Annotated in this window: 53 protein-coding genes and 2 pseudogenes (1 of these 55 only partly in view); 35 read left to right on the top strand and 20 right to left on the bottom strand. The window is 65.5% G+C overall.

What is annotated here, in order from left to right:
• Window positions 1-256: 256 nt before the first annotated feature.
• Window positions 257-985 (bottom strand): hypothetical protein, encoded by a 729-nt coding sequence (locus ACTWQA_RS14905; RefSeq protein ID WP_443159812.1) that lies wholly within the window; start codon window positions 983-985, stop codon window positions 257-259.
• A 196-nt stretch (window positions 986-1,181) separates the two neighbouring features.
• Window positions 1,182-1,589: an HIT family protein gene (locus tag ACTWQA_RS14910; protein WP_443159813.1), complete on the bottom strand. Its 408-nt coding sequence runs from the start codon at window positions 1,587-1,589 to the stop codon at window positions 1,182-1,184.
• Window positions 1,590-1,844: 255 nt separating this feature from the next.
• Here ACTWQA_RS14910 and ACTWQA_RS14915 point away from each other — a divergent pair, with 255 nt between their 5' ends.
• On the top strand, window positions 1,845-2,366 hold the full coding sequence (locus ACTWQA_RS14915) for an NUDIX hydrolase (RefSeq protein ID WP_305922883.1): 522 nt from the start codon (window positions 1,845-1,847) through the stop codon (window positions 2,364-2,366).
• 191 nt (window positions 2,367-2,557) lie between these two features.
• Here the strand turns inward: ACTWQA_RS14915 and ACTWQA_RS14920 are convergent, their stop codons facing one another.
• Complete coding sequence (locus ACTWQA_RS14920) at window positions 2,558-3,091, bottom strand: hypothetical protein (protein WP_443159814.1); 534 nt, start codon at window positions 3,089-3,091, stop codon at window positions 2,558-2,560.
• Window positions 3,092-3,447: 356 nt separating this feature from the next.
• Here ACTWQA_RS14920 and ACTWQA_RS14925 point away from each other — a divergent pair, with 356 nt between their 5' ends.
• Window positions 3,448-3,666, top strand: coding sequence for a hypothetical protein (locus ACTWQA_RS14925; RefSeq protein ID WP_443159815.1), 219 nt, complete (start codon window positions 3,448-3,450; stop codon window positions 3,664-3,666).
• 321 nt (window positions 3,667-3,987) lie between these two features.
• On the opposite strand, the gene ACTWQA_RS14930 is transcribed toward ACTWQA_RS14925, so the two are convergent.
• Window positions 3,988-4,581, bottom strand: coding sequence for a hypothetical protein (locus ACTWQA_RS14930; RefSeq protein WP_443159816.1), 594 nt, complete (start codon window positions 4,579-4,581; stop codon window positions 3,988-3,990).
• 583 nt (window positions 4,582-5,164) lie between these two features.
• Here ACTWQA_RS14930 and ACTWQA_RS14935 point away from each other — a divergent pair.
• Together ACTWQA_RS14935 and ACTWQA_RS14940 are read left to right on the top strand one after the other, a co-directional pair.
• Complete coding sequence (locus tag ACTWQA_RS14935) at window positions 5,165-6,964, top strand: hypothetical protein (RefSeq protein ID WP_443159817.1); 1,800 nt, start codon at window positions 5,165-5,167, stop codon at window positions 6,962-6,964.
• Between the two features lie 333 nt (window positions 6,965-7,297).
• Window positions 7,298-7,696 carry a hypothetical protein gene (locus tag ACTWQA_RS14940; protein ID WP_443159818.1) on the top strand — a complete coding sequence of 133 codons (399 nt, stop codon included), beginning with the start codon at window positions 7,298-7,300 and terminating at the stop codon, window positions 7,694-7,696.
• Between the two features lie 167 nt (window positions 7,697-7,863).
• On the opposite strand, the gene ACTWQA_RS14945 is transcribed toward ACTWQA_RS14940, so the two are convergent.
• A complete protein-coding gene (locus ACTWQA_RS14945) occupies window positions 7,864-9,210 on the bottom strand; it encodes a hypothetical protein (protein ID WP_443159819.1) in 1,347 nt (448 codons plus the stop codon).
• A gap of 336 nt (window positions 9,211-9,546) precedes the next feature.
• The gene (locus tag ACTWQA_RS14950) at window positions 9,547-10,329 is read right to left on the bottom strand and encodes a hypothetical protein (RefSeq protein ID WP_443159820.1); all 783 of its coding nucleotides are present in this window, start codon (window positions 10,327-10,329) and stop codon (window positions 9,547-9,549) included.
• 459 nt (window positions 10,330-10,788) lie between these two features.
• Between ACTWQA_RS14950 and ACTWQA_RS14955 the strand changes: the two genes are divergently transcribed.
• From ACTWQA_RS14955 to ACTWQA_RS15010, 12 genes are all read left to right on the top strand, one after another.
• Window positions 10,789-12,363, top strand: coding sequence for a DEAD/DEAH box helicase (locus ACTWQA_RS14955; RefSeq protein WP_443159821.1), 1,575 nt, complete (start codon window positions 10,789-10,791; stop codon window positions 12,361-12,363).
• A gap of 50 nt (window positions 12,364-12,413) precedes the next feature.
• A complete protein-coding gene (locus ACTWQA_RS14960) occupies window positions 12,414-14,348 on the top strand; it encodes an ATP-binding protein (RefSeq protein WP_443159822.1) in 1,935 nt (644 codons plus the stop codon).
• A 356-nt stretch (window positions 14,349-14,704) separates the two neighbouring features.
• On the top strand, window positions 14,705-15,238 hold the full coding sequence (locus ACTWQA_RS14965; protein WP_443159823.1) for a hypothetical protein: 534 nt from the start codon (window positions 14,705-14,707) through the stop codon (window positions 15,236-15,238).
• A 1,184-nt stretch (window positions 15,239-16,422) separates the two neighbouring features.
• Complete coding sequence (locus ACTWQA_RS14970) at window positions 16,423-17,598, top strand: cysteine desulfurase family protein (RefSeq protein WP_443159824.1); 1,176 nt, start codon at window positions 16,423-16,425, stop codon at window positions 17,596-17,598.
• Between the two features lie 53 nt (window positions 17,599-17,651).
• Window positions 17,652-18,776 (top strand): DUF4007 family protein, encoded by a 1,125-nt coding sequence (locus ACTWQA_RS14975; protein ID WP_443159825.1) that lies wholly within the window; start codon window positions 17,652-17,654, stop codon window positions 18,774-18,776.
• Window positions 18,777-18,778: 2 nt separating this feature from the next.
• The gene (locus ACTWQA_RS14980; RefSeq protein WP_443159870.1) at window positions 18,779-22,390 is read left to right on the top strand and encodes an ATP-binding protein; all 3,612 of its coding nucleotides are present in this window, start codon (window positions 18,779-18,781) and stop codon (window positions 22,388-22,390) included.
• Window positions 22,387-23,223 (top strand): phosphoadenosine phosphosulfate reductase domain-containing protein, encoded by an 837-nt coding sequence (locus ACTWQA_RS14985; RefSeq protein ID WP_443159826.1) that lies wholly within the window; start codon window positions 22,387-22,389, stop codon window positions 23,221-23,223. The genes ACTWQA_RS14980 and ACTWQA_RS14985 overlap by 4 nt, the downstream gene beginning before the upstream one ends.
• Window positions 23,224-23,440: 217 nt before the next feature.
• Entirely contained in the window at window positions 23,441-24,109 is a 669-nt protein-coding gene (locus ACTWQA_RS14990) for a hypothetical protein (RefSeq protein ID WP_443159827.1), read from the top strand.
• A 145-nt stretch (window positions 24,110-24,254) separates the two neighbouring features.
• Window positions 24,255-25,109 (top strand): phosphoadenosine phosphosulfate reductase, encoded by an 855-nt coding sequence (locus tag ACTWQA_RS14995; protein WP_443159828.1) that lies wholly within the window; start codon window positions 24,255-24,257, stop codon window positions 25,107-25,109.
• 57 nt (window positions 25,110-25,166) lie between these two features.
• Window positions 25,167-25,712, top strand: a complete 546-nt coding sequence (locus tag ACTWQA_RS15000) for a transglutaminase domain-containing protein (RefSeq protein ID WP_443159829.1) — start codon at window positions 25,167-25,169, stop codon at window positions 25,710-25,712.
• Window positions 25,712-26,383, top strand: coding sequence for a 3'-5' exonuclease (locus ACTWQA_RS15005; RefSeq protein WP_443159830.1), 672 nt, complete (start codon window positions 25,712-25,714; stop codon window positions 26,381-26,383). Before ACTWQA_RS15000 ends, ACTWQA_RS15005 begins: the two co-directional genes overlap by 1 nt.
• A gap of 358 nt (window positions 26,384-26,741) precedes the next feature.
• Window positions 26,742-28,439, top strand: coding sequence for a recombinase family protein (locus ACTWQA_RS15010; RefSeq protein WP_443159831.1), 1,698 nt, complete (start codon window positions 26,742-26,744; stop codon window positions 28,437-28,439).
• 238 nt (window positions 28,440-28,677) lie between these two features.
• Here ACTWQA_RS15010 and ACTWQA_RS15015 read toward each other — a convergent pair whose 3' ends face one another.
• Together ACTWQA_RS15015 and ACTWQA_RS15020 are read right to left on the bottom strand one after the other, a co-directional pair.
• Window positions 28,678-29,997 (bottom strand): transposase, encoded by a 1,320-nt coding sequence (locus tag ACTWQA_RS15015; protein ID WP_443159832.1) that lies wholly within the window; start codon window positions 29,995-29,997, stop codon window positions 28,678-28,680.
• 127 nt (window positions 29,998-30,124) lie between these two features.
• Window positions 30,125-30,391, bottom strand: a pseudogene (locus ACTWQA_RS15020) (transposase); the annotation flags it as partial.
• Between the two features lie 406 nt (window positions 30,392-30,797).
• Here ACTWQA_RS15020 and fxlM point away from each other — a divergent pair.
• The 5 genes from fxlM to ACTWQA_RS15045 all read left to right on the top strand — a co-directional run bounded on the left by fxlM (window position 30,798) and on the right by ACTWQA_RS15045 (window position 33,687).
• On the top strand, window positions 30,798-31,979 hold the full coding sequence (gene fxlM, locus ACTWQA_RS15025) for a methyltransferase, FxLD system (RefSeq protein ID WP_443159833.1): 1,182 nt from the start codon (window positions 30,798-30,800) through the stop codon (window positions 31,977-31,979).
• A 130-nt stretch (window positions 31,980-32,109) separates the two neighbouring features.
• On the top strand, window positions 32,110-32,280 hold the full coding sequence (locus ACTWQA_RS15030; protein WP_443159834.1) for a hypothetical protein: 171 nt from the start codon (window positions 32,110-32,112) through the stop codon (window positions 32,278-32,280).
• A 2-nt stretch (window positions 32,281-32,282) separates the two neighbouring features.
• The gene (locus tag ACTWQA_RS15035; RefSeq protein ID WP_443159835.1) at window positions 32,283-32,633 is read left to right on the top strand and encodes a hypothetical protein; all 351 of its coding nucleotides are present in this window, start codon (window positions 32,283-32,285) and stop codon (window positions 32,631-32,633) included.
• Window positions 32,634-32,784: 151 nt separating this feature from the next.
• Entirely contained in the window at window positions 32,785-33,348 is a 564-nt protein-coding gene (locus ACTWQA_RS15040; protein ID WP_443159836.1) for an AAA family ATPase, read from the top strand.
• Window positions 33,349-33,540: 192 nt separating this feature from the next.
• A complete protein-coding gene (locus tag ACTWQA_RS15045) occupies window positions 33,541-33,687 on the top strand; it encodes a hypothetical protein (protein ID WP_443159837.1) in 147 nt (48 codons plus the stop codon).
• Between the two features lie 54 nt (window positions 33,688-33,741).
• Here ACTWQA_RS15045 and ACTWQA_RS15050 read toward each other — a convergent pair whose 3' ends face one another.
• Window positions 33,742-34,371 (bottom strand): NUDIX domain-containing protein, encoded by a 630-nt coding sequence (locus ACTWQA_RS15050; RefSeq protein WP_443159838.1) that lies wholly within the window; start codon window positions 34,369-34,371, stop codon window positions 33,742-33,744.
• 387 nt (window positions 34,372-34,758) lie between these two features.
• Here ACTWQA_RS15050 and ACTWQA_RS15055 point away from each other — a divergent pair, with 387 nt between their 5' ends.
• Together ACTWQA_RS15055 and ACTWQA_RS15060 are read left to right on the top strand one after the other, a co-directional pair.
• Entirely contained in the window at window positions 34,759-35,253 is a 495-nt protein-coding gene (locus ACTWQA_RS15055; RefSeq protein WP_443159839.1) for a cation:proton antiporter regulatory subunit, read from the top strand.
• Between the two features lie 7 nt (window positions 35,254-35,260).
• Entirely contained in the window at window positions 35,261-36,421 is a 1,161-nt protein-coding gene (locus tag ACTWQA_RS15060; RefSeq protein WP_443159840.1) for a cation:proton antiporter, read from the top strand.
• Window positions 36,422-36,499: 78 nt separating this feature from the next.
• On the opposite strand, the gene ACTWQA_RS15065 is transcribed toward ACTWQA_RS15060, so the two are convergent.
• The 5 genes from ACTWQA_RS15065 to ACTWQA_RS15085 all read right to left on the bottom strand — a co-directional run bounded on the left by ACTWQA_RS15065 (window position 36,500) and on the right by ACTWQA_RS15085 (window position 41,093).
• Window positions 36,500-36,895, bottom strand: coding sequence for a hypothetical protein (locus ACTWQA_RS15065; RefSeq protein WP_443159841.1), 396 nt, complete (start codon window positions 36,893-36,895; stop codon window positions 36,500-36,502).
• Between the two features lie 102 nt (window positions 36,896-36,997).
• Window positions 36,998-37,798 (bottom strand): alpha/beta fold hydrolase, encoded by an 801-nt coding sequence (locus tag ACTWQA_RS15070; protein WP_443159842.1) that lies wholly within the window; start codon window positions 37,796-37,798, stop codon window positions 36,998-37,000.
• Window positions 37,799-37,991: 193 nt separating this feature from the next.
• A complete protein-coding gene (locus ACTWQA_RS15075; RefSeq protein WP_443159843.1) occupies window positions 37,992-39,281 on the bottom strand; it encodes an ArsB/NhaD family transporter in 1,290 nt (429 codons plus the stop codon).
• 85 nt (window positions 39,282-39,366) lie between these two features.
• Window positions 39,367-40,029, bottom strand: a complete 663-nt coding sequence (locus tag ACTWQA_RS15080; RefSeq protein ID WP_443159844.1) for a response regulator — start codon at window positions 40,027-40,029, stop codon at window positions 39,367-39,369.
• A 5-nt stretch (window positions 40,030-40,034) separates the two neighbouring features.
• Window positions 40,035-41,093, bottom strand: coding sequence for a HAMP domain-containing sensor histidine kinase (locus ACTWQA_RS15085; protein ID WP_443159845.1), 1,059 nt, complete (start codon window positions 41,091-41,093; stop codon window positions 40,035-40,037).
• Window positions 41,094-41,349: 256 nt separating this feature from the next.
• On the opposite strand from ACTWQA_RS15085, the gene ACTWQA_RS15090 reads away from it, so the two are divergent.
• From ACTWQA_RS15090 to ACTWQA_RS15105, 4 genes are all read left to right on the top strand, one after another.
• On the top strand, window positions 41,350-41,961 hold the full coding sequence (locus ACTWQA_RS15090; RefSeq protein ID WP_443159846.1) for an SPFH domain-containing protein: 612 nt from the start codon (window positions 41,350-41,352) through the stop codon (window positions 41,959-41,961).
• Window positions 41,962-42,015: 54 nt separating this feature from the next.
• Window positions 42,016-43,707, top strand: coding sequence for a potassium/proton antiporter (locus ACTWQA_RS15095; protein ID WP_443159847.1), 1,692 nt, complete (start codon window positions 42,016-42,018; stop codon window positions 43,705-43,707).
• Window positions 43,708-43,884: 177 nt separating this feature from the next.
• Window positions 43,885-44,547 carry a potassium channel family protein gene (locus ACTWQA_RS15100; RefSeq protein ID WP_443159871.1) on the top strand — a complete coding sequence of 221 codons (663 nt, stop codon included), beginning with the start codon at window positions 43,885-43,887 and terminating at the stop codon, window positions 44,545-44,547.
• 282 nt (window positions 44,548-44,829) lie between these two features.
• Window positions 44,830-46,029, top strand: a complete 1,200-nt coding sequence (locus ACTWQA_RS15105) for a calcium:proton antiporter (RefSeq protein ID WP_443159848.1) — start codon at window positions 44,830-44,832, stop codon at window positions 46,027-46,029.
• A gap of 30 nt (window positions 46,030-46,059) precedes the next feature.
• Here ACTWQA_RS15105 and ACTWQA_RS15110 read toward each other — a convergent pair whose 3' ends face one another.
• Window positions 46,060-46,506, bottom strand: coding sequence for an SdpI family protein (locus ACTWQA_RS15110; RefSeq protein WP_443159849.1), 447 nt, complete (start codon window positions 46,504-46,506; stop codon window positions 46,060-46,062).
• A 162-nt stretch (window positions 46,507-46,668) separates the two neighbouring features.
• On the opposite strand from ACTWQA_RS15110, the gene ACTWQA_RS15115 reads away from it, so the two are divergent.
• The 7 genes and pseudogenes from ACTWQA_RS15115 to lnt all read left to right on the top strand — a co-directional run bounded on the left by ACTWQA_RS15115 (window position 46,669) and on the right by lnt (window position 51,924).
• On the top strand, window positions 46,669-47,268 hold the full coding sequence (locus tag ACTWQA_RS15115) for a class I SAM-dependent methyltransferase (RefSeq protein WP_443159850.1): 600 nt from the start codon (window positions 46,669-46,671) through the stop codon (window positions 47,266-47,268).
• Window positions 47,269-47,287: 19 nt separating this feature from the next.
• Window positions 47,288-47,634, top strand: a pseudogene (locus tag ACTWQA_RS15120) (IS1634 family transposase); the annotation flags it as partial.
• Between the two features lie 208 nt (window positions 47,635-47,842).
• On the top strand, window positions 47,843-48,274 hold the full coding sequence (locus tag ACTWQA_RS15125) for an NfeD family protein (RefSeq protein ID WP_443159851.1): 432 nt from the start codon (window positions 47,843-47,845) through the stop codon (window positions 48,272-48,274).
• A gap of 4 nt (window positions 48,275-48,278) precedes the next feature.
• Window positions 48,279-49,352, top strand: a complete 1,074-nt coding sequence (locus tag ACTWQA_RS15130; RefSeq protein WP_443159852.1) for an SPFH domain-containing protein — start codon at window positions 48,279-48,281, stop codon at window positions 49,350-49,352.
• Between the two features lie 105 nt (window positions 49,353-49,457).
• The gene (locus tag ACTWQA_RS15135; protein WP_443159853.1) at window positions 49,458-49,592 is read left to right on the top strand and encodes a hypothetical protein; all 135 of its coding nucleotides are present in this window, start codon (window positions 49,458-49,460) and stop codon (window positions 49,590-49,592) included.
• 161 nt (window positions 49,593-49,753) lie between these two features.
• Window positions 49,754-50,074 carry a helix-turn-helix transcriptional regulator gene (locus ACTWQA_RS15140; protein WP_443159854.1) on the top strand — a complete coding sequence of 107 codons (321 nt, stop codon included), beginning with the start codon at window positions 49,754-49,756 and terminating at the stop codon, window positions 50,072-50,074.
• Window positions 50,075-50,418: 344 nt separating this feature from the next.
• Window positions 50,419-51,924 carry an apolipoprotein N-acyltransferase gene (gene lnt / locus ACTWQA_RS15145; RefSeq protein WP_443159855.1) on the top strand — a complete coding sequence of 502 codons (1,506 nt, stop codon included), beginning with the start codon at window positions 50,419-50,421 and terminating at the stop codon, window positions 51,922-51,924.
• On the opposite strand, the gene ACTWQA_RS15150 is transcribed toward lnt, so the two are convergent.
• Window positions 51,908-52,231 carry a hypothetical protein gene (locus ACTWQA_RS15150; protein ID WP_443159856.1) on the bottom strand — a complete coding sequence of 108 codons (324 nt, stop codon included), beginning with the start codon at window positions 52,229-52,231 and terminating at the stop codon, window positions 51,908-51,910. The two genes, lnt and ACTWQA_RS15150, sit on opposite strands and share 17 nt — an antisense overlap.
• Before the next feature lie 422 nt (window positions 52,232-52,653).
• Here ACTWQA_RS15150 and ACTWQA_RS15155 point away from each other — a divergent pair, with 422 nt between their 5' ends.
• The gene (locus tag ACTWQA_RS15155) at window positions 52,654-53,685 is read left to right on the top strand and encodes a TerC family protein (protein ID WP_443159857.1); all 1,032 of its coding nucleotides are present in this window, start codon (window positions 52,654-52,656) and stop codon (window positions 53,683-53,685) included.
• 72 nt (window positions 53,686-53,757) lie between these two features.
• Here ACTWQA_RS15155 and ACTWQA_RS15160 read toward each other — a convergent pair whose 3' ends face one another.
• The 4 genes from ACTWQA_RS15160 to ACTWQA_RS15175 all read right to left on the bottom strand — a co-directional run.
• Window positions 53,758-53,985, bottom strand: a complete 228-nt coding sequence (locus tag ACTWQA_RS15160; protein ID WP_443159858.1) for a hypothetical protein — start codon at window positions 53,983-53,985, stop codon at window positions 53,758-53,760.
• Between the two features lie 394 nt (window positions 53,986-54,379).
• Window positions 54,380-54,796, bottom strand: a complete 417-nt coding sequence (locus ACTWQA_RS15165) for a hypothetical protein (RefSeq protein WP_443159859.1) — start codon at window positions 54,794-54,796, stop codon at window positions 54,380-54,382.
• Entirely contained in the window at window positions 54,789-56,951 is a 2,163-nt protein-coding gene (locus tag ACTWQA_RS15170; RefSeq protein ID WP_443159860.1) for a hypothetical protein, read from the bottom strand. Before ACTWQA_RS15170 ends, ACTWQA_RS15165 begins: the two co-directional genes overlap by 8 nt.
• A protein-coding gene (locus tag ACTWQA_RS15175; RefSeq protein ID WP_443159861.1) for a hypothetical protein crosses the window boundary here: on the bottom strand, window positions 56,948-57,671 show its end. It continues 1,106 nt past the right edge of the window; only the last 724 of its 1,830 coding nucleotides appear in the window; its start codon lies beyond the right edge, outside the window — the gene reads right to left on this strand; its stop codon occupies window positions 56,948-56,950. The genes ACTWQA_RS15170 and ACTWQA_RS15175 overlap by 4 nt, the downstream gene beginning before the upstream one ends.

Genomic DNA, 57,671 nt, shown 5'->3' on the forward strand with positions numbered 1-57,671 from the left:
GGCGCTGTAGTCGCCATCGGGGCCGCGTATGCATTGGAATCGCTCACGGGCGTCACCTTGCGCCAGGTCCATCGTTATCTTGGGTTTTCAAGAGAACTGGCTGGTCAGCCGCTCGAACGTCTGTTAGGCATGTTAGGCACGTTGACTTGCTCGACGTGATGATGAGGTCGTCGCGTCAGGGGACGTTGGAGCAGTACTGGGGGTTAGTCGGCGGGCCCGGAGCAGTATGGCGCGTTGGTTCTGTTGAACAAGTCGGTCACGGAGCGCTGCGGACTATCAACGTTTTCTTCATCCACTGAAAAACCAGGCTGGTCACTGGGCGGGCCTCCTGCTCGGAGCTGGCCAGAGGAGCTGCGGGACCAGACCCTGCCAGCGGATCAGTGACCGTGACCCAGACGACGGTCTTCAAGTCCTTCCAGATGTCGTCATCTTTGAAGGCCAACTTCAGCCTGCTGATGCTGCAAGGAGGAAGAGCACCGATCATCCCCTGGCCCATTGTCACGAGCACCGGGAACGCCGGGGAGGGGCTGGGAGACTCGGGGATTTGCATGAAAGTGATGGAAGCGGGCATGGGCTCGTAGCCGCTGTTTTGGATCACGAGGGTGGTGACCTGATCCTGGGCAGCGCGCTCGGTCCACCACGTGACCTTGGAGGCGAAACTGGCGGCTCTGCGCTGCCGCTGGTCATCGTTCTGTTGCTGCTGAATGGTGAAGGTCATGTAGGAGACCACCAGAGCGGCCAAGGCGGCGATGCCTGCAAGCACGGTGCCGATCATTGTCCATAAGGAGAGCAGGCGGCCTGTGGCGTTGGTGCTGCCGGTCGAAGGGCTCTGTTTCGCCGGTGTGTTGCCTGGCTGGGAGGCTGGCTGACCCGTGAGCCGCTTGGTCTTGTGGCGCTGAGCAGCACGTGCGCCAGCGAGGAAGATGACGACCAGCGTCAGAAGGGTCCGGGGGCGTCCCATTGCCCGATTGTAGGTTTCACCCACCAGGGCCGAGGGTCCTCGCGGAGATCCCCAACCTTGGCGGGTCAACAGCCTAGAAGTCCTAGAGTTCCGGGCGCTTCCATCGTTATCTAGGGTTGGAGGACCCTTCCAGCAGGTCAGAGGATGATGATCTCTTCTTTCACGTAGGCCAAGTTGACCGAGCTCAGCCTGATTCGCTGGTGAGTAGTGGCGGCGTTTGTTAGCGCCAGGCCCTGATCTCCTCGGCCAGCCCTCTGAGGGACTCGAGCGGATGCTCGACTTCGACCCACGGCGGGGTGAGGTCGGTGGGCTTGAAGCGGGGGACCACGTGGAGGTGGAAGTGGAAGACGCTCTGCCAGGCCGTCTCACCGCTGGCGTGCCAGAGGTTCACTCCGGGAGCACCGAGCGCGCCGGCGAGCCGCCGGGACACCTCGACTGCGGCTCGCATGACGTGTGCCGCTGTCTCGACGGGGATCTCCCCCAAGTCGCGGTGGTGCGTTCGCGGGACGACCAGCGTGTGGCCCTTGGTGGCCTGGGCGAGGTTGAGGAAGGCGATGGCGTGCTCGTCCTCGTGGATGGTCTGCGAGGGCTCGGTGCCAGCGACGATGCGGCAGAAGACGCAACTCATGACCGGCATGATCACAGCACGTCTGGCCGGCATGCAAAGGCGTTTCAGCTGGGGATGGCCACTCTCAGGCCAGGAGACCGAGGGTTTCGGGCGCCTCTCAGGCCGTCAGTTGCCGCTCGGGGTCGGTTTCCTGGTGCGCGAACTGGTTGATCGGGTCGGCGAGGGCTTGCCGGTCCTGCGCGGACAGGTCCTGCAGGAGGGTGACCACCAGCCATAGATGTCACCGGTGTCAGTGCCGGGTCGTAGTCTGTCGCGATGATCCGTGGTTGTGATGAGCAACGGGTATTGGATGCCGCCGTTGCCGATGCCGAGGTCGCGACTCTGGAGTTCGAGGGGGCGCGCGCGTGGCTGCAGACCGCCTTGACCGCTCCGATGGAGCCGTTGGGCGCCGAGGTGTGGGTCTTCGACCGCGCCGTGGAGCAGATCGTGCTGGTCAGGCATCGATGGCGGGCCTGGGTTCCGCCGGGTGGCCGGGTCGAGCCCGGCGAGACACCGCGCGAGGGCGCGGCCCGGGAACTGGCCGAGGAGACTGGGTTGCGTCCGCACCTGCTGAAGCGTCCCGCGGCCGTGGCGGTGCGATCGTTTCATCCGAACTTGCCGGTGACGCTCTCGCTGGCCTATGCCGCCATCGCCGACCCGGCGCAGCCGCTGATGGCCGAGAACGGACAGCCAGTCGCTTGGATGCGACTTGACCAGGACTGGGATAGCTACTTCCCCGGAGATGCGGCCCGAATCCGACAGTACGCGACAACTCTGGCGGCCGATGCCGTCGGTTGAGCACCGGTCATCGCGATGGAACCAGCGCCTGTCGCTGATAGACATCGGTTCCCGGCGACCTTAAAACGCAAGTAACCTCGGTGAGCGCTTTGGCGAGGGTGCGTTCGAGCGGGGTCATGATGGGGTTCCTGGCCGGTCGTTGGGCGCGGCGTGTCTGGGGACGGGCTGCCTTGACGCGTTGACGGTCGCGGTCAGCCTGCTGACGGCTCGGTGAGGCGGGCTTCGAGATCGGCGATCATCTGGGTGAGCAGGCTGGTGTTCTCGCGCCGGACCGCCTCCTCGCCGGCCGTGTCGAGGCCGGCGACCTTGGTGATGCACTCGTCGGCGGCCTGGGCCATGGTGGCGAACTCCTTGCGGGCGATCGAGTGCGGGTTGGCGGCGGCCTCGAAGGTGGTGGCGCGGTGCATGTCCTTGACCGACGTCATCGCCGCGCGGGCGGCGGACATGGCGTCGCGGAAGCTGAACTCGTCGCCGTGACCGGAGCGCATGTTGCGGGTGATCCAGACCCGGTGTCGAGCAGAGTCGCGCTCGACCGGGATCGCCCGCGGTTGCCGCGCCTTGGCGAACGCGCCGTTGGCGTTCAGCCGCCGATGGACGTGGACGTGCGGCCCTTCGTGCCGACAGCCCAGCACCTCATCCACCACCACCCACCACACCGACTTGTCGACCGCCACCGCCCGCTCAGCCCGGAAGTACCGAGGCAACCCACCTGAGATGCCTGACATGCCTGAGAACCCCTGGATATCTGTGAGGCAAGGACCCGCCAACCTTACTTGACGAACATGTCTGACTACCAAGAGTCACACAAGATAAGCGCGAGAACCCGGCCTGGGGTATCGGTGGGTGCACGGCGAGCTGGCCACGCTTGGCATCAGGTCGCTTCGTCCACGGGCTGGGAGATCCTCAAACAGGAACGTCTGGACCTGAAGCGGCCGTCTATCGCTCTTCTAGCTTGCGGTTTCATCGAGACCGTCACGCTGAATAGTCAGCATCACAACATTCTGGCGTTCATCGAGCACGCCACCCGGCGCGTCCGCGTGCTCGGAGCAACGCGCACCCGACCGCGAGAAGGGTCATCCAGATGATGAAGCATCTCGTGATGGATCTCGAGGAGGTCGGCTGCGGGGCTCGTTATCTGACCCATGACCGGGGTGGGAAGTTCCCCGTCCTCCTCCAGGAGATCCTCGACGAGGTCGGTATCGAGAGCGTGCTCACCGGGATTCGGATGCCGCGCACGAAATCGATCATGGAGAGAGTGCAGTTGAGTCGCCGTGAGCTGATTGACCGCTGCCAGCCCTGAAGCGGAATTCCATCCGCGTCACGTCTTGCGCGATTATGAACGGTTCTACACCGGCACTGAGCCCATCAAGCCCTAGCCCACTGTACCGGATTCGTCGCCGATCTCGAGGGAGCCGCCGAGCTGAACATACGCCGACGATATGGCTCGACGGAGTCCTGCACGAGTAGTCAGATGCGACCTGAACTGCATGACGTAATTTTCGAAAAGCGCACTGCCGCCGCGCCCGCTAGATGGTCAACTACCCTTGCGCAGGGACGCGGTCCTGGTCGATAGGGTCGCCGTCATCGCAACACTTCCCGCGGACCAGCGGCAAGTGCATCGTCACCCGCGCACGATTTCGTCGTACCAATACAATGCGATGCCGTCTGCGCTAAATAGCGTGGCCAACATCTCAGTAATAGAGGAAGATGTTGGCTTTCTTGGGTACACGATGGCGGCCTGGAACGAGTCAATTGTGTCAGTGTCAACTAGCTCCCAGCAGTGCCCCATGTAGCTGAACATCTGCGCAGCATGCCGGGCAGCCAGCCGCCGAACGTGTTTCACCTTGTCCCAGTCGGTGCTCTTTAGCTCGATCAAGACGAGCGATCCATGTGGTTCATCCTGAGTAGGCTTCAATCGGACGACGAAGTCGACCCGGCCACCGCGTCCAGTGAGCGGCGGGAGACTGTCAACGTCCCTCCCCTCTCGGCCCGCAGAGCGAGCCTTGACCACATGAACCTCCTTCTCGCAATCGCCGGGAACCACCAGATCTACGCCGTAAGTTCTTTGGAATTCTTGGTGGAACGCCTTGCCGGCGCGTAGCTGCTCCGGCTCCGTTGTTGCTGCTTGAATAGCGCGCCCAGGGGCAGTCGAGCCGAGCGGGGACCGCCGACCTGGATGCATCACGCCATCGGAATCATCAACACCCGATTCCATACTCATAGTCTACCAGATAGTTGAACGAGTATTATCAATCAGTGCCACAGTGACACCGCGAAAGCCGTAGACTTTAGTGTGGCTTGACATGCCCTGAGTAGGCTGGCCATGTCCTCGGTAGGGGTGGAGGGGGCTGTGCCCAGTCCATTAAGGAATTAGGTTGCTGCGTTGATAGCGTTATCGAATGCTGATATGTGGAATAGCTAGAAAGTGAGACCTGTCTACCGTGACTGAGGAACCTCGGCCTGAAATTCCTGAAACTGACAACTCTGCCGCTGCTCGATTCATCGAATGGCTTGTCAGTGACGATGCCGGTGCGGCGCCCAAAATCGATGATTCGTCGTATCGTCTGGTTGTCCAAGCTTTCTGCAGCCGACTGAAGCGAGGCGCCGCTGACCTGGTGCGGATGCTCGAACGACTCGCCAAGCATCCCTCCCAAATGGCACTTCTCCAGATGGTGCTCGGGATGTGCTGGGAAACGATAAGAGATGCACTTCCCGCTCGCCCAAGCTGGGATCCGTATAAATCTCACAGAATATACTGGCATAGCCGCCATAGCGCAGAGTCTGACAATGTGTGTGGAGTGCTCGTCTACGTCGTACTCAGCCTGGCACCGAACGAGACCAGCGAAGCCATTCGGCGGTTTACACGCAAGGATCTTGACTTTCTCCTGCGTGCCGCTCGATACGACCCCCGCCTCCTGAGGCACCTTCTGACTTGGGCATCGACGCAGCCGGAGGACAACTCTCGTGGCTGGCGCTGGAGTTACGAGACGCCTCAAGCCTCGATCTGGGGATTCGTGGCGGAAGTAATCCGGCTCGTCTTCACCGCACGGAGCCGGGGCTGGGATGACAATGATTGGCAATCCCCCGAGGGGATCGCGCTCGCCCGCCGAATGATTACCGGCGTGAGCGTCGCTGAGCTCCGCACCAACGGCCGCCTCATCTTCGAAACATATCAGGAACTGCTCGTCCAAATAGCAAAACTGAACCCGACCATTGCTAAAGGCGTCGGCGACGATCCGAAGATCGTTGACGATTTTCCGAATGTTGACATTGTTTCATCCGAAACATGGGAATCGGCAGCCCTCCCGTTCATCCCTATAGTCATCCTCGAACGGCAGGCGCTCAAGGCCGGCTGGGCCGCAAGCCAGAAGTTGTACGCGAATGATCTCCCGCGCACCACCAGCTCAGTCGCGCACATATTGCAGAGAAACCAGAGCCAAGTCAACGGCACCACCCTATGCGGGGTTGCGCTGCTGTGGGCTGACCTACGGCAGCTCGTCGAGTACGAGCGGGACAGCTGGAAGCATAGAGACCAGATTCGTGGCGTGCATTTGCGACTGTCGGAGCACCTCGACTCGTTCCCCGAAGCCTGGGCGGTATCGGCCCGCGAAGTTCTCAGCCAAGCAGACACTCTAGGCGCGGACGCCACCGATCTCCTCGCTCTTGCGGCCGTTCGCCACTCGGCCGTACATGAGGTACTTGAGGAAGTCGTCGCGGGCGACCCAGACCGTGCAACTCGGGACCGGGCCCAAGGCGTGCTCGCACGTGTATCTGGAGTTCCGTCCCCAGATGAGGACCTTCGCCGATGGCTTGCCGACAGTGCAGCGCGAGCATTCGACGGCGTGCCACTGTTTCCGCACCCGCTGACACCGTTGGCGAAGACCTGGATCGGGTCGGCTGAGGTCGAAGACGCGGTGTCCCGATCGCTTCGCCATGCCATGGTCCGCTTCGGTGACTGGGCGCAGTCACAGGGCGCAGCCCAAGAGGAGCTTGTGACCGGGGCACTCCTCATGGAACTCGAAACCGCGTTCCGGGACACCTCGCTGCGGCTGAGCGCTGGTGGTAGTCCACGCCTGGCACAGACGATCTCCGTCCGCCAGCGTCCCGTTCCCAAGGCCGAGGAGAGGGCATGGGGATGCGACATCGCATTGCTGCTCAACGCCGACATCCGACCATCCGTCTTGCTGCGAAGTGCCGAGCTGGTCCAGGTCAAGAAGTCTGAGGCGTTCGCAGCGAGGCCGTCCTCCCCACACGAGAGATGGCGCATCGACGTGCCGCAGCTCCTCACACTCCTCGAAAGATCTGAATCATCGAGCTATTGGCTCATCCTTTCCACCGGCGAGATCCTCTGTGTGACAGCGCGCTGGATTCACGGCCTTGCACGGGGCCAAAACGCGTTGGGTCAAAGGAGCGTCACCGTCAGCTACAACGACGTGCGACACACCGCAGTACTGATCGAGCAGTTCTTGCCTGAACTCTTTCTCGGCACATGGGTCGGGTCCATCGACGAGAAGACCCTCAAGTTCGCAAGCGGCGAAGACAGCAACGTCGCACCGCGGAACATCTTCGAGATCGCCATCATTGTCGACCGAGGATGACAGCGAACCTCGGTTACGACCACGCAAGCCCCGTTGGAAAGGGCAGTACTCCAAGGATCCGAATTTTCGAGGCGCCATGCTGAACCCGTTGTTGCCGTTAGAGAGTCTGCTGGAAGAACCCGAGGTCGGCGCTCGCCTCCTGGCCGGCGGCTGCCGTGACCCACGCGTGTGCGACTGGCCAGCTTCCTTCTCTGGCGAGGGCACGTTCGATGCGGAGCGGTGCAACCCCGGCGGCGCCAGGGCCTCCAAGAAATCCGGACCGGTTCACTTCGCCGGGCCGCAGACGAAAGCCATGTCGCACTCATCGGCGTCGACAACCTTCGCACCCGCCGCATGATCTCCAGCGTAGGTTGGCGTACCGCCATCGATATCGGCCTCGGCAGCGGATCGGAGACCTTCTCCTCCCTCTTGATGCGCCGATTCCCCGGCACCGAGGCCAGCGACGAGGTCGAGGGCTGGGCCACCGACCCACGCCCGGCAGCCGTCCCGAGCACCCAGGCATTCGCAGATTTGAGAAATCACCACGACGCTTGCGGAATGGTCGAACTCGCCGACATAGCAGTGGGAGCATCGTTCGTTGGCATCATCGCCGCCTGCATCGCACTTGCCGAGGCCACCCGGGAATTGCACGGCGGCACAGGCTGCGACATCCTGGCCGTCGACCTCGCCACCATGGACCTGCAGAGCGCAGCCGCCAAGGCGATCGCTGACGTCATCAGCATTCCGCTATAGGACCGGATGCGGCTGCTTGGTTCGGAACGGGGTTGCCTTCATGGATGAACGCAATCTGAGAGCGGGGTCATCGGCGTCCAGCGCTGCAAATTGTTGAATCGCATTCGATCCATGGCCGACCCGCGTGGCCTTAGGCTCGCCACCCTCTCCCTCCTCCGAGACGGAATTTAAGGCGCATGGATAAGCGAGTGGAATTCTGCAAGCGGGTTGTTGATTTTCGCGCGAAGCGTCTCCTGGGACAAGAGCGCTTCATCGCACAGGGGGCCCAACTCGGTCTCGCCGAGGACGATCGCTGCGACGAGCGCCCGGCGGAGGATCGATCTGACCTGTGTGGCGGCTTCGGTCAGCTTGCGCGGGTGTGGATCGCTGCCATGGGCGATGCTGCTGCGAACGTTGTAGGCGTCCTTCACGCAACGGAGTGTGCGCAGGCGATCGTCATCATCCTCGCCGATAAGGACGGCGGCGCGTTGTGCCGTCCTGCGAGAGAGATCTGTGTGGCTCTCACTGCCGCCAGAAAGCAGGTTCTCCAGTGACGTCACGTAGTTGAGCACCACCTGCGGCTCGTCGTCGGAGAACGTCACATCTGCGTGGTAGCCGACCATGTCCGACGTGCTCAGGAACCGCAGCGCACTACGCCGGATGCGGTCGCAGAGCGTCTTGCCGAGTCCCCGCTCGGTGAGCCGCGTAGTGATCTCCGTCAAGAAGCGGATCAGCCGCTCGCTGTGGCTGTGGTCCACGTGAAGCGGCCCGAGCAACGGGACCTCGTACTCATCGCCTAATGATCCGGTGTACGTGTACGGGATCGAGGAGTACAGGCAGTCGACGGTTCGGCCGGGTTCCACCTCATACTCGGCCACGACCCGGGCCGGCTCGTCCGACCACAGGTTGACTGCCAGGAGCGGCGCCCACGCTGACCTTGTCGACGGGCCGCGGGAGAACAACCGCAAAGGAAAACCCCGCACGGGTGCCAGCTCCGGGTCAGGGGCGGCCAGGACGACATGCCATCCCGACTCCAACAACGGATCCCACGCCTGGGTGGCCGCGTGCTCCGCTGCGCTCGGGACCGGCCGCTGAGCCCTCCACTCGTCTGCGTCAGGTCGCGAAAGCCTCCATCCGCCAAGGTTGACCGGACGTGGCAGCTCCCAGTCGATGTTGAGAACGAAGTATCGCCACAGGTCTTCGGGCGGCCCGGCCAGGTACGCGGCGAGCTGCCCAGCCAGAGCCTCGGCGTTGAACTCGTGGTTGGACCTAAGCAGGGCGGCAACCCCGAGCTGGAATAGCGCATCGCCCTGCAACGCCCGGCCCGCATGTCGATCGCCACGCTCGCCGTCCAGATAGCCGTTGGCCCGAGCGGCCGCGTCCGCCGCTCGACGTACGGCGTCACCTGCCGGCGACTGGGCGATTGCATCAGCGGTTTCCCGGTCGGTCAGATCGGCATGTTCGCTGGCTCGTAGTCGTGCATCGGAGATGAGGTCGACCAGCGCGGCCACCAACTCCAGATGTTCGGGGGTCACAGCGCCAACGCTAGCCCTGCCCGCGACATCGCGCACAGCAGAGACCTACGCCCACCCGGGCGGTTGTCCACGGCACCGTCCGCCCTCAGCTGCTCTGCGGCGCTCCTCGCAGGCCGCAACAACAGCGGGCTGATCGTGCTACTCCTTAGTTGAAAACCGTTGTGGCGCAATCTGGTTGCGTACGGTGGCGACATGGTGTCATCTAGTGATATGCGTCGGTGGGCCAAGCTGAACGAGCGCCAAATGGCGACCCTGCGCCGCATCGCGGAGGGTGAATCAGTCACCGCCAAGGACAGCGATCTAGCTCGTACTGTGTATGCACTCCGAGACAGGGGACTAGTTTCGACCCCCCGGAAAAACGGCATCTGGATCGCTGAGATAACCGAGGCAGGACGCTTCTACCTCGAGCATGGCTACTACCAGGGCGCTGGCGTCCTCCCAGGATGGCCGGTAAGGGTAGCCGTAGAGGTTCTCCGAACGCAGTTCTGCTTCTTCCCGGTGGATCGCTTCCATGATCCCTTCGGAGAATGTCGTAGCGATCGTCGGCATCAGCTGCCGTGCTGCTCGCCAAGGGCTGATCAGCGTCCCATGACGATCATGGAAGGCGAGAGGGTCGTCGGCTAGTTCTTCGACGGTGAGTCCCAGACGATCGGCTACCCCGGCAGGCTTGTCGATCCGCAGGACCCCCGTCTCGGTCTTGCTTCGTCCGAAGATCACCCGTCGGCCAAGCCCGCAGTTCTTCACGATGAGCAACGCGGCGTTGTACTCCACCGTGTCGCCGGCAGCAGACGATGCTTCTCTGACGGCCAAAAGGCGCCGCTCGTCGTTGAGCCGCGGTTCGATGTCGGTCCAGCGGTCGAGCAGAGAGGTGTAGGAGACCCATTCCTGTAGCCCGGCGTCGTCGCCGTCCAGCCGGCGGATCCTGATCGAGTCGTCGCTATCCCGAATCTTCACGATCGTGACGCGGTGCACGGGATCGCCCAGCGACCTCGGCCGCTCGCGATAAGCCCACTCTTCTCCAACCTCCACGCCTGACAATAACTCCGACGGTGTTACCGCGCGGTCACTTTGCGCGATATGCGGTCGGTCGCTCTGCTGTGATCGGTGATTGCTGTGCACGATGGGCGGAGGTGTATCGATCGGCCGCAGGCACAGCAGGGGCCCGGGAGTGGAGGGGAGGCCCTGTGGGAAAAATCTGGGCAGAGACTGAACTGTACCCCGAAGCTCTGATTGGGTCTATTGTCCCGTTATATGCCTATATTCCGCTCGGTCGCAGTTGCGCTAGCAAACTGGTTAGGAACTAACTGTTACCGAGATACAACAATGGGATGAGACTAGCGAGCCGATGCCGTACCATCCGCTAAGGCGAACCATGAAGCTAACAACCTTCGAAGCGATGCGTGCGGAGGATACCGCTCAGATGGACTGCACCACTGCCGTGACCCATTCTGGATCACTCTGTGCCCACGCAGAGGCTGACGATCTCCGGTTCGCCCGCCCCTCAAAGTTCGTCCGGTTCCAACGCAGCTTCTTCCTCGAGACGGTTCTCTTCGGCCTTCCTTCAGGGTCTGAACGTCTGTGAACGGCCAGTACACGATCTTCGACCTGCTAGGAACGACGGCACATGCCCAGTCTCTCGTCGACTCTCGTGTGACCCGTACGATCACGAAGCTTGTCCAAGAGGGCCTCATCGCGAAGATGCCGTCTGATGCGGTGCTTGCTGTGGCATGTCTCGGTGACCCCACCTCTGCCATTCGCCGCCTCGCTGACGCCGGCGTATTGCCCGATGAGCTCCCAGAAGAGCAGCGCTGGGCTTTGTCGGAACGCCTGTCGCTAGGACCAGCTGACCTGAGCGCTCGGGCGGTGCTTACGAATCCCGGTCGCGTAGCCGTCTTCCTCGGGCTACCTGAGGCCCACAGCGACAAGATGGCGACTTTGCCCACCCAGACCACTCCGGTGTACGGACTGTTTCCTCATCAGCGGCGGGCCGTGATGGAAGCGCGGACTCTGCTAAGTAAAGGTAGGACTCGTCTTCTGCTGCACATGCCGACGGGGTCGGGGAAGACCCGCACGACCTTGAGCATGGTGTGCGACTTTCTTCGAGAGCATGAGGGGCGACCAGTACTCTGGCTTGCCTCGACGCGTGAGCTGCTTGATCAGGCGGCTCGAGAGTTTCACCAGGCCTGGAACGCGCTAGGTAACCGTGAAGTTCCTATCCTGGCGGCATGGAGCGGTCAGGATTGGAATAGCGATGACGTGATAGACGGTCTCCTCGTGGCGAGCTTGCAGACAATACATGCACGCCGGAATGAGCCTGGGCTGCTCCGTGATCTCGGACGTCGGTTGGGATTGATCATCTTCGATGAAGCTCACCAAGCCATTGCGCCCACCTATCGGCAGGTGGTGGAACAGCTATCCGTGGCAGGGCAGCCGATCACGCCCATCGTTGGCTTGAGCGCTACGCCTGGGCGTACGTTTGCGGGCTCTACCGCAGACGAAGAGCTCGCCGCATTCTTCGAGCACACCAAGGTCGAGCTGGACACTGCTACGGATGGTGGCGCAGCCGGACCTGTTGAATACCTCATACAGCAGGGCTACCTTGCCGAGCCGGAATTTCGCCTGCTTGGTGAGCTGCCTGATGCGGAGGAGGAACCGGCTGCTGTCGGCGAGGACCCGGCAGAGTTAGGGATGGACGAGGATGACTACCTCAAGGAAGTCGTCGCGGCAACGCTGCAGCTAGTCAAGGAGTCGCATCGCCGAATCATTGTCTTCGCAGCATCTGTTGATCTAGCCCACGTTGTTGCGGCGACCCTAAGGGCGGCGGAGGTTTTGGCTGACGCGGTGGACGGTAATACAGCAGCGGAGGTCCGTGACACTGCGATCCGCATGTATAAGAGCTCGGCACGCGTTACTCGTGTGCTAGTCAACTATGGTGTGCTGACCACAGGCTTCGATGCTCCACAAACGAGCGCGGTAGTGATAGCCCGGCCCACGCGCTCGCTTGTGTTGTACAGCCAGATGGTAGGACGAGGCATCCGAGGTCCGAAAGCTGGCGGAAACAAGAAGGCAGTGGTCGCCACCGTTGTTGACCCCTCCGTTCCAGCATTCGGCACTATTGCTGCTGCTTTCACGCACTGGGAGGACTTGTGGTAACGCCAGGTATCGCGAGGCAGGAAGCGCCCCTTCTTTCTGGTTCGCAAACAGTGAAGTCAATCCGTGACACCGGTTACAAGGGTACCGATTATGCTCTAGCTGAGTTGATCGACAACTCGTTTCAGTGGGGCGATGCTAATACGGTGTTGCTGGTTATTGTGCAACGTACGGTGCAAGGCAAGCAGCGCGCTACGAAGCGGGTCGATGAGATATGGGTCATCGACGATGGCGGAGGTATGACAGAGGAGGCGCTCAATCTCGCACTTTCTTTCGGCGGCTCAGGCAAATACGACGATCGATCCGGCATCGGACGGTTCGGTATGGGGCTGCCACAGGCGAGCGTCTCGCAGTGCAAGCGAACGGATGTTTGGACCTGGCAGAAGACACAGCCGGAAAACGCATCGCACACGTACCTCGATCTGAAAGAGGTTGAGGACTCAGCCAAGAAGGGAGCGCTGACCGTTCCCTGGCCGACCCAGCCGTCAAGCCCGGCCTACGTGGCCTTGCCGGACTGGGTCCTTGATGTTTATAGGGATCACGCTGTTCCCGATACCTCCATGGGCCAGGCGCTCTACAGCGGAACGGTGATTCGGTGGACGCACCTTGACAAGCTGCGTTGGGTGCGCGCTGAGACGATGTTTGCCCATACGGAATACCTTCTCGGGCGCGTCTATCGAAAGTTTCTGACCTCTGATACTCGGCGGCGCAGTATCCAGGTCGCCGTGATGGAAGCGGACACGTTGGGCGGACCTGATGGGTTCCAGGAGGTTAGGCCGAACGACCCGTTGTATCTCTACCCGGTTGCTGAAACAACGCTGGGATACTGGGAAGCATCCGCCGAAGATGATGGAAAACCTCTGGTTCCCATCACGGACGAACCGCCCTTCGCCGAACACCACACGTCCCGCACGTTCGTCCTTCAACGACCGGATGGTGAGGGTACCTCGACCGTTCGCGCTCAGTTGTCGCTTGCGAAACCCGAAGCACGGCCGGGTCGCAACGCTGGAATCAGCACTCACCAGGGGCGCCACGCCCGTGATAATTCCGGTATTTCTGTCATGCGGGCTGATCGCGAGCTCGTCCTGGAGAAGACACTGGCTCAGGAAGCTACGGACCGTTGGTGGGGCGTCGAGATTGCCTTCAACCCATGCCTCGACGAGATTTTCGGGGTTACCAACAACAAGCAGGACGCCCCTAACCTTGCACAAGCACTTCGTCTGGCGCGGGAGCACCGTCTAACCAAGGACGAGGCGATCGAGGAGGGACTGTTCGACGAGGACCACCCGATCGCAGAGCTTTACGATATGGCCTACCAGCTCGTGGCCCTCGTCAACGCGATGAAGCAGGAAGGGAAGAACGCGCAGCAGGCAGCCTCGGGCGCTCGACGACCCCAGCCTGCCATCACGAGCGTCGCCTCCAATGTCAAGAAGACCCGCTCCAGTGTGAGTCCGACACCTGGCGAGGCTGACTTCGCCAACAACAAGCCGGACCCCATCAAGGCGGCCGAAGCGATCGATCACAAGCTGGAAGAGCAGGACGTGCCGGCGGAAATCCGTGGCGCGATCATTGCCAACTACCAGCGCGGTGTTACAGTGCAAGTAGTTGACCGCCCCGTGAAAGAGGCGCCAGCATTCTTCTGGCCCGACGAGGCACTCAATCTAGAGATTCTGTGTATTAACAATGCTCACCCGGCTTATAAAAGCCTGATCGGCCCCCTCCGCGTTGCTAATGACGAAATCGAGGCGATGAGCGAGGAAGAGGCTAAAAGGCTATTGGTGCAAAGCGTAGATGCGGTGACATGGCTACTGCTCGCCTGGTCCCGGTATGAAAACGAGCACCGAACACACCCCTCCATAGGGATGATCAAAGAGATCCGCGAGGGGTGGGGCCGTCGTCTCGGAGAGTATGTTGGGGACGTTGCTTTCAAGGCCGCTTCACTGTTTGGCGGAGAGGATGATACTCAGGATGGGGACGGTGACGCGTGACCCACTCGGGGCTTGATCCGCAACGCTGCGGTGAGCGTCTCCTAGGGCTGGCGCGGGATGCGGAAGGCCTGACAATAGTCTCGCCCTTCATCACGGTATCAGGAATTGAGCCCTTACTTGCAGCGCTTCCTAGCGGATCCTCGTTAGAGGTATTTACGCGATGGCGACCAGATGAAGTTGCAGCTGGAGTGAGCGACCCGCGGGTCTTCGATCTCATAAGCCAACGCGGTGGGACTGTTGCACTTCACCCTGTTGTGCATGCAAAGGCATATATTGCAGGGCCTCGTGCCCTCGTCGGTTCTGCGAACATTACTTCCAACGGGCTGGGATGGCACCGGCCGGGCGCGGTCGAGATCTTGGTCGAGACCACAGCAGATGACCCCGCACTCGTGTCACTGCTAGCTGTGTTGCAGGGCACATCGGCGCCAGCCACAGAAGCTGATCGCGATGCCGTTATCGAGGCCGCTGCAATGCTGCCGACCGCGCCGGTCCGACCACCTATCGAGGCAACAGACCGCACAGACTGGCTGCCCATGTATCGCCCTCCAGAAGTCCTCTGGAGGGTGTACACCGGACAGCGTGAAGAAAGCGTGGCAGAAATCGTTCGACCAGAACTAACTGCTTTGGGCATACCTACAGGTCTAGCGACAGAAGAAGCATTCAATAGATATGTAGGGGCTATACTTCGGCAAGGTTTTACCGGACGAATTGCGCGCGAATGTAGCAATCTGACCACTATGAAGGCTGTTCAACGACTTGTTGAGCTCTGCGGAGAGACTGGGCGCACGATTAGCGATCCTGCAGACGCATGGGAAACGCTTGCGGCCTGGATCGCCCATTTTCTTCCCAACTATCAGCGCATCTCTGGAGGCACGCGCCTGATCGGCTAACGCCACATCCCAATCGGTCGCCCGGTCTCGGGATTCAGGATCCTTTCGTGTTCCGGAAACGATGGCGATTCTGCGCTCTCGGCGCCGGACCGAGGGACGCTTCCACACCGATCAAGAGCCGCACGCAACAGGCCAGCGGCTCTTGACATACCGTCGGCCTCAGCCGCGGTCAGAAGACGGTGGGCACTTGTCGTTGCCTCGGTCTCCACAAGACCACCGAATCCGCCTGCCTCGACCAGGCCGCCAGAGTTGGCCGCTGGCTCACTAATGCGTTTGCGCATCCGGGCGATCTCATCTCGCAAGATTGCGTCGAAGCCCGGTGTCGAAGGCTCGTTATCGCCCCGGGGCTCCTGAACGACGGCAAAGAGCCTTGCCACCGAGTCCGGCACGCCGCTACGACGGGCGCGCTCTAGGTTCCTCGCGCGTTGCGCCTCGAACCGGCCGCCGTTCAAACCAGCCATCTGCCCCGCTCTCGCATCAGATCGATCGCGCGCCCTTGGCTGCATCGATGCTGCACGCGAGCGTCAGCGAGTGTTGCTCTGACAAAGTCAACACCAACGCGGCCGAGGCATCCTTAGCGTAGCGGAAAACCAACCTCTATCACGCTTTGGATTTGCGCTATAACCACCTGCTCTGAGCCCCCAAACCACCATGACGGCCCCAAGAGCGCGTTGCCGGAGAGCCCGCCTGAAGGAGAGCCTTGATGAGCATGCGGTCAGAGGCGTCGCAGGGCGACGTGGAGAGCTTGGTGACCGTGCCCGCCAAGGCAAGCAGACCCTGCTGACCCTCCTCGGGATGTGCCAAGTCGCGATTGATCGTGCAGCGCTCCAGCGGCGTGTCAGCTCCTCATCCTGGTGCACAGGCATGGTCCAGCGGGGTGCCCTTGGTCGCGGTGGGGTCTACGATGGGTCAGGTTGTTATGACGCGTATGGTCGATCATCGATCTACCTTCGAGCCGGCCGGCTGAGCCACCGGGTCCGCTATGGCGGGTGAAGTGCCGTGTAGTGACCGGTACGGGCGAAGACGTCGGATTACTCAAGGGACTTACTTCATTCTCCGCGAGACAGCCCATGATGTCGCAGGGGTTAGCTAGGATCTCAGTGCACTCCTGGCGGGATGAGTGACGCCTGCGAACCTCGCCTCCAGGAGCCACAAGAGGAAGGCATGGGGCGATGGGAGCTAGCGTGTCGACCGATACTGGTCGTGCGGAAGTGGTGTACCTCGACTACAATGCGACGGCTCCTCTGCGGCCGGAGGTGCTCGAAGCCATGTTGGAGGCATTGAGAAGCGTCGGCAACGCTTCCAGCGTCCATATGGCAGGCCGTGATGCGGCATCGCGTGTTGATCTAGCCCGTCAACGACTTGCCCACTTGCTCGGCTGTACGCCGGGGGAACTCATCTTCACGTCTGGCGCGACAGAGGCGAACAACCTAGCGCTTCGTGCAGGCTTTTCGATGGGTGAGACTCTAGCCACTACGGCTGTTGAGCATCCCGCGATTCTTGAGGTGGCCCATGCCATCACTGCGGATGGCGCAGGCACGCTGGTGGAGCTGCCAGTGGACCGAGACGGCGCCGTCGAGTTGGCGCCACTGGAAGCGGCATGTCGTCAGGGCAAGGTGGCGATCGTCTCGGCAATGCTGGCCAACAATGAGACAGGGGTCCTAACCGATCTTGGCCCCATCATCAAGCTCGCACATGAGGCAGGAGCGCTCGTGCACAGCGATGCCACCCAGTATGTGGGTCGCCTTCCGCTGGATCTGAACGAACTCGATGTCGACATGCTGTCACTATCCGGTCACAAGTTTGGAGCCCCGCAGGGGGTTGGTGCGCTTTTTGTTCGTCGCGGCGTATCTGTGCCTCACCGCCCCCTTCTGATCGGAGGTGGCCAGGAGCGGGGTTGGCGGGCAGGCACACTGAACGTGCCCGGTATTGCTGGGCTGGGTGCTGCCGCAGAGGCTGCTCGAACTCGACTGCATGATGAAGCCGCTCGTGTCGCGAGACTGCGTCATGCACTTGAGGATGGATTGACCTCTCGCCTGCCCGACTGCTGCATCAACGGTGCTCGTTCGACCCGACTGCCTGGTGTCACGAGTGTCACCTTTCCTAGGGTACCTGCGGACGCGGTTCTGGCCGCGATGCCCGAGATTGCTGCCTCCGATGGCAGCGCCTGTGCTTCGGGGGCACCAAGTCCGAGCCACGTGCTGGTAGCGATGGGGCTAAGCCGCCAGGACGCGGACTCGACGCTGCGTTTCTCCCTGGGCTATGCCACTACCGAAAACGACATCGAGCGGGCTATAGCGGCCACCACCCGCGCCGTCACGGAGGTTCGATCCGCCATGGCAACTACCGCAGGACCCTGACTATCCGCCAGCAAGCGGAACTAGGCCCAACCATCCACCGAAAGGTTCAGCGCATGTCCGACAGCCGGCTGGCAGAAGCGACAGAGCCGAAATTCGCCCGGCACGAAACCTTCGCTCCTCGCTATGGCTGGCTCTACAAAGCCCACACCGAGATTATTCGGGACGGCGAGGGTGGCAGCGATATCTTCCACCGGGAGAACGCGCCTGTGCTGCTGGGCGTCGGTCGGAACATGGTGAACGCTATCCGGTTCTGGTCGCAGGCGTTCAAGCTCACCCGGGAGCACCCACACCGGGATCCCTCCAACCGGGCCTATATTGCCTCTCCGACCTGGAGGGCGGAGTGGCTGCTCGGCAAGAACGGCGCGGACCCTTACCTGGAAGACACTGGAAGTCTGTGGTTGCTGCATTGGTGGCTGCTGTCTAGTGAATACGGGGAGCATGGAGCCAAGTGCATGGTGCCCAGCTGGTACGTGATGTTCCACCTGGCGCCGTTCTCCAAGGTCACAACCGCAGAGATGATCACTCTGATCACGCGGCATGTGCACGAGAGCTATCCCGATAACGCTGTGCCGGCCGCAGAATCGATCAAGCGAGATGTGGACTGCCTCATCAAGATGTATGCCCTTGACCTGGAGCCCAATCCGCAGTCGCAGGGCAGCTTTGAAGATCAGCTGATGAGTCCCTTCCGGGAGCTCGGCCTGTTGGAAGGCCAAGGCAAGGGCAAGAGCCGCGTCTGGCGGTTCACCACCCGGTCCCGCGTCAATCTTCCAGCAGCGGTGCTGCTCTACGCATGCCTTGACTACGCCTCGCACGTCACTGGCGGCAACTCCATCTCCCTGGCCCGGCTCGCCAACGAACCAGGTGCTCCCGGACGAGCCTTCCGCATGCGAGAGCCCGAGCTCATCAAGGTCATAGAACCGCTCGTCGCGGAACAGGACGATCTACAGATCACTGACTCGCTGGGCCAGCGGAGCCTGTCCTTTGCCGCAGATCCTCAGCAGTTGGCCTGGGACATCCTGGATCGGCACTATGGGGACATCCGCCGCCAAGCGGACCTTCCGACCCCTGAGGAGTGGAAACAGCGCTATCCCGGTCTGGAGCGCGCCAGCAAGGGCCGCAAACGCGAACAGCAGTCTGAGCAGCCCGAAGTTCTGGAATTGACCGAGGAGCAGGTGTGACCATGGCCACCAACCCCCTTCATAGCGTTCGTAAGGACCGTGTCGGTGCTCAGCTTCCCGCCGGCGTCACGCTGGTTGGATCGGAACTACGTTCCACCAACCTCGAGCGCGATGTCCGCGACCCGCACTTGAACTCTCCCTATGTGGGAGCTAGGGCGCTGGACGTTCTGGATCGTGTCGCCAACGCGATGGCAGACCTCAAGCGGACACGCGCATGGTCCTTCACCGGCCCCTACGGCTCAGGAAAATCGACACTTTCGAACCTGCTTGACGCCTTCTTGGGCCATGACCCGGACCGGCAGAAGGAAGCTCGGCAAGCCGTGGAGGCTACGAGCCCAGGACTCGCTGCACGCATGGAGCAGGCACGTGACGAACGTGCCGAGAAGGGGTTCCTGGGTGCCGTGGCAACCGCGCGCCGTGAACCCCTGGCCGCCACCGTGTATCGAGCACTGGTCACCGCTGTGGAACGCCGGTGGGGGAAACGGCCGCCGAAGGACGTGGCCCACGCCATTCGTGCCTGTGCGGAGCGTGAAGTTCCGACGACTGAGAGCCTCCTGGATGCGCTCACCGCGCTGTGTGACACCGGCCACCCGGTTCTGCTGATTCTCGATGAGTTCGGCAAGTCACTGGAATACCTTGCCGCCTCGGGCGACTCTGGCAGCGCCGAGAACGATGTGTTCCTGCTGCAGATGCTCGCCGAGAAGGCTGCGGGACGGTCGGGACTTCCGCTGTTCATCTTCACCCTGCAGCACCTGGCCTTCAGCGACTATGCAGCGCGATCCAGCCTGATCCAGACCAAGGAATGGGCGAAGGTTCAAGGCCGCTTCGAAGACATCACCTTCACGCCGAACCTCGGCGATGCCGTTCACCTCCTGCAAAGACGCCTCGATCAGTCCGCCGTCGCCGAAGCCGGCCAGCAGCTCATCCGCAGACAGGCGGAAGCGGCCGCCCAAGCCTGGATCGAGCACGGACTCGATTCTGTGGTTCACATCTCCCCGGAGATGCTCGCCGGCCTCTATCCCTTGCATCCCCTTACCGCCGTGGCAGCACCGCTCCTGGCCTTCCAGATCGGTCAGCACGACCGCAGCCTCGTCGGGTTCCTCACCAACGACGAGCCCTACACGGTCCGCCGTACCATCGATGAAGCCTCGAGCTCCGAACCGGAGCGGGCCTCCACCATCCTGCTGCCCCAGCTGTATGACTATTTCTTCGCCTCCGGTCGCACCACCATCTTGGCCTCGTCCAACGCCAGCCGCTGGCTGGAGGTCGACAACCGGCTCAACGAAGCCCACGGGCTTCCCCCCGAGGACCGAGACATCCTCAAGACGATCGGCATCCTGAACCTCATCGATGTCGACGGCGTTCTGCGGGCAACCCCAGCGATGATCCAGCTCGCCATGAACGATCCGAGCAACGCCGCAGATCCTGAGCGATACGAGCTGCTGCAGCAGCGGCTGCAACATCTCGTCGATACCGGGTTCCTCACCCACCGGACCTACAGCAATGAGTACCGGGTCTGGCAGGGAACCAACATCGACATCGATGCCCGGGTCAAGGAAATCGCCGGCCACGTCGCCCCCAGCCATGTCGTCGACCACCTCGGCGAGCACCTCGGAACGGTTCTGCCCAGGGAGGTGGTCGCTGGATCGCACATGCAGCGCACCGGGATGTTGCGATACTTCCGCACCGCCATCAGTCTCCAAGCTGACAAACTCGACGGTCCTGACGTCGTGAGCGATGCGGCCGACGGAATGATCATTTTCCATCTTGGAGAGCCCGGTACGCGGCCACTGGTCAACTCCCCACTGCCCGTGCTCATCGGAACCACGAAAGACCCTGCCGCCATCCTCGATGCAGGGATCACCCTCAGAGCCCTCGAAGACCTCCGGCACCAGGACGACATCGATCTCGTGGCAGGACGCGAGATCGAAGAACGCATCGCGGAAATTTCACAGGAGCTGGGAACCCAGCTAGACGAGGCATTCAACCCGCAGAGCGACGATTCCTCCTGGCACCTGTGGCAAAGCGGGCAGGACACCCATTCCGAACGGAGCGAGCCTATCGAGGCCCGCAGCTACGGTGCGTTGGTGTCGGCCGCCTGTGACCGGGTGTACCCGCAGACACCGCACATCCGCAACGAGATGGCAGGCCGGCACGAACTCACCAGCAACGGCGCGCGTGCACGACGTGTACTTCTGTCCGACTTGGTGACCAACACGGGCCTGGCGGTGCTGGGATATGACACCACCAAGTACTCGCAGGAACGAGCCATGTACCACGGCGTCGTGGAGTACCTGGGCCTGCACCGTGCTGCCAAGGAGGTAGGCCAGGCGATACAGGCCCAGACCATCGCCACCCACGGTGTCTCCAGGCCGGATCCAAAGAAGCATCCAGAGGTCATTCCGACCTGGGAGCGACTAGAGCAGGCACTCACCGATGCCGCTCAGCCCACCCCAATTGTCGACATCTATGAACAGCTGATGGCGCCGCCCTTCGGCGTCAAGGCCGGCGTTGTCCCGATCCTGATGGTCGCTGCGCTGATTCTCCGCAGCTCCGACGTCGCACTGTTCGAAGAGGGAAACTACTGTCCGCGGCTCAACCCGGAGATCATCGAGCGCCTGCTTGCTGATACAGGGCCCGACCGGTTCACGGTCAAAGCCGTACCCATCGGGGAAGGGCAGCGCAGCCTGGTGGTTGAGCGCCTTGCTGCGGCACTCGACGTGGATGCTCCCCGCTCTCGTACCGCCCGCAACCCGGCGCTGCTGGCAGTGACCCGGGCCATGCTCGAGCGCGTCATGGTGCTTACTCCCTACGCGCTCCACACCAAGCGCCTCACTCCGGAGGCACTGCAGGTACGAAAAGCCCTCTCCGAGGCAACCGACCCCGACCAACTGGTCTTCACCGCCCTGCCACAGGCACTTGCACTCAACGCTATTCCTGCCAACGCGACTAAAGACGAGCAGGTCGCCGACTCGTACGTCACTCGGGTGACCGACGCCCTGGACGCCATCTCCGGAGCCAGCACAGCACTGCGGCGAGACGTCGTGGCCTCCATAGGCCAGGCCTTCGGTATCGCTGGAGACCTCACCCAACTGCGGTCAGGGCTAACCGAGGCACTCAGTGGCTTCGCCGATGCCAGCCTCGAGCTTGATCTGCAAGGGTTCGTCTCCCGCGTCCTCAACGCCAGCCTGCCGAATGAGGACTGGCTCGATCCGATCATCATTCGCCTCACCAACAAAGCACTCGGCGACTGGACCGACCAGGACGTCGACAGCTTCTACCCACGTGTCAAAGAGATGGCCCGCCGCCTTGACCGCGTCGGTCACCTCTATCAGGTGCAGGAGGTTCCAGCACCTCAGACTCGTGCGCCCGAACCTAAGCAGATCGACACTCACCTGCTGACACTCACCACACCTCAAGGGACAGAAGTACGCACGCTCATCCATGTGCCTAAGCAAGTCAGGAACACCGCCGAGACTCTTGTTGTCGGTGTCATAAGGCAAGCTGAGCAAGAGCTAGGGCCTGGCGGTGCGCGCATCTTGCTTGCCGCCCTTGCAGAGCGTCTCACCGCGACGGACTCTGACCATGACCCCCAGGTGGAGGAGAAGCTGTGACCAAGACCAACGACTCTGGCAGAGGGACTCGGCATGTGCTGGGCATCTCTGGGGGGAAGGACTCCTCAGCCCTGGCCATCCACATGCGCGACCGGGTCCCCGAAATGGAGTATTTCTTCTGTGATACCGGCGCCGAGCTTCCCGAGACCTACGAGTACCTCAACCGGCTGGAAGCTGCGCTTGGCAAACCGATCGAACGACTCAACTCCAGCCGCGATTTCGATCATTGGCTCGAGGTCTACCAGGGAACCCTCCCAAGCCCTCAGATGCGCTGGTGCACCAAGAATCTCAAGATCAAGCCGCTAGAGGCTTGGGTCGGCGATGACGAGGTCATCTCCTACGTAGCCATCCGCGCGGATGAGAACCGCCTCGGCTACGTCAGCACCAAGCCCAACATCACCGCCGTCTTCCCCTTCCGCGAAGACGGCATCGACAGGGCCGGGGTCGACCGGATCCTCGACGAGGCCGGCATCGGCCTGCCGGCCTACTACGAATGGCGTACCCGCTCGGGCTGCTACTTCTGCTTCTTCCAGCGTAAGCACGAATGGGTCGGGCTCAAGGACCGCCATCCGGAGCTGTTCGAGAAGGCCGTCGCCTACGAGGAGAAGGTCAACTACCAGCAGACAGCCATGAAGGGACGCAAGTACACCTGGTCGCAGGGCGAGTCGCTCGATGAACTCATCGCCCGGCGCCAAGAGATCGAGGCCAAACACCGCGACGCGATGGAACGTGCTGCTCGACGCCGCAAGCCGAATCGCCCCCTGCTCGAGATTCTCTCCGATGCCCACGATGAGGACGACGACCAGGTCGGATGCGCCGTCTGCCACCTCTGACGCGCTGTGAGCTTCCTTGCCCCTCCCCACGCTGATGCCAGGGGAGGGGCAAGGAATCACACCAGCACCTGTAGCCGTCCTGACCGAACACGGCGCTCCGTGATCAGCGACCGCCCAGAAGTCTCAGCGAGTCACTGGGTGAAGCACGCTAGTGTGACTTTGCGTGGCCTGGGTGAGGTCGTGCAGAGGAGCGGACGGCGTTGGAAAGAACGTGGCCATGAGCACGGAGCGCATCCCTTACCTGCTCGGCTATCAGGAGATCGCGCAGCTCTTTCGGGTAGCCCGCGACACTCCGCTGCTATGGCGCAAGCGATCGCTTCTAGCGGATCCCGATCTAGTAGTTTCGGGCAGCCCTTACTGGTTGCTGCCCACGGTCCTGGCCCTCACCAAATCGGGTCATCGACAGATAGACCCACAAGCGCTTGATCACTACAAATCGGCCGTCACTGGCGGCTATGTCGCAAGTGGTGTCGAGCAACTACCGATCCTGATCGGGATCCAGGAAGTCTCCTGGATCTTCGATAAGACGCCGTCCGCGATCAGCCAGTGGCGCAATCGCGGCACTCTTCCTGAGCCTCGTCTTACTCTGTCCGGATCGCCCCTCTGGACGCTGGAGAACATTCTCTCTGACGCTAACCGCCGAAACCGCCCAATCTCCGAAAAAGCGGTCGCGCGAATCAGATCCGGAGAAAGAGCGCAACTGAGGCGACGGCAGGACACTGACCGCCAAGCAGGTGAACCAGAAACGGATCCTGCACCGCAAAGCTTCACATGCCAGGAGAGCTCGGCAGCGACCCGCTTTCTTGAGAGCGCGCTAATAGCGGGCTTTACCGTTGAGATTCGACCATTTTGGCCTGATATGCATGACGCGGACCAACCGGAGTGAGCACTCGATTTCATATTATGACGTGTCCCGGTAATTAGGGCCGCTCGCTGCGCTAGATCTACACAGAAGCTTCGTATTCGCCTCGTCACGCATAGCACTTGACGGGATGACCATAATTAAATATGGTCGTCGCGGAGGTGTTGAAATGCTTAGCTATGCAGGTGGATCCCGTGTCGAGGAGGCCATCGAGCTCAACCGTTCCGAGAGTCTCAGGGTGGTCTCGTACGGTGGAGGGGTTCAGTCAACGGCGTTGCTAGTGCTTGCCGCACAGCGCAAGATCGAATTTCCGACGTTTCTATTCGCTAACGTCGGGAATGACAGCGAGCACCCGGCCACCATCGCCTATGTGCGGGAGATCGCTGCAGCATACGCCGCACGACACGGCATTGCTATGCATGAGCTGCAGCGTCAACGACGTGACGGAAGTGTAGAAACACTCTGGGAACGTCTCCACCAACCCCAGCTGCGATCCATCCCGATACCTATCCGCATGAACAACGGCGCGCCAGGGAGGCGATCGTGCACATCCGACTTCAAAATCAAAGTAGTCACCAAATGGTTGAAAGAGCATGGCGCGACACCACAGAATCCAGCAGTTGTCGGGATAGGTATTTCCTTGGACGAGATCCATCGAGCAAACAAGCGTCGAAGCGAACCTTATGAGCAGATCGACTACCCTCTCCTCGACCTCGGTCTCCGCCGGGACGCCTGTGTCCAGATCATCACCGCCGCTGGCCTTCCCGTCCCTCCCAAAAGCGCCTGTTTTTTCTGCCCTTTCAAAACAGTTGCTGCCTGGCGGGAGCAGCGACGTTGCGAGCCGGAGCTGTTTGAGAAGTCTGTGCAACTTGAGGTCGCGTTGAACGAAAAGCGAGCGATGCTCGGTCGCGACGCCGCCTACCTGACACGTTACGGCGTTCCTCTGGATCATGCTATTCGAACGATCTCCGAGGGGCCGGAACACCTCGATTCAGGTTGCGACTCCGGTTGGTGTGGCAGTTGAACTCGCGTTTGGTGCGGAACGGTGCGTGTGCAGGGTCGGTCGGGATACGGTCAGCACGTGGATGCGCACGCTGAGCGGATCGCCCTGTTCCTCGCCGTAAGGAACGTGCCGTACGCCACGGACGGTGCCCACGACGCCAGCACGTTGATGACGTTCGGACGTGGTGACTGCTTGGCCAAATCCGCCTACCTGATCGAGGGCTTCCTGGCGCTCGGCTACCAGGCCCGGAGAGTCCGGTGGCTGTATCACCTGCCGGACCAGCCGACCGAGGTATGGCTGCTGCCGTCGCGGGAGGACGTGCATTCGGCTGCGGAGGTATTGATCAATGGCCGGTGGACGCTGGTAGATGCCACCCACGATCCGCCCCTGGCCGCCGCCGGGTTGGCCGTCGCTGAATGGGATGGCATCGCCGACACCGTCCCGGCCTACGTGCCGTGCGGGCCGTTGTGGAGACCGGGGGACGGGCCTGAACCGGTGCCGAACGCCGACACCACCGCGACCGATGTCGACAGTGGCGACCGCTATCAGAAGGCCTACAACCGGTGGCTAAGCGAGGTCCGTGCCGAAGCCGCAACGACCGCACCCCGGTACGGGGACGGCTGATGACTGACGCCTGCCTGCTCTACGGTGATGCCGCTTTTGCCCGTCATACCTACTTGGTCATCGACTTCGAGGGGTTGACCCCGGCCGGGCGTCCTGCCGTTCCGGTGGAGGTGGCGATTCTGGCCCTCAGCGTCGTTGCCGACGGGCTGTCGGAGCTGTGGAGTTTTGATTCGCTGATCGCGCCGCCCGCCGATGTGCCCGTCACCTTCTTCGACGTGCGCATGACGGGCATCACCGCGGAGATGCTCGCTACAGCTGCCGGTCCTGAGCAGGTCATGGCCGAGCTCGACCGCCGGCTCACGGCGCCGCCGTACCGGCTGGTCGCTCACCACGCGCCCACCGAGGCAGGGTTCATCGCCCACCAGCGGTCACACTGCCCCGTCTTGGCTGCTGTCCCGCTGTTGGACACCGTGCGGTTGGCTCGTGCGCTGTACCCGGAGCTGGCGTCGCACCGGCTGGACGATCTGGTCAGGTATCTGCGGATCGAGCCGCCTATGCGTCGTCATCGGGCGATGCCGGACGTGCAGGTCACGGCACGGGTATTCGAGCGCCTGGTGGCCGAGGGCGGACGCACGAAGCGCTGGCACACACTTTTCGACCTTGACCGGGTTGGCGGGCTGGCACCGAAACGTCTGATCGCACCAGCCGGAGTCCAGGCCGGACTGTTCTGAGGCCACAAGGCGAGGCACGGCGATGGCGGCCTCCAGGGTCTGAGAGAGCCTCCGGATCGCCGATATCGATTGCTCTTCGCTAGTCGCATTGCTGTCGACGTTCAGCATGCCCGCTCGTGAGGAGCCGCAGCAGGCGCCTCAGTGACCTGCGAGGGCGCTGGGGACATCGCGTCCATGTTCGTGAACCTGCAGGTCAGGGCCGTGCTCGTACTTACCTCCCCGCTCTTGCAGGGCATACGGACGCGCGAGCACATCCGCTGTGGCAACCGGGCCGGCGGCGGAACCGGTGGAGAAGTCGGAACCACCGGTTCTTAACCGTCCGCGTGAGACAGCCGCACATCACGAAGGAGCAGGAGACATGACGATCACGTTCGGCTTCTACGGCCGGGTATCGACCGAGGACAACCAGGACCCGCAGGCGTCACGAGCCTGGCAACTGCACCGGGCCCGGGCCCTGATCGAACCGCGAGGCGGGGAGATCGTCGCGGAGTTCTTCGACGTCGACAAGTCCCGCTCGATCCCCTGGCAGCTCCGGCCGCACGCGGTGACACTGATCGAGGAGCTGAAGGATCCGCGGCGGGGCTTCGACGCGGTGGTGATCGGAGAGCCGCAGCGGGCCTTCTACGGCAACCAGTACTGCCTCACCTTCCCGCTGTTCGAGCACTTCGGTGTCCCGCTGTGGGTACCGGAGGTGGGCGGGCCGATCGATCCGGCGAACGAAGCCCACGACATGATCATGGGAGTCTTCGGCGGTTTGTCGAAGGGGGAGCGGAACGGCATCAAGATCCGGGTCTGGGCCGCCATGGCGGCCATCACCGCGACAGAGGGCCGGTTCTTGGGCGGGCGTCCGCCGTATGGGTACACGCTCCAAAACGCCGGTCCGCACCCCAACCCGAGCAAGGCGGCCGACGGGCGGAGGTTGCGCAGGCTGGTGGCCGATCCGGTTACCTCGGCCGTGGTGCGATGGATCTACGGGGAGTGCCTCAAGGGGCGGGGCTATCTGGACATCGCCGAGGATCTGACGCGCCAAGGCATTCTCTGCCCGTCGGCCAATGATCCCGAGCGGAACAAGCATCGGGATCAGCGGGCGTGGTCCAAGTCCGCCGTCCGGGTGATCCTCACCAACCCTCGCTACACCGGCCATCAGGTGTGGAACAAGCAGCGCAAGGACGAGATCCTCGTCGACGTGGACAACGTCGCGCTCGGAACGACGACCCGGCAGCGATGGAACAGCAAAGACAAGTGGATCTGGTCCGAGCATCCGGTCCATGACGCGCTCGTGAGCGTCGAGGACTACCGGCGCGTCCAGGACATCCTTGCCAAGCGCTCGAATGGCAGGTTCAGTCACCGTCCGCGCCAGACCCGGCGGCCGTATGCCTTCCGAGGGGTTCTGTTCTGCGGGTACTGCGAGCGCCGGATGCAGGGCAGCTGGAACAATGAGCAGGCCTGCTACCGGTGCCGTCCCGTCGCCCGGCACGCCATCGGCGACGATCTCGGCCATCCCAAGGTCGTCTACCTGCAAGAGGCGAAGATCCTGGATGAGGCCGATGGGTGGCTGGCGACCGCGTTCGGGCCGGATGCGCTGGAACACACGATCGCGGCCATCACCGAGCAGGCGATCGGTCCGGACGAGGTGAACCTGCTCGACCTGCGGAAACGGCTGTTGAAGTGTGACCGCAAGCTCATCCGGTACCGGTCCGCGTTGGACACCAGAGGCAAGCTGCTCGAGGTCTTCTCGTGGCACAACGAGGCCAAGAACGAAAGCGCTGGCCTGGAGGAGGAACAGAAGGCCGTTCAGGTCGTGCGGCCCGTCAGCGATGCCGAGGTCAGGTCGGTGATCGAGGAAATCGGCGACGTGGTGCGTCTCGTCGGAGAGGCTGACCCCCGAGATAAGGCCGAGCTCTTCCTTCGGCTCGGCCTGAAGCACACGTACTACCAGAGCAGGCAGACTGTGGAGGCAAGGGTCGAACCTGGGTCCCCACGCAGGCGATCAGTATGTTTCCGGGCGAAACTGCACGAATCTTGTACGAAGAGGTCTCCATGCAGTGACGCCTAGCGCTTGGCGCGGTACAAGCGGGGGTACGCGGCATGGGGGAAGGGCGTGGCCGGGCGAGGGGGCCCGAAGGGGCGCACTTGGGTAGCGACTGGCGCTTCGTCGGGTGGTGACGGTGCGTGGCACTGGTTCCGCCAAGAGCAACCTGGTCGGCACCGTCGCCTGCCAGGACGGCGAAGGGCTGCGCTCGTCCTACGAGTCGCACCTTCAGCGCGGTCGTGATCCTGCTGGCTAACTCGTTTCAGGCCGCGAGAGAGAGTTCTGCCAGTTCGAGGCGGGCAAGGTGCCCGATGCGGGTGCGATCGAGCGGATGCCCGTTCCACCAGGCATCCAAGCGGATGAGGTTGAGCGCTACGGCGGAGAAGACGTGTTCGAGGTGGACCTTGGCCAGGCCCCGATAGCGTGCCCGGCGGACACCGGCGACCGCGACGGCCTGGCGCATGGTGCCCTCGACTCCGGCCCGGAGCTTGTACTTGTCCTGCCAGTCGTTGCTGGTCTGATCGGCACGGGCCTGGTCAAGAGCCTCTTGGAGAGGGCGGGCGCGGATGGTGAGCTGGCGTCCACCTCTCTTGGCCGAGGTGCACAAGGAGCGAACCGGACACGGCCGGCAGACCTCGCCGCTGAACTTGACCACGATCGCCTCGGTGTCGCGCTGGGTGCACCGGCTCCACGAGGAACTCGCCTGCCCTTGCGGGCACCTGGCCTGTTCGGCGTCCCAGTCGATGGTGAACGCCGCACGGTCATACCCGGCGGCGGCACGGGCCTGCGATGAGTGATCCAGCAGAACCGGGGTGATGAGCGCGATCCCGAACCTCTGGCGGGCACCGACGAGAAGTTCCGCCGACGGATAGCCGGAATCGAGGTAGTGCTCGCCGGGCAGCAGCCCACGCGCTGCGAGCATCTGGTGGATCTTCTCGGTCATCTGGTTGTCGGGGACGGTCGCGTCCGTGGTAGCGACGTTCGTGATCAGGTTGGGTGGCACGATCGTCGTACCGCCGGTGTCGCCGGTGTCGCCGTTCGTGCCGGTGATGGTGTGACAGGTTTCGCTGATGTGCAGCTTGTAGCCGTTCCAGAAGAAGTCATCGCCCTTGGCCGCCCACCGGGCGTCCACATCGTAGGGGGAGGTCAGCCGCACTCTGGCGGGCGGCAGTCCCTCTCCGCCGTCTTCGAGGGGCCGCCGCCGCTTGACCACCTCCCGCCCCTTGCGGTCGATGACGCGCACATAGTTCTGGATCAACATCACCCGCAGCGCCTGCACCGCGGGCAGATTCCGCAGCCATCCCGGGGAGAACGGCGCATACACCGCTTCCACCAGCGCATAGCCGTCCGCGCCATAAGCACGTGCAAGCTCACCCCGCCTCGTCTCCGATGCCGGCAGCCGCCAGGAGTCGACGCGAGCGCGGTAGCGTTCAGCCCATCCAGGCAGCTCCAGGACCCGGCTCGTCCAGCCGGGATCGGCAGCCGAGATCGCCTCCAACGCTGCGCGGACACATTCCCCAGCCAGCTCCAGCCGGTTCAGATCCCGGACCGCACTGATCACGTGGGTGGAGTCGGTACGCATCTTGCCACCCGCCCCGATCAGGCCTTTCTCGACAAGCCTGGCGAGCAGCAGGTCCAGCCTTCTCCTCCAGCCCGTGGGCGACCACCCGAGTCCGGAACTCGCTCAGCACACTGGCGTCGAACCCAGGATCGTCCAACGCCAGCCCGAGCGCGTACTTCCAGCTCAAGTCCGCTCGCACGGTGTCAGCTGCCTGCCGGTCGGTGAGGTTCTCCACCCGCTGCAACACCGTGATCAACGCCAGCCGGCCCGGCGACCAGCCCGGTTTGCCCTCGGCAGCGAACGCAGCCGCGAACTCCGCGTCGGCGAACAACTCGCCAAGCTCATCCCGGACCCGGACAGCAAGTGGCGGCTGCCGCTTGCCGCGATACATCGACCGGATCGCCGCCGCGATCATCGGATCCGTTCCGGCCAGGACCGGGGCTGCATCGACACCGACCACTCCATCCGCGACCGGGAGGAGGGGGAACCCCGGCCGCGCACTGCATGATCCCGGACGTCAAAGACTCAGGTCACCAAGCTACAGCCGCGTGTCGCGAGTTAGCCAGCAGGGTCGGTCGTATGGGCAAACTCCCCCTCAGGTCCTTGCCTGGCCGGTAAGAGCTCAAGGCAGGCGCCTCCACCAGCCTGATCAGCAGAGCACGCCCCTTCCGCCGTCAATGACGCCTCCGCCGACGTGCTGCCGAGGACACGGCGATCCGGTGCGCGGTGCAGCTGAGACACCGCGGATTCTCTGGAGATAGCGGGGGGTATAGGCGGCGAGACGGCGGCACGCCCGCCCGCTCCCAGATAGCATTGCGCAAGTGTCAACGGACAGTGCGTCACCAGTCGAATGTCCTGACCGCCTACGCGCCGACATGGTCGCCGAACTGAGAGCATGCGGCGTGCTCCACTCGCCCGAGGTCGCCGCCGCCTCCGCCGCCTACTCCACCCGTGACACGGTCGTCACCAAGCGAAATGCAGAAGGAAAGGCGACCAGCTCGATCAGCGCGCCGTGGCTGCCGGCGGAGATGCTCGAGACCGCGCAGCTGAGGCCGGGCGCGCGCGTGCTCGAGGTTGGCAGCGGCGGTTACAACGCGGCGCTCATTGCCGAACTCGTCGGGCCCGAGGGGGTGGTGATCAGCGTGGACATCGACCCGTTCGTCACCGAGCGGGCCACCCGCTTCCTCGCCGATACCGGCTACCCGCACGTGAAGGTGGTACTCGGAGACGCCGAGCACGCCGCCGACGAGCTGGGGCCGTTCGACGTCATCCTCGTCACGATTGGTGCCTGGGACTGCCCCTGGGGTCACCTGCTGGCTCCTGGCGGCCGGATGATCGTCCCGCTGCGCTTCGGTGGGCTCACCCGCTCCTTCACCTTCGTCCGCGACGGCGACCACTTCGCCGGCCTGAATCCCACGGTGTGCGGATTCATCCCCATCCAAGGTGCGGGCGCGCACCAGGAGAACCTCGCCGTGCTGGCCGACCGGACGGTGAATCTGCTGGTGGACGCCGGCCCTGCGCTCGACGTGGCAGCGCTCGGCCGGGCCTTGGATGGCGACCGGACCGGACACTGGACCGGCATCACCGTGGGCTACGACGACCCGTTCGACACCCTCCACCTGTGGGTCGCGGCCCAGACCGAGACCTTCGGCGTGGTCTGGGCCGACCCCGATCGCGGCAGTGACCGTATCGAGCCCGCCATGCGCTGGTTCACCCCCGCCCTCATCACGCCCGACAGCTTCGCCCACCTCACCATGGGACCGGAGCACAAGGACAGCACGAGTGGAGAACGCCGGTACGAACTCGGTGTCTACGGCCACGGCCGCCACGGCGACAACCTGGCCCGGCAACTCGCCGCCGAGGTCGTGACCTGGGATCGGGAGTGGCGGGCTCATCCCGGCCCGGACTTCACCCTGTACCCGATCGAGGCGCCCGTGGTGGCCCCGGCGATCGGCCGGGTCTTCCGCAAGCGCCACACGCAACTGGTCATGACCTGGACCTGAGGACCATCGTTATCATCGGTACGCGCTCGCCCGGGTCTCCTCCACCATCGGCAGTACCGTCGCGCCGCTGGAGCTCGCATTCGCCGTCGTTGATCTCGGTGGCGGAGCTACGGCGCTCGGGTTCGTGCTGATGAGCGGGCTGGTCATCTTTCTCGCGGTCACTCCCGCCGCTGGCATGCTGGCCGACCGGCTGCTCCGGCTGGCCATCATCGTGATCTGCCAGCTCGTGTGCGGCATAACGCAGCTCGGCCCGGCCCTGGTGCTGTCTGGGACGGCGACGGTGGGGCGCCGACCGGACTGACGGTGGTCGCCGGTGCGGCGGGCACGTTCTTCCAACCGGCCGCCAAGGGGCTGGTCGTTCAGCTCGTCCCTGCGGGACCGATGCTGGAGCAGGCCAACGCGCTGCTGCAGACCGGCTTCAACGCGGTTGCGATCGCCGGGCCGGGACTGGCCGATCTGGTGATCGCCACGATCAGCCCCAGCGTCATCCTCGCCTGGGACGCGGTCACCTTCCTGGTCTCGGTCGTGGTGTTCGCCACGCTGCCGCCTGCCGCCTGCCGCCCGGCAGGGGCGACGCCGGTTCCTAACCCACCTGGCCGAAGGGTGGACGGCCTTCGCCGGGCACCGCTGGCTGTGGGCGCTGATCGGCTTTAACATGCTGACCTCCGACAGCGTGCCGCCGTCGACAGCCGGTCCCTGCCCTGGTCGCAAGACGGTCTCCTGAAGATGTTCCTTTACGAGGTGCGTGACCGTTGATCCTCGCGATCCGAGCGGCCGCTCTCTCGGCGTCTGCCGCTCATGCCTGGTGGTGACCCTGTACCGTCGTACGGTGCTCACTGGCTCACCGAATACGGCCTTGATCGTCATTCGCGGCAACTCGGGATCGGGTAAGTCCACCGTGGCCCGGACCGTGCGGGAAACATACGGCCAGCGCGGCATGGCACTCATTGGTCAGGATGTGGTGCGCCGTGAGATCCTGCGCGAGCGCGACAGACCGGGTGGTGTGAACATCGGACTGCTCGATGTCATGTGCCGTCATGCCCTCGACTCCGGCTACCACGTCACCCTTGAGGGCATCCTCGCCCGGAGCCGCTACGGCGAGATGCTCCAAGCGCTGTTTCGCGATCATCGAGGCACAAGCCGCGGCTATTACTTGGACGTCTCCTGGGAAGAGACACTCCGCAGACACGAGACGCGGCCCCAGCGTGCCCGCTTCAGCCCTGACGACATGCGGCAGTGGTACCTCGGGCAGGACATCCTGCCCGACGCGATGGAGACGATCATCGGCGAGGGCAGCACGTTGACCGAGACCGTCGGGCACATTCTTCAGGACGCCGGTCTTCTGGCAGGCGAGGCGACCCGCCGGTGAGCAAACAAGCTGCCGGCCTCGATCGCATCTGTCGGACGGCTGCACCGCGCGGACCACACCGTGATGCTCCGCCGGTGGGCGCCTTGGTTTCAGCTCGGCGTCCTTCAGCGCCTGGACCGGAGATGGATGATGGCCATCGCGGGGACATGACGCTGGGAGCCGGGTTCCCCGCGAGGAAGGAAGGGCAGCCCTGTGGCGATCAGTGACCTGGACATCTCGCGCGCACTTTCCGTCTACCTCGACGGTTACCCGGACGAGGTCGCGCTGCTGGCTGAGCCGGTGCAATTGCTGTCTCAGGGGCGGGATTTCGCCTCGTTCCCCGGAACGTTGGCATGTTGAGGCTGCTGGGGTCGCTTGGAAGGGTGCCGGGCCCGTGCCCCATGGTGGTGACGGTTAGTGACCTTTGCCGGGGTGGGAGACGGCGTCGCTCCAGCCATCGAGGCTGAAGTACTGCTGCCGCCGGTGGGCGTTGATGTCGGCTTGGCCAACGAGATGCTGGGCGCCTGACCACTCGGTGCTGACGTGCAGGTCACGGGTCAGGTCGTCGAGGAGCGGGAAGACGGTGAGTAGCTGGAGGCGGCTGTCATGGGATAGGTCGGCCCGGTCCTTGACCTGCTGTCTGGTCAACCAGTCCACCGCCGTCTCCGGAGCCTGAACCTCCCGTTCGAAAATCGAAACGAAGGTGTGGTCCAGGTGTCGGTGGGGCCCGGGAGTGTGGCTGTCGGCGGAGGCCCTGCAGTCGATGACCCACCAGGGGGCAGGGCATACGGGGTGCGGGTAGCCGGCCGGGGCGGGCATCGACGACAGCCCAGGGATGATCAACGTGCGGCAGCCGAGTTCTTCCACGGTTTCCCGCAGCGCCGTCTCAGCCAGCGTTTCCCCGTCCTCCCAGTGCCCACCCGCCGGGAGGAACCCGCCGAGGCGGACGTGATATGCCACACCGGTGACCCAATGACCGGTGTCCTCGCTGCGGCGGAACACCAGGTTCGTCGCCGTCATGTCGTACTTCGCAGGCGCATCCACCAGCGGATTCTCCTCATCCATACCACCCGGGCGAAGGACGGCCTTCCTCCCGGTTCCGCGGCGACGAGTCCGGCCACAACCCGGAGACCTGGCCCGTCATCATCATGGCTGCACCGTAGTCAGCTGGCACGACAGTTCGCAGCTGCTTCGCCGACGGCGGCGGCGAGCGCCGCCGGTGTCCGTGTTCTCGGAAGTCGTTTCCGGGGGTTGTGATCCGCCGTGGACCGGATTCTCGGAAGTCACTGCTGGAGTTACTTCAGGGAATACGGTGTTCTCGGAAGTTTCGGTAATGCCGGCGACGGTGCCGAGGCGTACGACGCTGGGCCGCGATCGTCAGGCATCGCTCGAGTTGGTACGGTACAGGCGGCTATGCCTGGTTGGGAGTAGATGGGGCTGATGGTGGAGATCGAGCAGACGGCGTTGCCCGGCATTGGGTTGCGGCATGAGTTCACCACGCGATCTGGGCGGCGCATCGGGCTGATCTCTCACCGCACCGGCCGCCGCGATCTGGTGATCTACGATCGGGACGACCCCGATCGCGCGTGTGAGACGGTAAAGCTCAACGATGAGGAGGCCGACGCGCTGGCCGAACTGCTCGGCGCGCCGCGGGTGGTGCAGCGCCTGAATGATCTGCACCGTGAGGTGGCGGGGCTGGTGAGCGAGAAGCTGCCGATCGGCGATGACTCGCCGTACGCGGGCCGGCCGATGGGGGATGCGCGGGTGCGCACCCGGACCGGCGCCTCGATCGTGGCCGTCGTCCGCGGCGGGCAGGTGCACACCAGCCCGGCCCCGGACTTCGCGCTGGCCGCCGGCGACCTGGTGGTCGTGGTGGGCAGCGCGGAGAGTGTCAACGCCGTCGCCGACATCCTGGCCCAGGGGTAGGTCGCGGGTGCACCACACGGCTCTGCTGTTCATGGAATTTGGCGCGATCATCCTTGGTCTGGGCCTGCTCGGCGCTTTGGCGCTGCGGGTGGGGATTTCGCCGATTCCGCTGTATCTGATCGCCGGGCTGGCGTTCGGCACGGGCGGCATCGTGCCGTTGGCCACCAGTGAGGAGTTCGTCGCGGTCGGCGCCGAGATCGGCGTGGTCTTATTGCTGCTCACTCTGGGCCTGGAGTACAACGCCGATGAGTTGGCGGCGAGCCTGCGCGGCAACGCCCGGGCGGGGCTCGTCGATCTGGTGCTGAACGCGGCGCCCGGCGCGATCTGCGCGCTGCTTTTGGGGTGGGGTCCGGTGGCTGCGGTGGCGATGGCCGGGGTCACCTACGCCACCTCCTCCGGCATTACCGCCAAGGTGCTCTCGGATCTGGGGTGGATCGGTAACCGGGAGACGCCGGTGGTGCTGTCGCTGCTGGTGTTCGAGGATCTGACGATGGCGATTTACCTGCCGCTGCTGACCGCCCTGCTGGCCGGGTTGAGCTTCGTGGGCGGCGCGATCACGGTGGGCATCGCGCTGGCCACCGTGAGTGTGGTGCTGTTGGTGGCGCTGCGCTTTGGCCGCTTCATTGAGGCGTTCGTGCGTAGCCCCAACAATGAAGTGCTGTTGTTGAAGGTGGTCGGGCTGGCGTTGGTGGTGGCCGGGGTGGCGCAGCAGTTGCAGGTCTCGGCGGCGGTGGGGGCGTTCCTGGTCGGCATTGCTCTGTCGGGTGAACTCGCCCACGAGGCTCAGGCCCTGCTGGCCCCGCTGCGTGACCTCTTCGCGGCGGTGTTCTTCGTCTTCTTCGGTCTGCAGACCGATCCGACGAAAATCGGCCCGGTGGCCGGGCTGGCGGCGCTGCTGGCGCTGGTCAGCATGGTCACCAAGCTGCTGACCGGATACTATGCCGCGCGCCGCGCGGGGATCGCGCAAGCGGGCCGGGCGCGGGCGGGCATCGCGTTGATCCCGCGCGGTGAGTTCAACATCGTGATCGCTGGGCTGGCGGTGGCCGCCGGCGCCCATCCCGACCTCGGCCCGCTGGCGGCCGCCTACGTGCTGATTCTGGCCGCGTTCGGACCTTTGGCCGCCCGGCTGGTCCAGCCGTGGATCACCGCGATCGCCAAACGCACCTGACCACTGTCATTGCCGCCGCGGAAGGCGGGGGCTGGAGTGGTGGGCGCTCGACCGCGATGTCCTTGCCGGGGCCTGTGGTCACCAGATCCGCCACCAGGGTCGACGACGTTGGGCCAACGTGGCGATTCTTTGTTCGAGTTCGTCGAGCCGCGCCTCCAGCGAGGTTCGGGAGAGATTCGCGGGGTCGCCGATCGTCAAGGCCAGGCGGTTGTACCAGGCGGCCGTCAAGGCCGCCTGGCCCTGCCGCTCGGCGGGGACGAAGTGGTGACGTAGCTCCCGCAATTTGGCTGCGGTCGTCATGCCCTCGTGGCGGCGATGGATCTCGCCCGAGGCGGTGGCGACATCGATGATGCGCTCGAGCGCTTCCAAAAGCGCATGCAGCTCGGTCAAGGCGTCGGCGTTGACCGCCTTGTCTTCGCCGGGGTCGTGCCGGGGGCTATCCGATGTCATCGCGTTCCTAACCCAGCCGCTCATACGAGCTTTCTGTTGTCGGGGCCTGCCCGCACGTCGGCTTCGCTCCATCTGCTAGGCCGCGGGTTCCGTCTGGCCGCTGCGCCTATGCAGAAGCCGGGAGGGTCAGGCCGGGAGGGTCAGCAGAAACGCTTCGATCGCCGCGTTCACCGCGTGCGGGGCGTCTTGGTTGGCGATGTGGCCGGCGTCGGGGATGACGACCTCCTCGACGCCTTCGGCCTCGGCCCACCGGGGCATGGCCGAGGCGATGTTGCCGGTGCGGTCTTGCTCTCCCCGGATCAGGCACAGCGGCACCGGCGTGTGATAGCGCGGGGTGGGGTCCAACAGGTCGGCGGTGGCCTGCCACACGTGCACGAACTCCTTCTTCGATAGCTGGGAGAAGGCGCGTCGCGCGTCCGCCCGCGCGTTCGGCGTTTGCGCGCTGGCCTCTGCTAAGGCGCTCGGCAGGCTCTTGGCGGGGATCATCGACAGGCTGGGCGTGGCCGCCTTGACCAGTAGGCGTTCCTTCCACGACAGCGGTGCGGTGTTCCACGTCGAGCCGATGACGATCAGCGCTCGGGCGAGATCGGGATGTCGCCGGATGATCGCCTGGCTGAGGTTGCCGCCGAGGGATTGCCCCACCAGGACCGGCCGATCGAGCGCCAGGTGGTTGATGAGCGCGTGCAGGTCCGCGATCGCCTGCTCGGCGGTGAACCGGACACCTGCCGGGCGAGACAAGCCGTGGCCGCGCATGTCCCAAGTGACGACCCGATACCCTCGCGCGCTCAGGTAGTCACTCTGGGCGTCGAACATCACATGATCAGCGCCGGCGCCGTGCGAGAACACCACCGGCATGCCGTCACCGCCGCTGACCATGTAGTGCAGGTCACAGCCATGCAGCGGGAACACCGACCACAGATTCACCATTCCTCCTCTATCACTGATATTCCTGAAGGCTCGACCGAGCTGACACTAGCAAGATCGATTCATCCCGATCGGGCCGGCGCGGACCCTGCCCGCTGCGCTTTAGCCGGTCGCGCAGGCTGGGGCTTGGCCCCGATGGTGGCACGGTTGATCAGCGCGGTGCCGCTCGACGGTCTTGGCTCTGACCACGAGCGCCTCACATCAGATAGCGCAGCCACACGTAGGGCGTGGCCACGGCGATGGTGACGGCGGTGACGATCAGCCCGTACCGGGTGAAGGTCCAAAAGCTGATTGGGGTGCCGTTGCGCGCGGCGATGCCGACGACGACCACGTTGGCCGCGGCGCCGACGGCGGTGGCGTTGCCGCCGAGGTCGGCGCCGAGGGCCAGCGCCCACCACAGCACCTGCGCCTGCTCGCCGCCGCCGGCCTGGACGAGGTCGGCGACGATGGGACTCATCGTGGCCACATACGGGATGTTGTCCACGATGGCCGAGATCGCGGCCGAGCCCCACAGCAGCACCATGCCGGTCAGGGCGAGCCTGCCCTGGGTGGCGTCGGCGGCGGCGCGGGAGATCTGCCCGATGACGCCGGTCTCGACCAGCGCGCCGACCATGACGAACAGCCCGGCGAAGAACACCAGAGTCGGCCATTCGACCTCGCCGATGGCGTCCTGGGTGCGCACCCTGGTGGCGGCGACCAGCACCCCGGCGCCCAGCAGCGCGACCACCGACGGCTCATAGTGCAGCACCGGGTGCAGCACGAACGCCGTCATCACCAGGGCGAGCACGGCAAGGCTCTGCCACAGCAGCCGCCGGTCGGCGATCGCCTCCCGCTCGTCCAACTCCATGATTTCCGCCGCCCGCTCGGGGTCGTAGCGGAACGCGTTACGGAACAGAATCCGGCACAACCCGACGAAGACGGCCATCAGCACCACCACGAGCGGGGCCAGGTGAAGGAGGAAGTCGTTGAACGTCAACCCGCCGCGGCTGGCGATGATGATGTTGGGCGGGTCGCCCACCAGGGTGGCGGTGCCGCCGATGTTGGAGGCCATCGCCTCGGCGATCAGGAAGGGCACGACCGGCAGCGCCAGCCGTTCGCACACCAGGAACGTCACCGGCGCGATCAGCAGCACGGTGGTGACGTTGTCCAGCAGCGCGGAGGCAACCGCGGTGATCACCACCAGCAGCACCATGAGCCGGTACGGGCGGCCGCGGGCGCGTTTGGCCGCCCAGATGGCCAGGTATTCGAAGACGCCGGTCTGCTTGAGCACCCCGACGATGATCATCATGCCGAGCAGGAGGAAAATGACGTTCCAGTCGATGCCGGCATGCTCGGAGAAGAACGCCGCCTCGGCGTCGGTGGCGTGGATCGCCAGCATGATGGCGGCTCCGCCGAGCGCGGCGGCCGTCCGGTGGATCTTCTCGGTGGCGATCAGCGTGTAGGCGCCGAGGAACACCGCCACCGCCAAGACCGCAGTGACCGTCATAACCGGCCTACCCCGTCGACCGGGGCCGCGGCCGCGACCGGCCGTGCCGGCCTGGGCGCGGGTGCTGGGTCGCCGCCGGGTGGGGTCATGGTTCGATCAGGCCCGCTCGGATGGCGTGCCGGGTCAGCTCCAGCCGGTCGCGCAGGCCGAGCTTGGCCAAGATGTTGGCCCGGTGCCGTTCCACGGTCTTGACGCTGATGATGAGCATGTCGGCGATGTCTTTGGAGGAGTGGCCCTCGGCGATGAGTTTGACGATCTCCTCCTCGCGCGGGGTGAGCAGGGTGTCGGGCACCGGCTCGCCCTGCTGGTGGCGTTGCAGGTGGTCGCGGATGAGAGCGGTGATCGCCCCTGGGTAGAGGAACGGCTCGCCGCGCATGGCCGCGCGGCAGGCCTCCAGCAGGTCGCGGTCGGCCACCGACTTCAGCACGTACCCGCAGGCGCCGGCCTTGAGCGATTCGAACAGGTACTGCTCGTTGTCGTACATCGACAGCATCAGCAGGCGGATGCCGGGCGCGCGGCGGGAGATCTCGCGGGCGGCCTGGATGCCGGTCATCCGCGGCATGGCGATGTCCAAGATGGCCAGATCAATGGCGGCGTCGGGGCGGGTGGCCAGGTCGACGGCCTCGGCGCCGTCGCCTGCCTCGGCAACGACGGCCAGATCGGGTTCGGCGTCCAGGATGAGCCGCAGCCCATGTCGGACCAGCGCGTGGTCGTCGGCGAGCAGGATCCGGGTCGGCTGCGCTTCCATGCTGATTACTTTCGTCCGTTGGCGATGGGTACGACTGGCGCGAGAGGTGCCAGGGGTACGGTCAGGCGCACCTCGGTGCCGGTGGAGAGTGCGCCGTCGATGGTGAGGTCAGCGCTGATGAGCATGGCGCGCTCGCGCATGCCGCGGATGCCGGCGCCGTCGTGGATCGGTCCGCCGCGTCCGTCGTCGGTGATGCGCAGCACCACCGCTTCCGGCTCGGCGTCGGGCTCGGCGCGCAGCGACAGTTCCACGTGTGAGGCGTGGGCGTGCCGGGCGATGTTGGTCAGGCTTTCCTGCGCGATGCGGTAGATCACCAGTTCGGTGTCGCTGCTCAGCTGCGGCAGTCGCGCATCCAGGAGCCGGGTCACCGGCACGCCGCTGACGGTTGAGAAGTCGCTGGCCAGGGCGTTCATGGCGCTGATGAGGCCCAGGTCCTCCAGCACGCCGGGCCGCAGCCGGCGGGCGACCTGCCGGACCTCGTCCAGGCTGGCGCGGACGGTCTCGGCAACGGTGTGCAGTTCGTCGCGCAGGTCCTGCGGCGCGCGGTCCACGGCGCGTTTGAGCGCGAGCAGGACCACGGTGAGGCTTTGGCCGATCTCGTCGTGCAGCTCGCGGGCGATGCGCTGCCGTTCGGCTTCCTGAGCGGCCAGGGCATGAGCGGTGCTGGCGCTGCGCTCGGCCTCCAGCCGGTCCAGCATGGCGTTGAACGTCGCGATCAGCGTCCCCAGGTCGCCGTTGCCGCTGTGCGCGATGCGATCGCGGGAACGCAGCAGGTCGACCCGCTCCATGAGCGCGGTCAGCGCACCGAGCGGGGCCAGGCTGGTACGCAGCAGCACCGCGTTCGCGCCGAGCATCATCGCGAGCCCCACCGCCAGGATCGGCAGCTCGGTCAGCAGGACCGGCGAGGACACCGTGGCCGGCGAGAGCGCCAGCACGGTCAGCCCGGCGGCGAAGACCAGCCCGTTGATCAGGAAAAGCCGCCAGAACAGCGCCGAGGCCGGGGAGCGAGCCCTGCGGCGCGCGCGTGGTGATCCCTGGGGATGCTTGCCGGCTAGCACGGTCATGTCTCCAGCCTCCCCACCGCGACGGGTGTCTGTCCATCGGTGGCGCACCCCATCACATCACCACGGTGGTGGTCTGACCTGCGGCAATCTACATGGTGCCCACCCGCAGGAATGGGTGTCAGCCCCGATGGCGCCACGCCCGGCCGGCCGACCAGACTGGCCCCACGGGGAGCCGGACGCCCATCCCGGGGCGATGAGGAGGCTTGCACGGGGACGGGCAAAGGCGACAGGGGAGAGAGGCAGGACCATGCTCGTAATGGGCGCTCACACCATCTCTGCCCTCCAGGCGCCCGCCGTGGCGGAACCGGCGGTGTGGGTACTGCTGGGCACCCTGCCCCTTCTCGTGATCATCTCGCGGGCAGTGCGGGTCGTCGGCGAGGATGAGCGGCTGGTCGTGTGCAGGCTGGGCCGCGTAGCCAGGGTGCGCGGTCCCGGACTTGTCCTCCTGTGGCCCGGTCTGGAGCGCGAGGTGCGGGTGTCGCTGCGGTTGGTCTGCCTGGACCTGTTCTGCCCTGAGGCGGTCACCCGCGATGGCGTGAGCGTGCGCATCAAGGCCACCGCGGTGGCCGCCGCAACCGATCCCGTCCGCTTCGCGATGACGACGGACGAGCCGCTGACGGCCACCGCGCTCGTGGCCGAAGGCGTGCTGCGCCGCCAGATCGCCGAGCGAGATCTGGCCGACCTCCCCTCCATGATCACTCACAGCAGCGCCGAGATGGCGGATCGGATCAGCGATATGACCGGCCGGTGGGGAGTCCAGGTCACCCTGCTGGACATCATCGACATCCAGGTCCCGCTCCGGGGCGAGCTGCTCGCCTGGGCCCAAGCCCAGGCAGGCCTGCGGCGGGAGAAGCATCCGCGTGGATAGGAGACGTGCCCACCACATCATCGGGGTCATCATCGAGGTCATCGAGGTGTCGCGATGAGCCTGCAGCAGCTGTATGCGGTACTGCTCGCCGGTGGGATAGTCCTGCTGGCCTGCATCGCCGCCGCGCGCACCGCCAGCCGGCTCGGCCTGCCCAGCCTGCTGCTGTTCCTCGCCCTCGGCGTGCTGCTCGGCGAAGACGTCCTCGGCATCGACTTCGACGACGCCCAGCTGGCCCAGACCCTGGGCACCACCGCGCTGGCCATCATCCTCATCGAGGGCGGCCTGAGCACCCGATGGACCGACATCCGCCGGCTCCTGCTGCCCTCCTCCTTGCTGGCCACCGTCGGCGTCGCGGTCAGCGTCGCTCTCACCGCGGCAGGGGCGCACCTGCTGCTGGGCATGAACTGGCAGCTGGCTCTGCTGCTGGGCGCGATCGTCTCCTCCACCGACGCCGCCGCGGTCTTCTCCGTCCTGCGGGCGCTGCCGCTGCCCCGGCGCATGGCCGGCATGGTCGAGGCCGAGTCCGGCTTCAACGACGCCCCCACCGTCATCTTGGTGCTGGTGTTCAGCACCGCCGATCTGCCCGACCCCGCCGCCGTCGCCGGACAGGTCACCTACCAGCTCGTGGCTGGGGCCGTGATCGGGCTGCTGATCGGCTGGGCCGGCACCCTCGCGCTGCGCTACGTCGCTCTGCCCGCCACCGGCCTGTATCCGCTGGCCACCGTCGGCCTGGGCGTCATCGCCTTCGCCGCCGCCGGCGCCGCGAACGCCTCCGGCTTCCTGGCCGCCTACCTGGCCGGCATCGTGCTCGGCAACGCCGTCCTGCCACACCGCGCCGCCACCCGCTCCTTCGCCGACGGCATCGGCTGGCTGGCCCAGATCGGCCTGTTCGTCATGCTCGGCCTGCTCGTCAGCCCCAGCCAACTGCCCGCCGCGCTGATCCCCGCCACCATCGTCGGCCTGGTCCTGCTGCTGCTGGCCCGGCCCGCCTCCGTGATCGCCTGCCTGATCGGCTTCCGCACCAGCTGGCGAGAGCAGGCGTTCATCTCCTGGGCCGGGCTGCGCGGCGCCGTACCGATTGTGCTGGCCACCTTCCCCATCGTGGCAGCGGTCCCGGGCAGTCGGCAGCTGCTGAACATCGTCTTCGTCCTGGTCGTCCTGTTCACCCTGATCCAGGGACCGACCCTGCCGGCGCTCGCCCGGCTGCTCGGGGTCACCCAGCCGGGCCAGACCAGGGACGTGGACATCGAGGCCGCACCCCTCGACATCCTGGACGCCGACCTGCTGACCCTCACCATCCCGCCCGGCTCCCGCCTGCACGGAGTGGAAATCTTCGAACTGCGGCTCCCGGCACCCTCGATGGTCACCCTCATCGTCCGTGACGGCGACACCCTCGTCCCGGAACCCGGCACCCGGCTTCAGGAAGGTGACGACGTGCTCATCGTCACCACCTCCGCCACCCGCGCACGCGTCGAACGACGCCTGCGCGCCGTCGGCCGGCGCGGCCGCCTGGCCCACTGGTACGGCGAACACGGCGACCCCGACCCGCACACCAGCCACACCAACAGCGCGGAAGGAGACACCGAGTCGTGGACATCACGCACACCACCATCCCCGGCACCGGAACCGTCCACCACGGCGACACCCGGCAAGGAGACCACCTCGGCGTTATCGTCACCGACACCGGCCGGCGCACCCTGCTGTTCTACGACCGAGCCGAGCCCGACACTCCGGCGCACACCGTAGAGCTCGACGAAGAAGAAGCCGACCACCTGGCCGAACTGCTGCACAGCCGGCCCTTGGCCGACCGGCTCGCCGCCGTGGAACGCCGCCTGGCCGAACTCACCGATCAGGTGCCGCGCGCCGAACGAGCGCGGCCGCCGCTATGACTGAGCTATGACGTACCTGAGGAGCGTGTCATCGTTGGTAGACAAGAACAGCGGTGCGGTCGCGGTGATCGGGCTGGGCCGGTTCGGCAGCTCGCTCGCGCTGGAGCTCACCCGGCGCGGCACCGAGGTCCTGGCCATCGACCATCGGCCCGCAGTGGTGCAGAGCCTGACCGGGCGCATCACCCAGATCGCCGCCGCCGACTCCACCGACCTCGACACGCTGCGCCGGCTCGGCGTACCCGACTTCCACCGCGTGGTGTGCGCCATCGGCAGCGACCTGGAGGCCAGCATCCTCACCGCCTCGCTCCTGGTCGAGCTGGAGATCGGCGACATCTGGGCGAAAGCGATCAGCCGGCAGCACGGGCAGATCCTCCAACGCATCGGCGTCCAGCACGTCGTCTTTCCCGAACACGACATGGGCGAGCGCGTCGCCCACCTGGTCAGCGGCCGGCTGCTCGACTACATGGAAGTCGACGAACACTTCGCGATGGCCAAGATCCGCCCGCCCAAGGACTACGTCGGTATCGCGCTCGGCCGCTCCGGCCTGCGCCGCAAGCACGGCGTCACCGTCGTGGCGGTCAAACCCTCGGGCGAGGAGTTCACCTACGCCACCGCCGACACCGAACTCGCCTACGGCGACATCATCATCGTCTCCGGCCGGCCCGATCAGGTTGAACGGTTCGCCGAACTGCCCTGACCCGCGATCCCGCCGGGCCCCGCGGCGGTCTGGCGGCGGCCTGGGCTCCCTGAGGCACGGCAACTCTTATCAAGATCATTGCCGGTGAGTGTTGGAGATAGCGCCTCGGTCCAAACGTCCCATCCGCCCGTTCCGACCACGTAGGTAGGGGCCGATCCCAAGATCGCGTCATCAAGCGATCTAGGTCGCACCAACGGGTCCCCGTACGGGCCCGACCGCAGGGTTCCACCCGGCGGTGTACTACGTTCACACGCACGACCGACATCACCATGGAGGCCCTTGTTGAGCACCCCGCCAGCCGCCCCGGCGAAGGGTTCCCCGCTGGTCCTGGCGGCCAGGATCGTCCCCATCGCGGCCGTGCTGGTCCTCATCGGGGTGTGGGGACGCGACCTGCCGGCCATCATCGAGATCGTGGTCGTGGCGCTGCTGGCCGCCTGTGTGCTGGCCGCGGTGCATCACGCCGAAGTCGTCGCCCACCGCGTCGGCGAACCCTTCGGCTCGCTGATCCTCGCCGTCGCCGTCACCGTCATCGAGGTCGCTCTCATCATCACCTTGATGATCTCCGGCGGCCCCAGCACCGCCTCCCTGGCCCGCGACACCGTCTTCGCCGCCGTGATGATCACCTGTAACGGCATCGTCGGCCTGTCACTCCTGCTCACCGCCCTGCGCACCCGCACCGCCCGGTTCAACCCCGAAGGCACCGGCGCCGCCCTGGCCACCGTGATCACCCTGGCCACCCTCAGCCTGGTCCTGCCCGCCTTCACCACCAGTGCCCCCGGCCCGGAATTCTCCGGCCCGCAACTGGCCTTCGCCGCCGTGGCTTCCCTGACCCTGTACGTGCTGTTCGTCTTCGTCCAGAACATCCGCCACCGCGACTACTTCCTCACCGCCCCAGCCCCAGCCCCAGTTCCAGCGCCGGCCCGCCCGCCCGCTCACCTCATCGGCAACCACGTCAGCGACAGCCCTCGCTCCGACGATGGCCCTGGTGACGCCGCGGACACCGAAACCCACGCGGCCACCCCGCCCACCCGCACCGCCCTGACCAGCCTCGTCCTGCTCATGGCCGCCCTGGTCGCCGTCGTCGGCCTGGCCAAAGTCGAGTCCACCACCATCGAGCAGACCATCACCGCCGCCGGACTCCCGCACTCCCTCGTCGGCGTCGTCATCGCCCTGCTCGTCCTGCTCCCCGAAACGCTTGCAGCAGCCCGCCACGCCCGCCGCAACCGCACCCAGATCAGCCTCAACCTCGCCCTCGGATCCGCCATGGCCAGCATCGGCCTGACCATCCCCGCCATCGCCGTCGCCTCGATCTGGCTCGACGGACCGCTGCTCCTCGGCCTCGGCCCCGCCCACATCATGTTCCTGGCCCTCACCGCCGGCGTCGGCATCCTCACCGTCATGCCCGGCCGCGCCACCCTCCTGCAAGCCGGCGTACACCTCGCCCTGTGCGCCGGCTACCTCTTCCTCGCCGCCAACCCCTAGATCCTTTGATTGTGCGGTGACCACAAGCGTTCACCGGAGGGAATATGCCCCGCAGCCGTCGCCACTGGCGAGGATCAGCGCGCCCCCGGGAGTTGTCGCCATACCGCCAGTCCTCACCCAGTGGGCGGGTCCGGCTCCTGGTCGGGTACGGCCTTGGCGGCACAGACAACCCATCACACCGCCAAGGATCGTCAGCGTCAGCATGCCGATCGCGGCAACGATGACCACCGTGAGCACGCCCTCGTCGGTCGGAAGGAGCCACGCCGCCACCGCTCCGGCCAACGCGACACCGCCGCCGGTCAGCGTGGGCACGCCCGCCGCCTTGTTGGCGACTCGAAACGCCGTCTCGCTGCGCATCGTGGAGGGAGTGCGCACCCCGGCGACGTTGTTGCGTGGCAGCCGCCCGGCCAAGCCAAGGCACCCGACGATCCCCGCGGCGAGCCCTTCGAACACGAGTAAGGGCGGCAGGACGTCCATGTGGTGATCGTAGGCCGTGAGGTACGGGCATGAAGGGCGAGCGGAATGAGCTCTCCGTCCGCAAGGAGCCCGGCCCGGCACCACCCGGCCGCTGGACTGGTGCATCCGAACCGATACCGAAACGCGCCCCCGCCTGCGACATGCCCCAGCCGACCATGGGTCATGGCGGCTTCGGCGCAACCGTTCGAGCGATGGGCGGCCACCTACGACCAGAGCCTGATCGCCACCCTGGCCGATCCGGTGCATGCCACAGTCCTGACCGCCGCCCATCATCACCTGCCCCACCCCCGCCACCTGCTCGACCTCGGCTGCGGCACGGGCCGCCTGCTCCACAAGGCGGCCGGCCGCTTCCCCGCGGCGCACCTGATCGGGATGGACGCCGCCCACGCCATGCTCACCGTCGCCCGCCGCACCACCCCAGCCGAAGCGGAAGGGAGTCCGGCAATGGTGCGGGCCCGTGCCGAGCAGTTGCCGTTTCCCGACGCCAGCCTCGATCTCATCACCGCGACCCTGACCCGCCGGCACTGGCACGACGTCCGCGCCGGCCTGGCAGAGATCGCCCGTGTCCTGGCCGCGGGAGGGGTGTTCATCTACGCCGACGTACACCCACCGGCGCCTCGGCGTCGCTGGTGGCGGCGCTGTGAGCCTGGCGGCCGGCATCTTCTGGACCAGACGACGGGCCTGCGCGTGATCGAAGACCGGCCTGTTCCCGGCTGCGGCCCCCTGTTGCCGTGCCGCCTGCTGGTGGCGGGCCGTTCCTGACATGGGTGTCAGACAGGCTGTCGGCCAAGGACACAAGCAATTACTGGAAGTTGAGCGGGGCGCGATATGAAGCAGATCATCGACCTGCGCCCGGTCTATCACCGGCTGTAGGAACGCATCCGCGCGCACGTCATCTTTTGCTGGCCGGCGTTGCTGCTGATCCGCATCATTGAGACCATCACCGGCTCAACCTGGAGGCGCATCCGCGACGAGTTCGACCTGCTCACCATGGTCGCCTTCACCGCCCCGACCGGCACCTTCCGCCAGCGCGCCGAGCTGACCAAGCCCCAGCGCGACATCCTGGCCAAATTGGACATCCCGGCCCCGAAGAAGATCGTCGAGGCCACGCCCGTCGCAGACGCCTGACCAGGCATAACACCCACGCCTAGGGACACGCCGCATCAGCGTGCCCGCAGGCTCTTCCCCAGCTCACAACCCGGATTCATGCGCCTTTCTCTCTCTACACATCTGCGGAACGCAGGCATCAACTCAAGGGCCGTACACCTGCAGATTTACGGGTAGGAGAGGAATCTGTTGCATATCCGGGCCCGTTATACCTATGGAGGGCCGGAGCATGGATGAATGGGTCATCTGGATAATCCTCGCTGTCGTGCTGGGCGTGGCCGAGATCTTCACCCTCACCGCTGCGCTCGGGCTGCTCGGCGCCGCTGCCCTGTTGACGGCCGCCACCGCAGCGCTCGGCCTGCCCATCCCGCTACAATTGCTGGTCTTCTCGCTGGCGTCGGTGGCTGGGCTGATCGTGGTCCGCCCGATCGCGATGCGTCATATCCGCCAGCCACAGTTGCGCCGGTTCGGCATCGAGGCGCTGGTCGGCAAGCCCGCCTATGTCGTCTCCGAGATCACCGGACGCGAGGGCAGGGTGCGCATCGAAGGCGAGGAATGGTCCGCACGCGCCTATGACGAGACGCTGGTCATCCCCACCGGCGCGACTGTCGACGTCATCGAGATCGAGGGCGCCACCGCCCTCGTATACCCTCGGGAGTGATCACATGGAGTTGCTGATCGTCGGCCTGGTCATCGCCCTCTTCATGGTGATCACTGTGCTCAAGGCGGTACGCATCATCCCGCAGGCCAGGGCTCGCAACGTCGAGCGGCTCGGCCGCTACCACCGCACGCTGAAGCCCGGCCTCAACTTCGTCATCCCGTACATCGACCGCGTCTACCCCGAGATCGACCTGCGCGAGCAGGTCGTCTCCTTCCGCCCGCAGCCCGTCATCACCGAGGACAACCTGGTCGTCGAGATCGACACCGTCCTGTACTTCCAGGTCACCGACCCGCGCGCGGCCGCCTACGAGATCGCCAACTACATCCAGGCGGTCGAGCAGCTCACCGTCACCACGCTGCGCAACGTCGTCGGCTCCATGGACCTGGAGAAGACCCTGACCTCGCGCGACACCATCAACAGCCAGCTGCGCGGCGTTCTCGACGAGGCGACCGGCAGATGGGGGCTGCGGGTCAACCGCGTCGAGATCAAGGCCATCGACCCGCCCAAGACCATCAAGGACGCGATGGAGAAGCAGATGCGGGCCGAGCGCGACAAGCGGGCCGCCATCCTCAACGCCGAGGGCCAGCGCCAGTCGCAGATCCTCACCGCCGAAGGCGACAAGCAGGGCCGCATCCTGCGGGCCGAGGGCCAGCGAGCCGCCGCCATCTTGGAGGCCGAGGGCCAGTCCCGCGCGATCGACCAGGTCTTCCAGGCCGTCCACCGCAACGACCCCGACCCCAAGCTGCTGGCCTACCAGTACCTCCAGGTGCTGCCGCAGCTCGCCCAGGGCGAGGGCAACACGTTCTGGGTGATCCCGAGCGAGGTCACCTCGGCGCTGCAGGGCGTCTCCAATGCCTTCACCGAGGTCCTGCCCCGCTCGGCCGCCACCCGCGAGGAGGTCACCGACGCTTCGGCCGCCGACGAGGAGGTGGCCAAGGCATCGAAGGCGGCCGCCGAAGCCGTCGCCGACGCTCAAGAGGCCGAGAAGGCGGGGGCGCCCCGCCAGCTCGGCGCCGCCGTACCGGAGCCTTCGCCCTTCCCCGACCCGGAGAAGGACCCGCACAAGGCCGAGCCCTGATACCAGGCGCTTCTGGCCATCGACAGGAGAGCAACTGCTACCGCACTGTGAGTGCCGAATAGGTGCGACCAGCACAGCAACCTGGTCTTGTCGAACATTCCGCCCGTGCTGGAACGCATCCTGATGATCATCGGCCCGCGCACCGCGTTCCAGGTGGAGCCATCGGTGGAAGAGGCCATCGAGACGGTGCAGCCACCACCCGGGTCTAAGGCACCTGAGCAACAGCCCGACCCGTCATAGACCCGGCGTGGCCGAGAAGATCACCTGAAGATGTTTTCCTCATATAAAGTTCAGGTGTATCGATTCCGGCTCTTCCTCATCCTGCCGAGGGGACGGTCACGGATATGGGCGACGCTGCTGATCGACGCTTTACTTGGACCTTCCTGACCAACCATGCCCGCGTGCTGCTGGTCATCGCGGCTGATCCGCAGGTGCGGATCCGGGACATCGCCGCCACCGTCGGCATCACCGAACGGGCCGCTCAGAGCATCGTGACCGACCTGCTGGCGGCCGGCTATGTGGAGCGGATCCGGCAGGGCCGCCGCAACCGGTATGCGATCGTTGCGGGCCGGCACCTGCGTCACCCCAGCCAGCGCACCGTTCCCGTCCAGGCGCTCATCGACCTGTTCACCGGCTCTGACTTGCTCGCCAGTGTTCCGGTCCCCAGTGAGCAGCCCCGCTCGGAGGCCGAGCTGCTGGAGAGCGGCCCCGCTCAGGAATGAGGCGGTTGAGCCCGCAGGTCGTCGCCGTGGTGGTGGCAGAGGATGGGCGGTGTGGTGGGCAAGGCCCGAAGGTGCGCGGGGTGCCTGGCCCCGCTGCGCTCCTAGATTCCGGTCCGGACAGGCAGGACTGAGTCTGGCGCATGACACCGTGATCACGGCGGCGACCGCGTTTTCGCAGGTCGCGTGCGCGCGCCGGTCACCTGCGGAACGCTCCTTCGCCCCTGGCGACGGCGAGCCGAGCGCCGAGCCCTGACGCCGGCAGCGCCATCGGCCCGTGGAGCGCGGTTCCTGGTCTGCGCGGCGGCCGGGGCGGTGACGGGTGCCGGGTGGGGTAGCGGGGTGGTGTGCCGTCCGCGTCCGTCACCGTCACGGCCGAGCGCGCCGGCCTGGCGCGCCGCCGGGCGCCGCGCCTGCTGGCCGCCGTGACCGGCGCGTGCCTGGCTCTCGCCTTTCCCGCCGTGAACGCCTGGTGGTGGGCGTGGTTCGGTCTCGTGCCGTTCGTGCTCCTGGTAGCCGGAGCGGGGACGTTGCGTGAGGCGGGGTGGCGGAGCTGGTGGGCGTCGGCGGGCTTCTTCGGGACGCTGCACCACTGGGTGCTGCCGTTCCTGGGCGTGTTCTGGCCGCTGGTGGTGCTGGTCCTGGGGCTGGTGTGGGTGCCGTTCGGGCTGGTCGCCCACGGGCTGCTGCGGCGCGTCTCCCCGGCCAGGGCGGGGGTAGCGCTGCTGGTGCTGCCCTCGGTGTGGGTGGCCGTCGAGGCGCTGCGGTCGTGGCAGCACCTCGGCGGGACGTGGGGGCTGCTCGGGTCGAGCCAGTGGCAGGTGCGGCCGGTGCTGGCCCTGGCCGCGCTCGGCGGGGTGTGGCTGCTCAGTTTCACCCTGGTCGCGGTCAACGCCGGGCTCGCGATCGCCGTGCTGCCGGACGCGGGCCGGCGGGCCCGGCTGACCGGCGCGGGAGCCGCCGTCGCGCTCGCCGCGTGCTCCGGGCTGGTACGGCCCGAACCCGTCGTGACGGGCGTCATACGCGTGGCAGGCGTGCAGCCGGGCCCCGTGCCCGGCCCGGAACGGCGCGTGGCCGCACACCTCCGGCTGACCGGCCAGATCGCCGGCCATGATCCCGACGTGGTGGTCTGGGGGCCGAGCAGCGTCGCCCTCAACCCCGCCCGGCGCCCGGAGGTGGAGCGCCTGCTGCGCCGGGCAGCCGCCGAGGCGGGCGCCGATGTGCTGGTGAACGTGGACGCGGCGGATTCCTCCGGCCAGATCGCCAAGTCGGCCTACCAGTACACGCCGCACGGGGTCGCAGACATCTACGTCAAGCAGCGACTGGTCCCGTTCGGTGAGTACATCCCGCTGCGGCCGGTGCTCGGCTGGATCGCGGGGCAGACCGAGGCGGCCGAGAAGGACCGGACCACCGGCGCCGGGCCGGTCGTGTTCGAGGTGGCCGGCCGCCGGGTGGGGCCGCTGATCTCCTACGAGTCGACCTTTCCGGACCTGCGGCGCGGCCTGGCCCGCAGGGGCGTGGACGTGACGATCACGCAGGGGTCGCTCACGACGTTCCACGGAAGCTGGGCACACGCGCAGCAGGCGAGCTTGGAGGCGCTGCGGGCGGTCGAGTCCGGCCGGCCGGCGGTGCTGGTCGAGGTGGACGGCACCTCGGCCGCGTTCGACGCGCGCGGCGCCCGGCTGGCCTGGTTCCCGCCCGAGTACCGTGGCGCGTTCGTGGTGGCCGTGCCGCTGTCTGTTGAGGAGACGCCGTACGTGCGGCTGGGTGACTGGGTGCCCGCCCTGGCGGGCGGGATCGCGCTCGGCGCCGCGGTTGGGGCAGCCGCCCGGCGGATCACCGGCATCGACTGATCGAAGGCTGTGATGCCACCACGGACTCACGCGACGGAACCTTGGGCGCGGAGTGGTACAGATTCCTGCCCCCGCTGCTGGTGGTGGTGCCGGTGGGCACTGCGGCGGAGTGGCAGGGCTGGGCGTTCTGTAAGCGGCGCTTTCCCGGCCAGTCCGGGCGGTCTTCGACAGGCGTGCGAGAGGTGGCGCGGCGGCGGACGGCGGCGTGGGACCGCGGCGGTGGAACCCACAGCGCAGCGGCGCTGATGAGGGCGGAGAAGATCAGCAGGATGCCCGCCAGGATCTCGAGAAGCACGGTGATGGACATGAGGACTCCCCCTCGGCCTCGCCTGGGCCTGCGGCCATGAGGACGAAGGTCTTCCCGCGCCCTCCGCCTCTGCGGCCGTATCGGCAGCTGCGTCGACGCGCGGCCGGAGGGCCATCCCGCCGGGTCTCCCCCAGGTGTGGAGACCGTGATGACGGCCGGGATGTCTGATGGCGGGTACTCCCCTTGCGTGCTCCTTCCACTATCAGCCCAGCTGGCGGCGCCGGTCAAACGCCTGCGATCACCCCCGAATCGGGCCGTCGAAGTGGAGCTGACCAGGAGGTTCGCCTAGCCTGGAAGGGCGAGGGGAGTACTTCCCAAGAGCCGGCCCGGTCAGTACGGGCGTGACCTCGCCCCCGGGCGGCCGCCCGCACAGTGGTGGGTGAAGGAGACCTCGAACGGCCCGCCGGGTCCGAGGAGGTTCCATGCCCGCCCCAACAAGCCTGATGATGGCCGCCCCATTGGAGACGGTCGCCTCGCCGCAGCTGTGGGCGATCACCGTTGGCGTCCTGGCGCTGCTGCTGGGCGCCGACTTCATCCTGACGCGCCGCCCGCACGAGGTGCGGATGCGCGAGGCGGTGGGGTGGTCGGTCTTCTACCTGGCGCTTCCCCTGCTGTTCGGCCTCTACGTGTGGCGTGCCTTCGGGTCGCAGGCGTCGGTGGAGTTCTACACCGGCTACGTGGTGGAGAAGTCGCTGTCGGTGGACAACCTCTTCGTGTTCATGCTGCTGCTCTCGGCGTTCGCGGTGCCGCGCGAGCGGGCCCAGCGGGTGCTGCTGTACGGCATCATCGGGGCACTGGTGTTGCGCGCGATCTTCATCGCCCTGGGCGCGGCCGCGCTACAGAGCGGCACCTGGGCGTTCCTGCTGTTCGGCGCGATCCTGATCGTCACCGCGTGGAAGATCCTCGCCGATGCGCTGAGCGGCAAGGAGCAGGAGGTGGACATCTCCTCCATGCGCTCGGTCCGCCTGGTGCGGCGCTTCATGCCGGTCACCGGCGACTACCGCGGCTCCCGCCTGGTGGTGCGCGAGCAGGGCCGGCGCGCCCTGACCCCGCTGGCGCTGGCCATCGTGGCCGTGTTCGCCACCGACATCGTCTTCGCGGTCGATTCGGTGCCCGCGGTGTACGGCGTGACCGACGACCCCTTCCTCGTCTTCGCCACCAACGCCTTCGCCCTGCTGGGCCTGCGGGCGCTGTACTTCGTGCTACTGGGCGTGCTGGAAAAGCTGCGCCACCTCAACCACGGCCTCGGCGTCATCTTGGGCTTCATCGGGCTCAAACTCCTCCTGCACTGGGCACACGGCATCTGGCCCGCAATCCCGCAGATCCCCACCCTGGTCTCGCTCGCGGTCATCATCGTGGCCCTGACGACCGTCACGATCACCAGCGTGCACGCCAACCGCCGCGATGCCCGCCGCGATGTCCAACGTGCCACCGTCCCACCCTCGGACGGCTAACTCGCGGGGCGCTCCCTTGCGTAGCTTGAGGAGCGTGTCCCGGCTACGCGCCGACCTCGAACGCCGATCAGATCATGTTCTTACCGAAGCCCAAACCAGCATCCTGCGCCGCCTGGCGAGATCCGCCTCCAGCTCGCGCAGCAGACCACCGATCCGGGCCGCGCCCGCGACAGCGGCCTGCACATCAACGGACGCCGACATCCCCGTCATCACGGTGACCGCGTCGCCGTACGCGCGAACCAGCACCGCCAGCGCGGCCTCCAGCTCTCCCCCCGCCGGCGTGCCCGGCACAGCAGCCATGCCCATCAGACCTCATCCCTGTTCCCTGTTCAGCGGGGGGCGACGCCCTAGTCTTTTACCCACTACCTGCTCTGCCATCCTGAAGAGGATCCCTGCAGGCAGCCGCATGGCAGGTGTGCCGTCCAAGCCCTAGCAGGTGCGCGGCGGAGAAACTCGCCGCCGGGGCCGTCGGCTCCAGGTCCGCCGCGCTCTCGTCCTTGGGCGCGCAGCGTCGAAGAGCAGGGCGGCCGTCGCTCGGGCGGTGGCAGCGGTGGAGGGTCCTTGTCCATGCGGGCCCCTCCACCCCAGTGGCTCCAGCCGTCAGGACCGACAACGTCTGGTAGCGATCCCAAAATCACGTCATCAAGTGGTCCAAGTCACAGCGTAGGGCCAGGCAGTGCGGATCCGCCGTTGGTCATCGAGGAATTGGGAGGGTGGCGACCTTGCTGGAACGCTGCTTGGTGAGCTCCTTGCGAAGGTTGTCGTTCTCGGCGGTCAGGACGTTGATGGCCCGGGCGAATATCTCGCTGGCGGTCCGGTAGTTGTCCCGCGCTTCCCGCAGGTCAGTCACTCGCTCCTTGAGCGTGGCGATCTCCTCCTGGAGTCTGAGCTCGCGGTCGGAGACGCCCTGCCTTGCCTTGACTTCGGCGTAGAACTGGTCCTTGAGGTCCTTGTGCTTGTGGGTGAGCTTGTTGCGCTTCAGCCCGGATTCCGCGGCCAGCGCGACGACGGTGAGATCTTCGACCGAGCGTTGCGGGTCAGCCAGCATCCGCTGTATCGCTGCGATGATGGCGTTGCGTTCTGCCTGGTGATTGAGCTGCTGGTCAGTCATGTCTCTTCTTGATCTCGAGGTTCGGTGAGATGAGGACGATCCGGGTGCTCTCGTGCCGGTCCACGATCGCTTCCAGGGCGGTGACTTGTTGCTTGAGCCTTTCCCGCATCGGGGTCGAGGTGAGGGGACTGGCGATCTCCTCGCCGAGTTCGGTGATCTCGCGCCGGAGTTGGGCGATGTGGCGGTCGGTGCGGGCGATGTTGGCGCAGGCCGGATCACACCGGTCGAGCGACGGGGGTATGTTCCGGGGTTTCCGTCGGATCTTCGTGATCTGGCACAGCGCTTTCGCAGGGTCGTTGTTGCAGGTCAGGAATGCTTCCGGGTTGTCGTAGACGTTGAATTGCGGCTCGTCCAGGAGCGCCTCGGCCATCTTGTCGGACAGGAACATCCCCTCGAACCGGACGTGGGCGTCCTGGGCGGCTTTGATCATTCGGCGGGCGGCGGGGCCGGAGACGCCCTCCCCGTTGTTGATGCGTTCGGAGAGGTCGTCGAGGTAGTCGGCGATGGCGCGGGCGGTCTCGACGTCCAGAACGCGCCGGAGTCCGTGGCGGGCCCGGCTGGTGTAGCTGTGGTCGGTGACGCTGGAGGCGCGTAGGTGGCCGTATTGGGTGGCCAGGGCGATCCGGCCGCCGGGCAGGCGAGCGATGTGCCAGGCGATCGTCTTGCGGAACCGCTTCATGGTGATGCGGCCGTCGGGGTCATCTGGGATGCGCTCGGATGCCAGGTTGTGTCTTTCGGCCGCCTGGTTGGCGAAGCAGATGAGCTTTTGGATGCGCCCGGCCGCGGCTGTGGTGGATAGCAGGTCCGACTCCCGTGCTGGCCGTGTGTGGCGTGGTTGGGTCAGATACCAGGCCGGGTTGGCCGGGAACAGGTGTTCGCCTTCGGCGATCGTCTCAAGGACACGGATGGCGCGGACGACCGGCATGATCACCGTCCAGGGTAGATCCCGAGGGAGTCCGTCAGGGACAGGACGGCCCAGTTCATCCCGGACGCCTTTCAGAACGTTGCCGTAGATCTGGTAACGGACGGCCCGCTGGTCGTCGTTGTGGTCGGGTTCTGGGCAGCATCCGGCTTTCAGCCCGAGCACCTCGGCGGGTCTCATCCCCGACAAGTAGCCGATCACGATCATTGAGGCCGTGGCCAGGTGCTGCATCAAGGCCGGCGATTCGTAAAAGTCGATCTGGTCGGTCCACGGCTGGCCGTGCAGTAGCCCGCGCACCGGAGTGCGAAGCGGAGCCCGGTCGCTGACGACAAGCGCAGGGCGGCGGTTGACCATTCGGCTGACCTGCAGAGCGTTGGTTCCCAAGACCCCGGCCAGGTAGAGGCAGGCCGCGCTCTTCTGGCCCTTCATGGTCGTTCCGGGTAGGGGGCGGCCTTGAGCGATGCACTCTTGGAGGAACGCCCTCATCTTCGGTGTCGTCGCCGGCGTGTAGGTATCCAGGGCCTGCGCCGTCAGCCCCTGGCGTTCACGCCAGCCAGCGATGATGTCGTCAGCGAAGTCCTCCACGAACCGGAGCGCCCAGATCAGCAGCGGAGACATCACCGCCGGATGAATAGGTGCGGTGGTGCCCATGGCGTCAGCTTCGGGCAGGTAATCGCTGAGATCTCCCGCTTCCCAGGGAGGCATGGGGATGCGGTCCTGCGCCGGCAGATGCGGCCCATAACCCCAGAGCAGACTGATGGAGTAGAGGATCTTTGTGGCTTCTCGGCTGCCTTTGATGCCGACACGGGCGGCGTAGGTTTCGAGGTCGTCGGTAGTGACCTGCGCGAGCGTGGTGATCCCGTGCTCCGCCGACCAGTTCACGAAGTCACGCAAGTACCCCAGGTGAGTGCGGATCGTTTCGGCGGAACGCCAGAGGGCCCGGCTGGTCGCCTTGCGGTCCAGGAGCTCTTCAGGGGTGGGCATGTTGATCATGCACCAGCCCGTCCGGCGAATCGAGGAACACATCGCCAGGTCGGTGTAGTCGTCCCATTTGACCGTCACCACGCTGCCGTGGCGGCTGGCGTTCAGGACCGACAGGTTCCATCGGTCGGCGCCGTAACGGGACACGGCGTCGATGTCCACCGGCCGGGTCAACCGGTTAGGGCTGACGAACGGGTCGCTGTCGCCGACGAGCCAGCCGTCGGCGCCCGCTGTGGCGTGGCGGCTGCTCATGTGGCCTCCAGCTTGCGGGTCAGCATGCGGTCGATCAAGCCTCGGTCGGCATCGGTGATCTGTGCTCGCGCCTGATCCCACTGGGCTCGAGGGACTCGCCCCTTCTGCGTGACTTCGTCGATGGGCAGGCTGTCCAGCCGCTGGAAGTGCTCGCGCCAGTCCCGTTCCCAGACCTCGGTGTCCAGCACGGTGCGCAGGTCGTTCAAGGTGTGGTGCAGATAGGCCAGCCGAGGCAGGTGCCGCTTGGTCGCGACCGCGTTCGGGCAGGCCAGACACATCAGGAACGACGCGGTGCAGGGCAGGCCGGGTTCGGTGAACGGGCTGCTGGTCAGGCCGGTGCAGGCCGCGGTCGGGGTGTCGTGCAGTCCGTCGGCGATCTCCCGGGCCAGCTCCGGGTCATCCGACAACTCGATCAACTCGTCGGCGTCCTCGCCCAGCACCACCCGCATCTGCATAATGATGCGGGCGTGCTCGACCGCGTCGGTCAGGCCCTGGGCGACAGTGTCGCGGACTTCGCCCAGGAGTTGCGGATCACCCATGACGTAGACGTCATCGTGGACGGTCTGGGTGTTCTGCGCGGGCTCCTTACGGATCAGGACCTGGACAGTGCGGCGCAGTCGCCGCAGGCTGACGTTGTGGGGGTGGTAGTCATCCAGGTCAGGATCCCGCTCCTTTTGGTTGGGGATGCCGAGGGCGAAGTACTTGCCGACGCCTCCCGAA

Origin of the sequence: Nonomuraea sp. 10N515B (assembly GCF_052245915.1) — a bacterium.
Classification (GTDB): Bacteria; Actinomycetota; Actinomycetes; order Streptosporangiales; family Streptosporangiaceae; genus Nonomuraea.

Coding starts and splice junctions, on each gene's coding strand:
- ACTWQA_RS14910 (WP_443159813.1), bottom strand. CDS start 1,589: ATGAGTTGCGTCTTCTGCCGCATCGTCGCTGGCACCGAGCCCTCGCAG.
- ACTWQA_RS14915 (WP_305922883.1), top strand. CDS start 1,845: ATGATCCGTGGTTGTGATGAGCAACGGGTATTGGATGCCGCCGTTGCC.
- ACTWQA_RS14920 (WP_443159814.1), bottom strand. CDS start 3,091: ATGTCAGGCATCTCAGGTGGGTTGCCTCGGTACTTCCGGGCTGAGCGG.
- ACTWQA_RS14925 (WP_443159815.1), top strand. CDS start 3,448: ATGATGAAGCATCTCGTGATGGATCTCGAGGAGGTCGGCTGCGGGGCT.
- ACTWQA_RS14930 (WP_443159816.1), bottom strand. CDS start 4,581: ATGGAATCGGGTGTTGATGATTCCGATGGCGTGATGCATCCAGGTCGG.
- ACTWQA_RS14940 (WP_443159818.1), top strand. CDS start 7,298: ATGATCTCCAGCGTAGGTTGGCGTACCGCCATCGATATCGGCCTCGGC.
- ACTWQA_RS14975 (WP_443159825.1), top strand. CDS start 17,652: ATGTCCGACAGCCGGCTGGCAGAAGCGACAGAGCCGAAATTCGCCCGG.
- ACTWQA_RS14980 (WP_443159870.1), top strand. CDS start 18,779: ATGGCCACCAACCCCCTTCATAGCGTTCGTAAGGACCGTGTCGGTGCT.
- ACTWQA_RS14990 (WP_443159827.1), top strand. CDS start 23,441: ATGAGCACGGAGCGCATCCCTTACCTGCTCGGCTATCAGGAGATCGCG.
- ACTWQA_RS14995 (WP_443159828.1), top strand. CDS start 24,255: ATGCTTAGCTATGCAGGTGGATCCCGTGTCGAGGAGGCCATCGAGCTC.
- ACTWQA_RS15005 (WP_443159830.1), top strand. CDS start 25,712: ATGACTGACGCCTGCCTGCTCTACGGTGATGCCGCTTTTGCCCGTCAT.
- ACTWQA_RS15010 (WP_443159831.1), top strand. CDS start 26,742: ATGACGATCACGTTCGGCTTCTACGGCCGGGTATCGACCGAGGACAAC.
- ACTWQA_RS15015 (WP_443159832.1), bottom strand. CDS start 29,997: ATGCGTACCGACTCCACCCACGTGATCAGTGCGGTCCGGGATCTGAAC.
- ACTWQA_RS15030 (WP_443159834.1), top strand. CDS start 32,110: ATGAGCGGGCTGGTCATCTTTCTCGCGGTCACTCCCGCCGCTGGCATG.
- ACTWQA_RS15055 (WP_443159839.1), top strand. CDS start 34,759: ATGGGGCTGATGGTGGAGATCGAGCAGACGGCGTTGCCCGGCATTGGG.
- ACTWQA_RS15065 (WP_443159841.1), bottom strand. CDS start 36,895: ATGAGCGGCTGGGTTAGGAACGCGATGACATCGGATAGCCCCCGGCAC.
- ACTWQA_RS15070 (WP_443159842.1), bottom strand. CDS start 37,798: ATGGTGAATCTGTGGTCGGTGTTCCCGCTGCATGGCTGTGACCTGCAC.
- ACTWQA_RS15075 (WP_443159843.1), bottom strand. CDS start 39,281: ATGACGGTCACTGCGGTCTTGGCGGTGGCGGTGTTCCTCGGCGCCTAC.
- ACTWQA_RS15080 (WP_443159844.1), bottom strand. CDS start 40,029: ATGGAAGCGCAGCCGACCCGGATCCTGCTCGCCGACGACCACGCGCTG.
- ACTWQA_RS15085 (WP_443159845.1), bottom strand. CDS start 41,093: ATGACCGTGCTAGCCGGCAAGCATCCCCAGGGATCACCACGCGCGCGC.
- ACTWQA_RS15090 (WP_443159846.1), top strand. CDS start 41,350: ATGGGCGCTCACACCATCTCTGCCCTCCAGGCGCCCGCCGTGGCGGAA.
- ACTWQA_RS15095 (WP_443159847.1), top strand. CDS start 42,016: ATGAGCCTGCAGCAGCTGTATGCGGTACTGCTCGCCGGTGGGATAGTC.
- ACTWQA_RS15110 (WP_443159849.1), bottom strand. CDS start 46,506: ATGGACGTCCTGCCGCCCTTACTCGTGTTCGAAGGGCTCGCCGCGGGG.
- ACTWQA_RS15115 (WP_443159850.1), top strand. CDS start 46,669: ATGGCGGCTTCGGCGCAACCGTTCGAGCGATGGGCGGCCACCTACGAC.
- ACTWQA_RS15125 (WP_443159851.1), top strand. CDS start 47,843: ATGGATGAATGGGTCATCTGGATAATCCTCGCTGTCGTGCTGGGCGTG.
- ACTWQA_RS15130 (WP_443159852.1), top strand. CDS start 48,279: ATGGAGTTGCTGATCGTCGGCCTGGTCATCGCCCTCTTCATGGTGATC.
- ACTWQA_RS15150 (WP_443159856.1), bottom strand. CDS start 52,231: ATGTCCATCACCGTGCTTCTCGAGATCCTGGCGGGCATCCTGCTGATC.
- ACTWQA_RS15155 (WP_443159857.1), top strand. CDS start 52,654: ATGCCCGCCCCAACAAGCCTGATGATGGCCGCCCCATTGGAGACGGTC.
- ACTWQA_RS15160 (WP_443159858.1), bottom strand. CDS start 53,985: ATGGCTGCTGTGCCGGGCACGCCGGCGGGGGGAGAGCTGGAGGCCGCG.
- ACTWQA_RS15165 (WP_443159859.1), bottom strand. CDS start 54,796: ATGACTGACCAGCAGCTCAATCACCAGGCAGAACGCAACGCCATCATC.
- ACTWQA_RS15170 (WP_443159860.1), bottom strand. CDS start 56,951: ATGAGCAGCCGCCACGCCACAGCGGGCGCCGACGGCTGGCTCGTCGGC.